Annotated in this window: 53 protein-coding genes (2 of these 53 only partly in view); 18 read left to right on the top strand and 35 right to left on the bottom strand. The window is 57.0% G+C overall.

The genetic code is table 11. The features are described from left to right. The 16 genes from atpA to rpmH form a co-directional block, all read right to left on the bottom strand. Positions 1 to 1,298, bottom strand: partial view of a F0F1 ATP synthase subunit alpha gene (gene atpA, locus GHN92_RS05980; RefSeq protein WP_153379690.1) — the 5' portion only. The gene continues 247 nt to the left of window position 1, outside the view; 1,298 of the gene's 1,545 nt are visible here — the first part of the coding sequence; the start codon lies at positions 1,296 to 1,298; its stop codon lies beyond the left edge, outside the window. Positions 1,299 to 1,319: 21 nt separating this feature from the next. Beyond that, a complete protein-coding gene (locus GHN92_RS05975; protein ID WP_016782875.1) occupies positions 1,320 to 1,856 on the bottom strand; it encodes a F0F1 ATP synthase subunit delta in 537 nt (178 codons plus the stop codon). Positions 1,857 to 1,868: 12 nt separating this feature from the next. Continuing rightward, on the bottom strand, positions 1,869 to 2,339 hold the full coding sequence (locus tag GHN92_RS05970) for a F0F1 ATP synthase subunit B (protein WP_094999573.1): 471 nt from the start codon (positions 2,337 to 2,339) through the stop codon (positions 1,869 to 1,871). 57 nt (positions 2,340 to 2,396) lie between these two features. Then, positions 2,397 to 2,654 (bottom strand): F0F1 ATP synthase subunit C, encoded by a 258-nt coding sequence (gene atpE / locus GHN92_RS05965; protein WP_002555987.1) that lies wholly within the window; start codon positions 2,652 to 2,654, stop codon positions 2,397 to 2,399. A 122-nt stretch (positions 2,655 to 2,776) separates the two neighbouring features. Next, positions 2,777 to 3,646 (bottom strand): F0F1 ATP synthase subunit A, encoded by an 870-nt coding sequence (gene atpB, locus GHN92_RS05960; protein ID WP_086799500.1) that lies wholly within the window; start codon positions 3,644 to 3,646, stop codon positions 2,777 to 2,779. A gap of 16 nt (positions 3,647 to 3,662) precedes the next feature. Next, positions 3,663 to 4,070, bottom strand: coding sequence for a F0F1 ATP synthase subunit I (locus GHN92_RS05955; protein WP_003437994.1), 408 nt, complete (start codon positions 4,068 to 4,070; stop codon positions 3,663 to 3,665). Positions 4,071 to 4,218: 148 nt separating this feature from the next. Further along, positions 4,219 to 5,091, bottom strand: a complete 873-nt coding sequence (locus GHN92_RS05950) for a ParB/RepB/Spo0J family partition protein (RefSeq protein ID WP_094999574.1) — start codon at positions 5,089 to 5,091, stop codon at positions 4,219 to 4,221. Positions 5,092 to 5,100: 9 nt separating this feature from the next. Beyond that, positions 5,101 to 5,892 carry a ParA family protein gene (locus tag GHN92_RS05945; protein WP_094999575.1) on the bottom strand — a complete coding sequence of 264 codons (792 nt, stop codon included), beginning with the start codon at positions 5,890 to 5,892 and terminating at the stop codon, positions 5,101 to 5,103. An 18-nt stretch (positions 5,893 to 5,910) separates the two neighbouring features. After that, positions 5,911 to 6,555 (bottom strand): 16S rRNA (guanine(527)-N(7))-methyltransferase RsmG, encoded by a 645-nt coding sequence (rsmG, locus tag GHN92_RS05940; protein WP_094999576.1) that lies wholly within the window; start codon positions 6,553 to 6,555, stop codon positions 5,911 to 5,913. Further along, the gene (mnmG, locus tag GHN92_RS05935; protein WP_016782869.1) at positions 6,552 to 8,444 is read right to left on the bottom strand and encodes a tRNA uridine-5-carboxymethylaminomethyl(34) synthesis enzyme MnmG; all 1,893 of its coding nucleotides are present in this window, start codon (positions 8,442 to 8,444) and stop codon (positions 6,552 to 6,554) included. Before mnmG ends, rsmG begins: the two co-directional genes overlap by 4 nt. Positions 8,445 to 8,948: 504 nt before the next feature. Further along, positions 8,949 to 10,565, bottom strand: a complete 1,617-nt coding sequence (locus GHN92_RS05930) for an ABC-F family ATP-binding cassette domain-containing protein (RefSeq protein ID WP_153379688.1) — start codon at positions 10,563 to 10,565, stop codon at positions 8,949 to 8,951. Positions 10,566 to 10,834: 269 nt separating this feature from the next. Further along, complete coding sequence (mnmE, locus tag GHN92_RS05925; RefSeq protein ID WP_095026774.1) at positions 10,835 to 12,202, bottom strand: tRNA uridine-5-carboxymethylaminomethyl(34) synthesis GTPase MnmE; 1,368 nt, start codon at positions 12,200 to 12,202, stop codon at positions 10,835 to 10,837. Positions 12,203 to 12,282: 80 nt separating this feature from the next. After that, positions 12,283 to 13,965: a membrane protein insertase YidC gene (gene yidC, locus GHN92_RS05920; RefSeq protein WP_094999579.1), complete on the bottom strand. Its 1,683-nt coding sequence runs from the start codon at positions 13,963 to 13,965 to the stop codon at positions 12,283 to 12,285. A gap of 13 nt (positions 13,966 to 13,978) precedes the next feature. Beyond that, positions 13,979 to 14,212, bottom strand: coding sequence for a membrane protein insertion efficiency factor YidD (gene yidD, locus GHN92_RS05915; RefSeq protein WP_019828647.1), 234 nt, complete (start codon positions 14,210 to 14,212; stop codon positions 13,979 to 13,981). Further along, the gene (rnpA, locus tag GHN92_RS05910) at positions 14,205 to 14,606 is read right to left on the bottom strand and encodes a ribonuclease P protein component (RefSeq protein WP_019828646.1); all 402 of its coding nucleotides are present in this window, start codon (positions 14,604 to 14,606) and stop codon (positions 14,205 to 14,207) included. The genes yidD and rnpA overlap by 8 nt, the downstream gene beginning before the upstream one ends. A 16-nt stretch (positions 14,607 to 14,622) precedes the next feature. Continuing rightward, positions 14,623 to 14,757: a 50S ribosomal protein L34 gene (gene rpmH / locus GHN92_RS05905; protein WP_003213577.1), complete on the bottom strand. Its 135-nt coding sequence runs from the start codon at positions 14,755 to 14,757 to the stop codon at positions 14,623 to 14,625. A 563-nt stretch (positions 14,758 to 15,320) separates the two neighbouring features. Here rpmH and dnaA point away from each other — a divergent pair. From dnaA to gyrB, 4 genes are read left to right on the top strand one after another with little or no spacing between them, the layout of a single operon-like run. Continuing rightward, entirely contained in the window at positions 15,321 to 16,820 is a 1,500-nt protein-coding gene (dnaA, locus tag GHN92_RS05900) for a chromosomal replication initiator protein DnaA (RefSeq protein ID WP_094999580.1), read from the top strand. A gap of 38 nt (positions 16,821 to 16,858) precedes the next feature. Beyond that, positions 16,859 to 17,962 (top strand): DNA polymerase III subunit beta, encoded by a 1,104-nt coding sequence (dnaN, locus tag GHN92_RS05895; protein ID WP_016782864.1) that lies wholly within the window; start codon positions 16,859 to 16,861, stop codon positions 17,960 to 17,962. A gap of 21 nt (positions 17,963 to 17,983) precedes the next feature. Further along, positions 17,984 to 19,087, top strand: a complete 1,104-nt coding sequence (gene recF, locus GHN92_RS05890) for a DNA replication/repair protein RecF (RefSeq protein ID WP_094999581.1) — start codon at positions 17,984 to 17,986, stop codon at positions 19,085 to 19,087. Positions 19,088 to 19,092: 5 nt separating this feature from the next. Then, the gene (gyrB, locus tag GHN92_RS05885; RefSeq protein ID WP_016782862.1) at positions 19,093 to 21,510 is read left to right on the top strand and encodes a DNA topoisomerase (ATP-hydrolyzing) subunit B; all 2,418 of its coding nucleotides are present in this window, start codon (positions 19,093 to 19,095) and stop codon (positions 21,508 to 21,510) included. A 71-nt stretch (positions 21,511 to 21,581) separates the two neighbouring features. Here the strand turns inward: gyrB and GHN92_RS05880 are convergent, their stop codons facing one another. Continuing rightward, positions 21,582 to 22,469 (bottom strand): LysR family transcriptional regulator, encoded by an 888-nt coding sequence (locus tag GHN92_RS05880; protein ID WP_094999582.1) that lies wholly within the window; start codon positions 22,467 to 22,469, stop codon positions 21,582 to 21,584. A gap of 152 nt (positions 22,470 to 22,621) precedes the next feature. Here GHN92_RS05880 and GHN92_RS05875 point away from each other — a divergent pair, with 152 nt between their 5' ends. Beyond that, positions 22,622 to 24,283, top strand: a complete 1,662-nt coding sequence (locus tag GHN92_RS05875; protein WP_095017924.1) for a GMC family oxidoreductase — start codon at positions 22,622 to 22,624, stop codon at positions 24,281 to 24,283. A 90-nt stretch (positions 24,284 to 24,373) separates the two neighbouring features. Beyond that, complete coding sequence (locus GHN92_RS05870) at positions 24,374 to 25,996, top strand: MFS transporter (protein WP_094999584.1); 1,623 nt, start codon at positions 24,374 to 24,376, stop codon at positions 25,994 to 25,996. Positions 25,997 to 26,186: 190 nt separating this feature from the next. Here GHN92_RS05870 and GHN92_RS05865 read toward each other — a convergent pair whose 3' ends face one another. The 4 genes from GHN92_RS05865 to glyQ all read right to left on the bottom strand — a co-directional run bounded on the left by GHN92_RS05865 (position 26,187) and on the right by glyQ (position 30,583). After that, the gene (locus GHN92_RS05865; RefSeq protein WP_094999585.1) at positions 26,187 to 26,957 is read right to left on the bottom strand and encodes a 1-acyl-sn-glycerol-3-phosphate acyltransferase; all 771 of its coding nucleotides are present in this window, start codon (positions 26,955 to 26,957) and stop codon (positions 26,187 to 26,189) included. Positions 26,958 to 27,034: 77 nt separating this feature from the next. Further along, complete coding sequence (gene gmhB / locus GHN92_RS05860; RefSeq protein WP_165446529.1) at positions 27,035 to 27,574, bottom strand: D-glycero-beta-D-manno-heptose 1,7-bisphosphate 7-phosphatase; 540 nt, start codon at positions 27,572 to 27,574, stop codon at positions 27,035 to 27,037. A 4-nt stretch (positions 27,575 to 27,578) separates the two neighbouring features. After that, entirely contained in the window at positions 27,579 to 29,633 is a 2,055-nt protein-coding gene (gene glyS, locus GHN92_RS05855; RefSeq protein WP_094999587.1) for a glycine--tRNA ligase subunit beta, read from the bottom strand. Further along, complete coding sequence (gene glyQ, locus GHN92_RS05850) at positions 29,630 to 30,583, bottom strand: glycine--tRNA ligase subunit alpha (protein WP_003437964.1); 954 nt, start codon at positions 30,581 to 30,583, stop codon at positions 29,630 to 29,632. Before glyQ ends, glyS begins: the two co-directional genes overlap by 4 nt. 81 nt (positions 30,584 to 30,664) lie before the next feature. On the opposite strand from glyQ, the gene GHN92_RS05845 reads away from it, so the two are divergent. Both GHN92_RS05845 and GHN92_RS05840 read left to right on the top strand, forming a co-directional pair. Continuing rightward, entirely contained in the window at positions 30,665 to 31,222 is a 558-nt protein-coding gene (locus GHN92_RS05845) for a DNA-3-methyladenine glycosylase I (RefSeq protein ID WP_094999588.1), read from the top strand. A 183-nt stretch (positions 31,223 to 31,405) separates the two neighbouring features. Then, positions 31,406 to 32,293, top strand: a complete 888-nt coding sequence (locus GHN92_RS05840; protein WP_094999589.1) for a lysophospholipid acyltransferase — start codon at positions 31,406 to 31,408, stop codon at positions 32,291 to 32,293. 122 nt (positions 32,294 to 32,415) lie between these two features. Here GHN92_RS05840 and GHN92_RS05835 read toward each other — a convergent pair whose 3' ends face one another. The 5 genes from GHN92_RS05835 to def form a co-directional block, all read right to left on the bottom strand. Next, positions 32,416 to 32,727: a tetratricopeptide repeat protein gene (locus tag GHN92_RS05835; RefSeq protein ID WP_153379686.1), complete on the bottom strand. Its 312-nt coding sequence runs from the start codon at positions 32,725 to 32,727 to the stop codon at positions 32,416 to 32,418. A 10-nt stretch (positions 32,728 to 32,737) separates the two neighbouring features. Further along, complete coding sequence (gene trkA / locus GHN92_RS05830; protein WP_094999591.1) at positions 32,738 to 34,114, bottom strand: Trk system potassium transporter TrkA; 1,377 nt, start codon at positions 34,112 to 34,114, stop codon at positions 32,738 to 32,740. A 20-nt stretch (positions 34,115 to 34,134) separates the two neighbouring features. Continuing rightward, positions 34,135 to 35,445, bottom strand: a complete 1,311-nt coding sequence (gene rsmB, locus GHN92_RS05825; RefSeq protein ID WP_153379684.1) for a 16S rRNA (cytosine(967)-C(5))-methyltransferase RsmB — start codon at positions 35,443 to 35,445, stop codon at positions 34,135 to 34,137. After that, entirely contained in the window at positions 35,442 to 36,392 is a 951-nt protein-coding gene (gene fmt / locus GHN92_RS05820; protein WP_094999593.1) for a methionyl-tRNA formyltransferase, read from the bottom strand. The genes rsmB and fmt overlap by 4 nt, the downstream gene beginning before the upstream one ends. 207 nt (positions 36,393 to 36,599) lie before the next feature. Further along, positions 36,600 to 37,106 (bottom strand): peptide deformylase, encoded by a 507-nt coding sequence (def, locus tag GHN92_RS05815; RefSeq protein ID WP_016782844.1) that lies wholly within the window; start codon positions 37,104 to 37,106, stop codon positions 36,600 to 36,602. Positions 37,107 to 37,487: 381 nt separating this feature from the next. On the opposite strand from def, the gene dprA reads away from it, so the two are divergent. Together dprA and GHN92_RS05805 are read left to right on the top strand one after the other, a co-directional pair. After that, positions 37,488 to 38,585: a DNA-processing protein DprA gene (dprA, locus tag GHN92_RS05810; protein ID WP_094999594.1), complete on the top strand. Its 1,098-nt coding sequence runs from the start codon at positions 37,488 to 37,490 to the stop codon at positions 38,583 to 38,585. 35 nt (positions 38,586 to 38,620) lie between these two features. Next, positions 38,621 to 39,178 carry an L-threonylcarbamoyladenylate synthase gene (locus tag GHN92_RS05805; RefSeq protein ID WP_094999595.1) on the top strand — a complete coding sequence of 186 codons (558 nt, stop codon included), beginning with the start codon at positions 38,621 to 38,623 and terminating at the stop codon, positions 39,176 to 39,178. A 177-nt stretch (positions 39,179 to 39,355) separates the two neighbouring features. Here GHN92_RS05805 and GHN92_RS05800 read toward each other — a convergent pair whose 3' ends face one another. Then, positions 39,356 to 40,333 carry a quinone oxidoreductase gene (locus GHN92_RS05800; RefSeq protein WP_153379682.1) on the bottom strand — a complete coding sequence of 326 codons (978 nt, stop codon included), beginning with the start codon at positions 40,331 to 40,333 and terminating at the stop codon, positions 39,356 to 39,358. A gap of 152 nt (positions 40,334 to 40,485) precedes the next feature. Here GHN92_RS05800 and hemF point away from each other — a divergent pair, with 152 nt between their 5' ends. The 6 genes from hemF to betT all read left to right on the top strand — a co-directional run bounded on the left by hemF (position 40,486) and on the right by betT (position 47,587). Beyond that, positions 40,486 to 41,400: an oxygen-dependent coproporphyrinogen oxidase gene (hemF, locus tag GHN92_RS05795; RefSeq protein WP_094999596.1), complete on the top strand. Its 915-nt coding sequence runs from the start codon at positions 40,486 to 40,488 to the stop codon at positions 41,398 to 41,400. Between the two features lie 22 nt (positions 41,401 to 41,422). Continuing rightward, on the top strand, positions 41,423 to 42,244 hold the full coding sequence (gene aroE / locus GHN92_RS05790) for a shikimate dehydrogenase (RefSeq protein WP_153379680.1): 822 nt from the start codon (positions 41,423 to 41,425) through the stop codon (positions 42,242 to 42,244). 50 nt (positions 42,245 to 42,294) lie between these two features. Beyond that, on the top strand, positions 42,295 to 42,621 hold the full coding sequence (locus GHN92_RS05785) for a DOPA 4,5-dioxygenase family protein (protein WP_094999598.1): 327 nt from the start codon (positions 42,295 to 42,297) through the stop codon (positions 42,619 to 42,621). A gap of 286 nt (positions 42,622 to 42,907) precedes the next feature. Beyond that, entirely contained in the window at positions 42,908 to 43,444 is a 537-nt protein-coding gene (locus GHN92_RS05780; protein WP_141228134.1) for a hypothetical protein, read from the top strand. Positions 43,445 to 43,456: 12 nt separating this feature from the next. Beyond that, positions 43,457 to 44,953, top strand: a complete 1,497-nt coding sequence (locus GHN92_RS05775) for a hypothetical protein (protein ID WP_153379678.1) — start codon at positions 43,457 to 43,459, stop codon at positions 44,951 to 44,953. Positions 44,954 to 45,589: 636 nt separating this feature from the next. Next, complete coding sequence (gene betT, locus GHN92_RS05770; protein ID WP_094999601.1) at positions 45,590 to 47,587, top strand: choline transporter BetT; 1,998 nt, start codon at positions 45,590 to 45,592, stop codon at positions 47,585 to 47,587. A gap of 723 nt (positions 47,588 to 48,310) precedes the next feature. On the opposite strand, the gene GHN92_RS05765 is transcribed toward betT, so the two are convergent. The 8 genes from GHN92_RS05765 to GHN92_RS05730 form a co-directional block, all read right to left on the bottom strand. Then, complete coding sequence (locus GHN92_RS05765; protein ID WP_003444581.1) at positions 48,311 to 48,526, bottom strand: molybdopterin-binding protein; 216 nt, start codon at positions 48,524 to 48,526, stop codon at positions 48,311 to 48,313. A 34-nt stretch (positions 48,527 to 48,560) separates the two neighbouring features. Continuing rightward, a complete protein-coding gene (gene ssuB / locus GHN92_RS05760; protein WP_095017916.1) occupies positions 48,561 to 49,367 on the bottom strand; it encodes an aliphatic sulfonates ABC transporter ATP-binding protein in 807 nt (268 codons plus the stop codon). Next, on the bottom strand, positions 49,364 to 50,170 hold the full coding sequence (gene ssuC, locus GHN92_RS05755; RefSeq protein WP_016782831.1) for an aliphatic sulfonate ABC transporter permease SsuC: 807 nt from the start codon (positions 50,168 to 50,170) through the stop codon (positions 49,364 to 49,366). Before ssuC ends, ssuB begins: the two co-directional genes overlap by 4 nt. Positions 50,171 to 50,177: 7 nt before the next feature. After that, positions 50,178 to 51,326, bottom strand: coding sequence for an FMNH2-dependent alkanesulfonate monooxygenase (ssuD, locus tag GHN92_RS05750; protein ID WP_153379676.1), 1,149 nt, complete (start codon positions 51,324 to 51,326; stop codon positions 50,178 to 50,180). A gap of 31 nt (positions 51,327 to 51,357) precedes the next feature. Next, positions 51,358 to 52,323, bottom strand: a complete 966-nt coding sequence (locus GHN92_RS05745) for a sulfonate ABC transporter substrate-binding protein (protein WP_153379674.1) — start codon at positions 52,321 to 52,323, stop codon at positions 51,358 to 51,360. 101 nt (positions 52,324 to 52,424) lie between these two features. Then, entirely contained in the window at positions 52,425 to 53,018 is a 594-nt protein-coding gene (gene ssuE / locus GHN92_RS05740; protein WP_094999605.1) for an NADPH-dependent FMN reductase, read from the bottom strand. 310 nt (positions 53,019 to 53,328) lie between these two features. After that, positions 53,329 to 53,967, bottom strand: coding sequence for a peroxiredoxin (locus GHN92_RS05735; RefSeq protein ID WP_153379672.1), 639 nt, complete (start codon positions 53,965 to 53,967; stop codon positions 53,329 to 53,331). A gap of 293 nt (positions 53,968 to 54,260) precedes the next feature. Continuing rightward, positions 54,261 to 55,622: an OprD family porin gene (locus GHN92_RS05730; protein WP_094999606.1), complete on the bottom strand. Its 1,362-nt coding sequence runs from the start codon at positions 55,620 to 55,622 to the stop codon at positions 54,261 to 54,263. A gap of 499 nt (positions 55,623 to 56,121) precedes the next feature. On the opposite strand from GHN92_RS05730, the gene tauA reads away from it, so the two are divergent. Together tauA and tauB are read left to right on the top strand one after the other, a co-directional pair. After that, positions 56,122 to 57,105 (top strand): taurine ABC transporter substrate-binding protein, encoded by a 984-nt coding sequence (gene tauA / locus GHN92_RS05725; RefSeq protein WP_153379670.1) that lies wholly within the window; start codon positions 56,122 to 56,124, stop codon positions 57,103 to 57,105. Between the two features lie 26 nt (positions 57,106 to 57,131). Next, on the top strand, positions 57,132 to 57,518 hold the start of the coding sequence (gene tauB, locus GHN92_RS05720; protein ID WP_094999608.1) for a taurine ABC transporter ATP-binding subunit. It continues 408 nt past the right edge of the window; only the first 387 of its 795 coding nucleotides appear in the window; the start codon lies at positions 57,132 to 57,134; the stop codon falls past the right edge of the window.

Here is a 57,518-nt window from a genome sequence, read left to right as displayed (position 1 = left end):
TTCATCAGCTCGGTAACGCGCTGACCATGCTCAAGTTGCTTACGGGTCGCTTCGTCCAGGTCAGAAGCGAACTGGGCAAATGCTGCCAGTTCACGGTACTGAGCCAGAGCGGTACGGATACCACCGGACAGCTTCTTGATGATCTTGGTCTGAGCGGCACCACCCACACGGGATACCGAAACACCGGCGTTCACTGCAGGACGGATCCCGGAGTTGAACATGGCCGATTCCAGGAAGATCTGACCGTCGGTGATGGAAATCACGTTGGTCGGAACGAACGCGGAAACGTCGCCAGCCTGGGTTTCGATGATCGGCAGTGCGGTCAGGGAACCGGTTTTGCCGGTCACTGCGCCGTTGGTGAACTTCTCTACGTATTCTTCGGATACGCGGGATGCGCGCTCCAGAAGACGGGAGTGGAGATAGAACACGTCGCCTGGGTAAGCTTCACGGCCTGGTGGACGGCGCAGCAGCAGGGAAATCTGGCGGTAAGCCACTGCTTGCTTGGACAGATCGTCATAAACGATCAGCGCGTCTTCACCGCGGTCGCGGAAGTATTCGCCCATGGTGCAACCGGAGTACGGTGCCAGGAACTGCAGCGCTGCGGATTCGGAAGCACTGGCAGCAACGACGATGGTGTTAGCCAGCGCGCCGTTTTCTTCCAGCTTGCGAACCACGTTGGCGATGGTCGATTGCTTCTGACCGATCGCTACGTATACACAGAAAATGCCGCTGTTCTTCTGGTTGATGATCGCGTCGATCGCCAGAGCGGTTTTACCGATCTGACGGTCACCGATGATCAGCTCACGCTGGCCACGGCCGACAGGGATCATGGCATCGACAGCCTTGTAGCCAGTCTGTACAGGCTGGTCTACCGACTTACGCCAGATCACGCCTGGAGCAACTTTCTCGACTGCATCAGTCTCGGTGTTGCCCAGTGGACCTTTGCCATCAACTGGGTTACCCAGTGCGTCGACAACGCGACCCAGCAGTTCCTTACCAACCGGAACTTCCAGGATACGGCCAGTGCACTTGGCGCTCATGCCTTCAGCCAGAGTCGTGTATGCGCCCAGTACTACGGCACCTACAGAGTCTTGCTCGAGGTTGAGAGCCATACCGAAGACGCTGCCCGGAAACTCGATCATCTCGCCGTACATTACGTCGGCCAGACCGTGAATCCGCACAATACCGTCAGATACGCTGACGACAGTGCCTTCGTTACGGGCTTGGGAGGTCACATCGAGTTTTTCGATGCGGCCCTTGATAATTTCACTTATTTCGGAAGGATTGAGTTGCTGCATTGCTCTGCTGCCCCTTCAAACTCAAGATTTCAATGCTTCGGCAAGGCTTGCGAGTTTCCCGCGAACCGAGCCATCGATAACCAGGTCGCCGGCGCGGATGATGACACCACCTATAAGGCTGGCATCCTCCGCAACTTGCAGGCGCACTTCCCGGTCGAGTCGTGCACTGAGAACCTTGGCGAGTTTGTCTTGCTGTTCTTGGTTCAATGCAAAAGCACTGGTGACTTCAACGTCTACCGACTTCTCTTGTTCGGCCTTGTACAGGTCAAACAGAGCGGCGATCTCCGGCAACAGCGGGAGACGGTCGTTTTCGGCAACGACGTTGATGAAGTTCTGTGCTTCTACAGTGAACTTGTCGCCGCACACGTCAATAAACGTGGCGGCCTTTTCTGCGCTCGTCAGTCGCGGGGCCTTGAGCACGCGCTGCATAGTGTCGTCTTGCGACACTGCTGCAGCCAGGCCGAGCATGGCTGACCAAGAGGCCAGTTGCTGGTGGGCCTGGGCGTGCTCGAAGGCTGCCTTAGCGTAAGGTCGGGCCAACGTGGTCAATTCTGCCATGATCGCCCTCGCTTAAATTTCAGCAGCCAGTTTAGTAACCAGCTCCGCGTGCGCGTTTTGATCGATTGTGGCACCCAGGATCTTCTCTGCGCCTTCAACAGCCAGGGTACCCAGTTGGGCACGCAGGGCGTCTTTGACGCTGTTCAGTTCCTGTTCGATCTCGGCCTGAGCCTGAGCCTTCACACGGTCAGCTTCAACGCGAGCCTGTTCACGGGCTTCGTCTACGATCTGAGTACCGCGTTTCTTGGCTTGCTCAATGATTTCAGCTGCTTGAGCCTTAGCTTCGCGCAGTTGTTGACCCGCTTTATCTTGGGCCAACTCCAGGTCGCGAGCTGCTCGGTTAGCAGCGTCCAGTCCAGCCGCAATCTTCTTCTGACGTTCTTGCAATGCCGCGATGACCGGAGGCCACACGAACTTCATGCAAAACAGTACAAAAATGAAGAACGCAACGGACTGGCCAATCAGGGTTGCATTAATGTTCACGCCAACACCTCGCTCGTTCGTTGTCCATCACTCTAATCAACTCGAAAATTCGAGTGATTAGCCAGCGAGTTGACCAACGAAAGGATTAGCGAAGGTGAAGAACAGTGCGATACCAACACCGATCATGGTTACGGCGTCGAGCAGACCGGCAACGATGAACATTTTAACTTGCAGCATTGGAACCATTTCTGGTTGACGCGCTGCGCCTTCCAGGAACTTGCCACCCAACAGGCCGAAACCAATTGCGGTACCCAGTGCGCCCAGGCCGATCAACAGTGCAACAGCGATAGCGGTTAGACCAACTACAGTTTCCATCTTTCCTCCCGACTTTTACGTCGTATGGTTTAGGTTTTTAGATTAAAGCGGTAAAACAAAATCATTTTGCGACGCCCTCTCACCCGAAGGTGAGAGGAGCACCAGATTCGCCGAAGCGGATCTTAGTGATTATCTTCGTGTGCCATCGACAGGTAGACGATGGTCAACATCATGAAGATGAACGCTTGCAAGGTGATGATCAGGATGTGGAATACAGCCCACGCCCATTGCAGCACCACGCCCAGACCGCTAAGCCAAAGCAGGCCGCTGCCGAACATCACGGCGATCAGGATAAACACCAGCTCGCCAGCGTACATGTTGCCGAACAGACGCAGAGCCAACGAAATAGGCTTGGCAATCAACGTCACGAATTCGAGCAGGAAGTTCACCGGAATCAGCAGCGCCTGAACAAAAATGTTCTTGCTGCCGAATGGGTGCAGGGTCAGTTCACCGATAAAGCCACCGATGCCCTTGATCTTGATGCTGTAGAAGATGATCAGTGCAAACACCGACAGGGCCATGCCCATGGTCGCGTTTGGATCAGTCGTCGGTACGGCACGGAACGGGAAGTGTTCATCGCCAGTGATCAAGATGGCCAACTGAGGAATCCAGTCAACCGGGATCAAGTCGATGGCGTTCATCAGGAACACCCACACGAAAATGGTCAGCGCCAGCGGTGCGATTACTGCACTGCGACCGTGGAAACTGTCTTTTACGCTGCCATCAACGAATTCCACCAGTACTTCAACGAAGTTCTGCAGTGCGCCTGGCTGACCGGAAGTTGCCTTCTTGGCCGCCATGCGGAATACGAGGATGAAAATCAGACCAACAAACAGCGACCAGCCGAGGGTATCGACGTGGAACGCCCAAAAGCCCATTGCTTTAGCTTCTGCAACGGTGTGGGCAAAGCCCCAGCCGCCATCAGGTAGCTGCCCAAAGGTCAGGTTCTGTAAGTGGTGCTGGATATAGCCCGAAGCGGTTGTTTCTGCCATGGTTGCCTCAAACGCCCTAAGGTCTCGAAAGTGTTGTTCTCATTAGCAGGGGAGCGAACCAACTGACCAGTTGGGTCAGCACGAAGACACCGAATACTGCTAACGGCGCCAATGGCTTCACACCTGCAAACGTCAGCGCGAACAGCACTGCCGTCAAAATTAACTTGCCTGCCTCACCGGCGTAAAACGACCGGACGATGGCTTGCGCTGCTCGGGCGCCGGAAAACCGAAAAGCCCTGTGAGCAAAATACACATTGGGTAGCAAAGCTATCAGGCCTCCGCAGAGTCCTGAATATCCGGCGACGACTCCATGCCATTGCCAGAGCCCCAGAGCAGCCAGCAATAAAACGACAAATTGAGCCAGCAAAACCGGAAAAACCGCCAAGCGATGGAACGGCAAGCGGTTTGGCGTGCGGGTTTCCATCACAACTGCTCCTCAAAGGTCGGCTACCAAAAACAGAAAACTTGGCATAATTTGTGCCGACAAAATGCGCGCAGAGTATAGGGGCGACGAAGCCCCTATTCAACTGTCAGGTAGTGATTTCCGACTGCGCGCTACATGAGGAATTGTTTCAGCGGATGTGAGCAAGCACTCCTTGCAGCTCATCCAGGGAATTGTAACCAATCACTAACTGGCCTTTTCCCTTCTTTCCGTGGCGGATCTGCACCGCAGAGCCCAGCCGCTCAGCCAGACGCTGTTCGAGTCTGGCAATGTCCGGATCGGTTTTAACCGGTTCCGCGGGTTCCTGTTTGCCACTCAACCACTGGCGAACCAGGGCTTCAGTCTGACGTACCGTCAGGCCTCGTGCGACAACGTGTCGCGCCCCTTCAACCTGCTGAGCATCAGGCAAACCGAGCAATGCCCGCGCATGACCCATTTCCAGGTCACCGTGGGACAGCATGGTCTTGATCACTTCCGGCAACGAAATCAATCGCAACAAGTTAGCCACAGACACCCGGGACTTACCCACAGCGTCGGCGACTTGCTGTTGAGTCAGCTGGAACTCTTGCTGCAAACGCTGCAAGGCGACAGCTTCCTCGATCGGATTGAGGTCTTCACGCTGAATGTTCTCGATCAACGCCATCGCAATGGCGGTTTCGTCCGGCACGTCTTTGACCATCGCCGGGATCGTGTCCTTGCCGGCCTGTTGGCTGGCGCGCCAGCGACGTTCACCGGCGATGATCTCAAAGCGGTTACCTTCGATCGGGCGCACCACGATCGGTTGCATCACGCCCTGGGTGCGGATCGAGCTGGCCAGTTCTTCAAGCGCCTGCGGATCCATGTCTCGACGAGGCTGGTACTTGCCGCGCTGGATCAGGTCCAGGGGCAGGTGCTGCAGTTCGCTTTGATCAACCTTGACCGCTTGCTCTTCCAGCGAGCTGACCGTAGGACCACTCAGGAGTGCATCCAGTCCGCGTCCGAGACCTCGTTTCTTGACGGCCATGGAAATTCCTTAAGTTGGCTGAGGCGTGCGGGTAGAACGACGTTGACGACGAACCAGCTCGCCCGCCAGGGCAAGGTAAGCAATCGCGCCACGGGAATTTTTGTCATACGCCAGCGCTGGCATGCCATAGCTTGGCGCTTCGGCCAGGCGGATGTTGCGCGGAATCACGGTGTCGTAGAGCTGCTCGCCGAAGTGTTCCTTGAGCTGCGCCGAAACATCGTTCATCAGGCTCAGGCGCGGGTCGTACATGGTGCGCAGCAGGCCTTCGATCTTCAGGTTCGGATTGAGCAGCTCGGCGATGCGCTTGATGTTATCCACAAGGTCGCTCAGGCCTTCGAGTGCAAAGTACTCGCACTGCATGGGGATAATCACCCCATCAGCAGCCACCAACGCGTTCAGGGTCAGCATCGACAACGATGGCGGGCAATCGATCAGGATGTAATCGTAGCTTTCGCGAACCGGTGCCAGCGCTGTACGCAGACGGCTTTCCTTCATCTGCATTTCGAGCAGCACGACTTCAGCCGCGGTCAAATCGCGGTTGGCGGGAAGCAACTGGTAACCACCGTGCTCGGAGATGTGCATGGCCTGGGCCAGGTCGCATTCACCGATCAACAGGTCGTAGACCGAATTCTCAAGACCGTGTTTATCCACACCGCTACCCATGGTGGCGTTGCCCTGTGGATCAAGGTCAATGAGCAGCACGCGGCGCTTGGTCGCGACCAGCGATGCTGCGAGGTTGATACAGGTGGTGGTTTTACCCACACCACCTTTTTGGTTCGCTATTGCGAATACCTTAGCCATTCTTGCTTGCGTTCCCAATCATGCCGTGCGGCGCAGTATCAGCAGATGGCGTTGGCCTTGGCAACCCGGAACGGTCAAGGCGTGTTCGCCATCGAGACGAAAATCAGACGGCAATGCTACCAGCTCATCGGCCGGATGAACGCCCTTCATTGCCAACCAGCGGGTTTCGCTGTTGCCAAGGTGGCGCGTCCAGTTGCTGAAGTTCTCCATGCTGCTGAAAGCCCTGGAAACAATTCCGTTGAAAGGCTGCTCAGGCTGGAATTCTTCGACGCGACTGTGGATAACTTGCAGGTTATCCAGCTTCAGCTCGAGTTTTACCTGGGTCAGGAAACGGGTTTTCTTGCCGTTGCTGTCCAGGCAGGTCACTTGCGACTCGGGAAACAGGATCGCCAGGGGAATACCCGGCATGCCGCCGCCACTGCCCACATCCAGCCAACGGCCATTTTCGATGAAGGGCATCACGCTCAGACTGTCGAGCAAATGACGCGACACCATCTCGTCCGGGTTACGCACAGCCGTGAGGTTGTAGGCCTTGTTCCATTTGATCAACAGGGCCAGATAACCCAGCAATTGCTGATGCTGATGCTCGGTCAGTGCGACGCCCAGCTGGCGTGCACCTGTGGATAACTCTTCGGCGTGTTGTGCGGTTACCAGCGAACTCAAGCGTTTTGCTCCAACGTGCGGCCAGCGCCGCGCTTTTTCAGGTGAATCATCAACAGGGAAATTGCCGCAGGGGTCACACCCGGGATACGCGAAGCCTGGCCCAGGGTCTCGGGACGTGTGGCGCCCAACTTGCTCTGAATCTCTTTCGACAGACCGGAGATGGTCGTGTAATCGATATCCACAGGCAGCTTGGTATTTTCACTGGCACGCAGACGGGCAATTTCGTCTTGTTGACGATCGATATAACCGGCGTACTTGGTTTTGATCTCAACCTGCTCGGCAACCAGCGGGTCTTCTGCCCCCTGCCCGGTCACTTCAACCAGGCCGGCGTAATCAATTTCGGGGCGGGTCAGCAGGTTGAGCAAATTGTATTCATGGGTCAGCGGTGTGCCGAACTTGGCAGCAATGGCATCACCCTGCTCGGTACCCGGACGAACCCAGGTACTTTTGAGGCGTTGTTCTTCCTGCGCGATGCTTTCGCGCTTGGTGCAGAAAGCCGCCCAACGAGCGTCGTCGACCAGGCCCAGTTCGCGGCCTTTTTCAGTCAAGCGCATGTCGGCGTTGTCTTCGCGCAGGATCAGGCGGTATTCGGCGCGGGAAGTGAACATCCGGTACGGTTCTTGAGTACCCAGGGTAATCAGGTCGTCGACCAATACGCCGATGTACGCCTCATCCCGGCGCGGGCACCAGCTTTCCTTGCCCTGTGCGAGCAATGCCGCGTTGGCGCCAGCCAGCAAACCCTGTGCGCCGGCTTCTTCGTAACCGGTGGTGCCGTTGATTTGTCCGGCAAAGAACAAGCCGCCAATCACTTTGGTTTCGAGGCTGTACTTCAGGTCGCGTGGATCGAAGTAGTCGTACTCGATGGCATAGCCCGGGCGCACGATATGGGCGTTTTCCATACCGCGAATCGATTGCACGATCTGGATTTGCACGTCGAACGGCAAGGAGGTGGAAATCCCGTTCGGGTACAGCTCGTGCGTGGTCAAACCTTCCGGCTCGATAAAGACCTGATGGCTTTCCTTGTCGGCAAAGCGATGGATCTTGTCTTCAATCGACGGGCAGTAACGCGGGCCAATACCTTCGATCACGCCTGAATACATCGGCGAACGATCGAGGTTGGAGGCAATGATTTCGTGAGTGCGGGCGTTGGTATGGGTAATCCAGCAGCTGACCTGGGCCGGGTGCTGTTCCTTGTTGCCCATGAACGACATGACAGGAATCGGTGTATCACCCGGTTGCTCGGTCATCACCGAGAAATCCACAGAACGGCCATCGATACGCGGTGGCGTCCCGGTTTTCAGGCGACCGACTCGCAGGGGCAGTTCACGCAGACGGTGTGCCAGGGCAATCGAAGGTGGATCACCGGCCCGACCGCCCGAGTAATTCTGCATGCCGATGTGGATAAGTCCACCGAGGAAAGTCCCTGTGGTCAGAACCACGGCATCAGCCATAAAACGCAGGCCCATCTGGGTCACTACGCCACGGACTTGATCCTGTTCAACGATCAGGTCATCAGCGGCCTGTTGAAATATCCACAGGTTGGGCTGGTTTTCCAGGATTTCGCGTACGGCGGCCTTGTACAGGATGCGGTCGGCCTGTGCACGGGTCGCCCGTACTGCCGGGCCTTTGCGTCCGTTGAGTACGCGGAACTGAATACCGCCTTTATCGGTGGCTATCGCCATCGCGCCGCCAAGGGCATCGATTTCTTTAACCAGATGGCTTTTACCAATCCCGCCAATTGCAGGATTGCAGCTCATTTGCCCGAGGGTTTCCACGTTGTGGGTCAACAGCAGGGTTTTCACACCCATACGTGCTGAAGCAAGTGCAGCCTCGGTTCCGGCGTGACCGCCGCCGATGACGATCACTGCAAAACGGGAAGGGAAATTCACCACGCACCTCGTGCCTGTTACTAGGGGTTTTTTGAATAGACCGCGAAGTATAGGGACTTCGCCCTTCTTAAAGAACCCTTTGCACAAAATTTAACCAGCTGTGGATAAGGGCAAGATAGATAAATAAATAGAGAAGAAATTTATAAAGCTTTGTTTTTATGTTTATTTCTACTGAGGCACCTTTCTGTGGATAGATTGCTACAGGCTATATTTTACGTACTGTACAGAGGATCAAAAGTCTGTGGTTATGCACTGATGAGGGGTTGGGATAAGTGCTTTAAGCCTGTGGGTAAAACAGGTGCTTATCCACAGGGGTGGTTATCTTCAGTTTTCAGACCTACTTACCCACTGACCTGAGGGCCAGTTATGCACAGGGCTTATTCCCGTGTTTGGGTGCTTTCGAGCCAATAAACAGGCAGCCGAAAAACGCTTGAAGGTGCAATCCGGCAAGCGGTCGGACGTTCGGTCAATGATTAATGTGATAAACGGTAGCCAACAGCCCCGTTAGACGGGGCAAAGCAGCCAGCCTGTGGGTGAGGCCATGAGCCTGTGGGTAATTCCGATTGCGGCCAGAAACACATCATCGTGTGAGGTAACGATCAGAGTGCCTGGGTAATGCTTGAGCATGCTTTCCAGGGCTTGAACGGAAGGCAGATCCAGGTGATTGGCCGGTTCATCGAGCAGTAACAGCTGTGGTGGGGATTGTGTATAAAACACGCAGGCCATCGCCGCTTTCAAGCGTTCACCGCCACTGAGCCGATGGGATTGCAGGTTAATACGATCGGCATTGAGGCCCAATTGCGCCAGCCGGGTACGTAATTCTCCTTCACTCAGTTGCCGGTTAAGTGACTGCAACTGCTCAAGAACTGACCGAGCCGGTTCCAAAACGCCCAGGTGCTGGTCGAGGTAAGTGCTGGTGACCAGGGTCCTGGCCTGACCGGAAACAACCGTTAGTTGCCCGGCCAATACCTTGAGCAAGGTCGACTTGCCGCAGCCGTTCGGGCCGGTCAAGGCAATGCGCTGGCCTCGCGTAACGGCAAGATTGATCCTGCGCAGTTGTTGCGCCCCATAAGGCAGGCGGGCCTCTATCAACTCGGCAATTTGAGCCGGCGAGCCAGAGCAAGGCTGCGGCGCAGAGATAAAGATGGCCTGCTGCTCTTCTACCTGATTCGCAGCCTGACGGACCTGCACAGATAATTGCTCGCGAGCCGCATCCTGCTGTACCCGCAACTTACCGCTGCTGGCCTGGCTGCGCTCCTTTTGCCGGCCCAGCAAAATCTTCGCCTGATTGGCGTCAGCGACCTGTTTTCGGCCACGGGATTGTTTGCGCTCAAGACTTTCCCTTTGCTCACGCAGGGTCTGTTCCTGACGCTTGCGCTCCAGCCGGTATGCCGCCAGCTGTTGTTGCGCCGCTTGCAGTTGCCCGGCTTTGGCCTGTGCATAAAACGAGTAACCGCCGCCGTAACTGGTGAGGCCCTGTGGTGACAGCTCAACGATGCGCTCCATATTTTCCAGCAAGGCGCGATCATGGCTGATAACAAGTAATCCTTCTGGCCACTGCTGCAACTGTTCATGCAGGGCAAGTCGATGCTGGTGATCCAGATGATTGGTGGGCTCATCCAGGATCAACAGATCGACTTTCGACAAAAAGGCGCCCAGCAGAGCCACGCGCATGGCTTCGCCACCGCTGAGTGCTGATGCAGGAGTCGAAAGGGTCAGGTGTGCAAGCTTGTTGCGGCTTAGCTGATCGAGAAGTTGCTGGCGGATATTCCAGCGTTCGCCCACACAGTCAAAGTCCGCTTGGGCGCTGCTGCCCCGCTCTATTCGCTCAAGGGCGCTAATGACTGGTTGCACGCCAGCAAGCTCGGCAAGGGTGTGATTGGGGTCATGGCTGACTTGCTGCGTCAGGTAATACACCGTGCCATTACGGATGCAGTGGCCGGTTGAGGGCAAGAGATCCCCTGCCATGATGCGCGCCAATATGCTCTTGCCCACACCATTGCGCCCTACCAGGCCGGTGCGGCGCTGGTCGAGATGCAGATCAATATCTGAAAACAGGGAACTGCCATCGGGCAGATGATAAGAAACGCCTTGCAGCGTTACAGAGGTAACGTGAGCCATACGCACTCCAGAGATGCACAGATCTACCCCCTGTTGCAGGGGAATCAAGAACTGGCCGCAAGCATCGCGGCGGCATCAATGGCGCATCGGACTAATACCTCGTGTGAATGTGGATAACTGTAGCAGCTGCCGTAGGAACGAGGCTGCGTTCGGCGACGTAGTCGTCGTAAATCCTGAGCTCCGGTTTTAACTGGCACACCACAGTGTCTGATTTTACGACGGCTGTGCCGCCGAACGCAGCCTCGTTCCTACGGCAGCTGCTACGAGGGTCATTTACCGATACAGAAGCTGGAGAAGATCCGCCCCAGCAGGTCATCCGAACTGAATGCCCCGGTAATTTCGCCAAGGGAATGCTGTGCCTGGCGCAAATCCTCGGCCAATAGCTCTCCTGCACCCGCCAGGGTCAGTTGTGCCCTGCCATGCTCAAGTGCCTTGCTGGCGTGCTGCAATGCCTCCAGATGGCGGCGGCGTGCGCTGAAGCTGCTCTCCGAGGTCTGCTCATAGCCCATGCAGGCCTTGAGGTGTTCCCGCAGCAGGTCCAGGCCTTCTGTAGATCTGGCACTCAGGCTGATGGTGACATGGCCATCTTCACTGACTTCAAGGGCTACATTTTCACCGCTTAGATCCGCCTTGTTGCGGATCAAGGTCACCTTCGCCGGATCCGGGCGTTGTTCAAGAAACTCTGGCCACAGGGCAAACGGGTCATCAGCTTCCGGTGCCGTGGCATCAACCACCAGCAATACCCTATCAGCTTCACCAATGGCCTTGAGTGCGCGCTGCACGCCAATTTTCTCAACCTGGTCATCGGTGTCGCGCAGACCTGCGGTGTCGACAACGTGCAATGGCATGCCATCGATGTGGATATGTTCGCGTAACACATCACGGGTAGTACCCGCGATTTCGGTCACGATCGCCGCTTCACGCCCGGCCAGGGCATTGAGCAGGCTCGATTTTCCAGCATTGGGCCGCCCGGCAATCACCACGGTCATGCCGTCGCGCAGCAAAGCACCCTGGCCGGCTTCGCGCTGTACGGTGGATAACTCTTCACGAACCTTGTCGAGCATACCGAGCACATGGCCATCGGCGAGGAAGTCGATTTCTTCTTCCGGGAAATCAATCGCTGCTTCGACATAGATACGCAAACCGATCAATTGCTCGGTCAAGTTATGCACACGTTGAGAGAAAGCACCCTGCAAGGAACGTAATGCGTTACGCGCAGCCTGTGCAGAACTTGCCTCGATCAGGTCGGCAATCGCCTCGGCCTGGGCCAGGTCGAGCTTGTCATTCAAAAAGGCCCGCTCGCTGAACTCCCCCGGACGGGCCAAACGGCAGCCCAACTGGATGCAGCGCTGCAGCAGCATATCCAGAACAATCGGACCGCCGTGGCCCTGCAGTTCAAGGACGTCTTCGCCGGTAAAGGAGTTGGGCCCGGGGAAGTAGAGTGCTATGCCTTCATCCAGCACTTCGCGGTTTTCGCCGTAAAAAGGGCCGTAATGGGCATAGCGCGGTTTTAGTTCGCGTTCGCTGAACGCTTTGGCCGCAACACGGGCGAGTGGGCCGGAAATACGTACGATCCCCACACCACCTCGGCCTTGGGCGGTCGCTACTGCAGCAATAGTCTCTGCCGGAACACTCATAAAACAGGCCTCAAAACAAAAGTGACGGATAGCAAAACGCCCCACTAGGGGGCGTTTTGAGTGGTGCGTATCAGAGTAAGTTACTCAGCGACTTTTTTGGTAGCCGCTTCGACTTTACGCGTGATGTACCACTGTTGAGCGATGGACAGGCAGTTGTTCACAACCCAGTACAGCACCAGACCAGCCGGGAACCACAGGAAGAAGAAGGTGAAGATGATTGGCATCAGCTTCATCACCTTGGCCTGCATCGGATCCGGCGGAGTCGGGTTCAGACGCTGCTGGATGAACATGGTTGCGCCCATGATGATCGGCAGAATGAAGAACGGGTCTTTGATCGACAGGTCGGTAATCCAGAGCATGAACGGCGCCTGGCGCATTTCAACACTTTCCAGAAGTACCCAGTACAAGGACAGGAAGACCGGCATCTGCACCAGAATCGGCAAGCAGCCGCCCAGTGGATTGATCTTCTCTTTCTTGTACAGCTCCATCATCGCTTGCGACATTTTCTGGCGGTCATCACCGAACTGCTCTTTCAGAGCGGCCAGTTTTGGTGCCACAGCGCGCATGCGGGCCATCGACTTGTAGCTGGCGGCCGACAGAGGGAAGAAGATCCCTTTGATCAGCATGGTCAGGAAGATGATCGACCAGCCCCAGTTACCGACCAGGCTGTGGATATGTTGCAGCAGCCAGAAGATAGGCTGGGCAATGAACCACAGGATGCCGTAGTCAACCGTCAGTTCCAGGCCTGGGGACAACTCTTTGAGTACACCCTGGCTTTTCGGACCGGCGTACAACGTAGCGCTGGTTTCAGCGGTTTTGCCCGGCTCAACAGTCAATGTTGGGCCAGTGAAACCGATGATGTAGTTGCCTTGGTTGTCTTTGCGGGTCTGAACGACGTTGTTATCGCCTTTCTGAGGGATCCACGCGGTCACAAAGTAGTGCTGCAACCAGGCAACCCAGCCGCCTTGTACGGTTTCTTTCAGCTGAGCCTTGTCGATATCTTTCATCGACACTTTTTTGTACGGCTCTGCACTTGTCCACAGGGCAGCGCCCAGGTAAGTCGCAGTACCGGTGGCGGTGCTGGAAGAAGGATCGGAGCTGGCATCACGCTTCAATTGCGCGAACAGGTTGCCGTTCCACGGCTTGCCGCTCTCGTTATCAATCAGATAGCTGACTTGTACATCGTACAAACCACGCTTGAGCGTGAAACGTTTGATGTAGTTGATGCCGTTTTCGCTGAATTTCAGATCAACAACCAGTTGATCCTGACCTGGGGCCAGTTCGTAGGTCTTTTTCTCGGTGCTGAAAACAGGACGACCTGACGGACGGGCGTCCGGGCCATCAACGCCTGTCAGGCCACTTTGGGCCAGATAGGTGCGTTCGTTGCCGTTATCGAACAACTGGAAAGGAACATCCGGGTGATCCTGGCGACGTGGATAAAGCGGCAGACGCAGCTGGGCAATATCACCACCCTGTGGATCAATCGCGATATCCAGAACATCCGTTTTTACGTGGATGAGGTCTTTGCTTGCAGCCACCGGGGTTTCAGTCGGTGTGCTGGTATCGGTATTGGCGCTGGGTACATCGGCACTGTTTGCAACGTTGTTACCTGAAACCGTATCGGGCAAAGCCGGTGCGGTGGTGCTGGCGGCAACATTCTGAGTCGGCAGGGCAGCTTGGCCGTAGTCCTGGTTCCATTTCAGAACCATAACGTAGGACACGACTGCGAGAGCGACGATCAGGATCGTGCGTTTAATATCCATGATTACTCGGCCATCAAGAAGAACGGGAGGTAGGGATAGGTGGAACCGGGTCGTAACCACCGGGATTCCACGGGTGACAGCGACCTAAACGACGAAAGGTCAGCCAGCCGCCGCGCAGAAGGCCATGATTTTCGATGGCTTCCAACGCGTAGCAGGAACAACTGGGGTAGAAACGGCAGTGGCTGGCCATCAAAGGACTAATGGCATAACGATAAAACTGGATCGGAACGAGTGCCAGTTTACGCATCAGGACTGCCTACCCCTACAGTTTCGGTTTTAACCGCTGGAACTGGCGTGTTACGGGCCAGACGCTTCCAGAGTTTGCCGAAATGCTGAATCAATTCGGGGTTCTCTACGTCACCCAAACCTTTGCGCGCGACGATAACGATATCCCAACCAACCAGTAAATCCTGGTGGAGACGAAACGATTCACGCATCAAACGCTTAAGGCGATTGCGCTCAACGGAGAGCTTTACGCTCTTTTTCCCGATCACTAACCCCAGGCGGGGGTGATCAAGATCGTTGCTACGCGCAAGGAGCAGGAGATTTTTCCCCGGAACCTTGCCGGTGGGGGAGTCAAAGACTGCCTTGAAATGTCGGGGAGTGAGTAACCGCTTTTCCCGACTGAAGTCCTGACTCACCACCATTGTCTGATTATCAAACTGCCAGACGTGCACGGCCTTTGGCGCGGCGACGCGACAGGACTGCACGGCCGTTTTTAGTAGCCATGCGAGCACGGAAACCGTGAGTGCGGGCGCGTTTGATAGTGCTTGGTTGGAAAGTACGTTTCATGTCGTGCTACCTGGTTCGTCCACAACGGGCCGGAATGGCCCCCGTTTTAAGAGACCGGCGATTCTAGAGAATGCAAGCCGATAGGTCAATTTCCAACCAACGTTTACTGCTAAATAGATGTTTGCCGTTTTGCACCAGTCTTGTGCCTGCCAACTATAGAAATAAAAAAACGAAGTATTTAAAGCTCTTTTAAAGAACTTACTACTCTTATAGAGCCGTTCTGCTGTGGATAACTCTATGCAGCCCTTGTAGAGCAAGGTTTTCAGAGAGCAGAAAGGTTGTCCACAAGCGGTGCTTTGCCTGTGCTGCACCCTCGGAAAAGCTGTGCATGAAAGGGCTACTTATCCACAGCCGTGTTATGCACAGAGTTTTACCCCCACTTGTGCAACGAGCTCAGGCCCGCTTATCCACAGACCTTATGCACATACCATTTGTCGCTTTGTTCACAGTAAAAAGCCTGTCAACGCCTTATATGCAGGTCAGCTACATGTGGATAAGTGGGGCGGCGGTCGCTACAATGGCGCCTGTTTTTGCCTCACCGGCTTTCAACTTAGGGGATATCCGTGTCAGTGGAACTTTGGCAGCAGTGCGTGGAGCTTTTGCGCGATGAGCTGCCTGCCCAGCAATTCAACACCTGGATCCGTCCACTACAGGTCGAAGCCGAAGGCGACGAGTTGCGTGTGTATGCACCCAACCGATTCGTTCTCGACTGGGTTAACGAAAAATACCTGAGCCGTTTGCTTGAACTGTTGAATGAGCACAGCAATGGCATGGCGCCAGCGTTGTCCTTGTTAATAGGCAGCAAACGCAGCTCGGCGCCTCGTGCTGCCCCCAATGCGCCCTTGGCTGCATCGGCTTCTCAGCAAGCCCCGGCGCCGAGCGCGCCTGCGCCTGCAGTCTCTGCACCCGCGCCCAAGCAGTCCGAGCCCGCCAGCGAAGAGCCTTCGCGTGCCAGCTTCGACCCGATGGCCGGCGCCAGCTCGCAGCAAGCACCCGTGCGCGCCGAACAGCGCACCGTTCAGGTTGAAGGTGCCCTGAAGCACACCAGCTACCTGAACCGCACCTTTACCTTTGAAAACTTCGTCGAGGGCAAGTCCAACCAACTGGCCCGCGCTGCGGCGTGGCAAGTGGCGGATAACCCCAAGCACGGTTACAACCCGCTCTTCCTTTATGGCGGCGTAGGTCTGGGTAAAACTCACTTGATGCACGCGGTGGGTAACCACCTGTTGAAGAAGAACCCGAATGCCAAGGTCGTGTACCTGCATTCCGAGCGTTTTGTAGCTGATATGGTTAAAGCCCTGCAGCTCAATGCCATCAACGAGTTCAAGCGCTTCTACCGTTCGGTCGATGCCTTGCTTATCGATGACATTCAATTCTTTGCGCGCAAGGAACGGTCCCAGGAAGAGTTCTTCCACACCTTCAACGCCCTGCTTGAAGGCGGTCAGCAAGTGATTCTGACCAGTGACCGTTACCCGAAAGAAATCGAAGGCCTCGAAGAGCGTCTGAAGTCGCGCTTTGGCTGGGGACTGACGGTTGCCGTCGAGCCGCCGGAGCTAGAGACCCGCGTAGCGATCCTGATGAAGAAGGCCGATCAGGCCAAGGTTGATCTGCCCCATGATGCAGCCTTCTTTATTGCCCAGCGTATTCGCTCCAACGTGCGTGAGCTCGAAGGCGCGCTCAAGCGCGTTATCGCTCACTCGCACTTTATGGGCCGCGACATCACCATCGAGCTGATTCGCGAGTCCCTAAAAGACTTGCTGGCGCTGCAAGACAAACTCGTCTCTGTGGATAACATCCAGCGCACCGTGGCCGAGTACTACAAGATCAAGATCTCGGACTTGTTGTCCAAGCGCCGTTCGCGCTCGGTAGCGCGACCACGCCAGGTCGCCATGGCACTGTCCAAGGAACTGACCAACCACAGCCTGCCGGAAATCGGCGATGTGTTTGGCGGTCGCGATCACACCACGGTTTTGCACGCATGCCGCAAGATCAACGAACTCAAGGAATCCGACGCGGACATCCGCGAGGACTACAAGAACCTGCTGCGAACTCTGACAACCTGATGACACCAGCGCAGCTTATTAAGGCAAGGGACTAGACCATGCATTTCACCATTCAACGCGAAGCCCTGTTGAAACCCCTGCAACTGGTCGCCGGCGTAGTAGAACGCCGCCAGACCTTGCCGGTATTGTCCAACGTGCTGTTGGTTGTCGAAGGCCAGCAACTGTCGCTGACCGGTACTGACCTTGAAGTCGAGCTGGTCGGTCGGGTGCAACTTGAAGAGCCGGCCGAGCCAGGCGAAATCACCGTGCCTGCGCGCAAGCTGATGGATATCTGCAAAAGCCTGCCCAACGATGCACTGATCGACATCAAACTTGATGACAACAAACTGGTGGTCAAGGCAGGCCGTAGCCGCTTTACCCTGTCGACGTTGCCGGCCAACGATTTCCCGACGGTTGAAGAAGGTCCGGGTTCGCTGACCTGCAGCCTGCAGCAGAGCAAGTTGCGTCGTCTGATCGAGCGCACCAGCTTTGCCATGGCCCAGCAGGACGTTCGTTACTACCTCAACGGTATGCTGTTGGAAGTGTCGGCCGGGATCATCCGTGCCGTAGCTACCGACGGTCACCGTTTGGCCATGTGCTCGATGAAAGCCGATATCGGCCAACCAGACCGTCACCAGGTGATCGTACCGCGCAAGGGTATCCTCGAGCTGGCGCGCCTGCTGACCGAGCCAGACGGCGAAGTGAGCATCGTTCTGGGTGCACACCACATCCGTGCGACCACCGGCGAATTCACCTTTACCTCCAAGCTGGTAGACGGAAAGTTCCCGGACTACGAGCGCGTTCTGCCTAAAGGCGGTGACAAGGTGGTGATCGGTGACCGTCAGGCACTGCGTGAAGCGTTCAGTCGTACCGCGATCCTGTCCAACGAAAAGTACCGCGGTATTCGCCTTCAACTGGCCAATGGCCAGCTGAAGATCCAGGCCAATAACCCGGAGCAGGAAGAAGCGGAAGAAGAAGTTGGCGTTGATTACAACGGCGGCTCCCTGGAGATCGGCTTCAACGTGAGCTACCTGCTGGACGTACTGGGCGTCATGACCACTGAACAAGTGCGTCTGATCCTGTCGGACTCCAACAGCAGCGCCCTGGTCCAGGAGTCGGACAACGACGACTCGGCCTACGTTGTCATGCCGATGCGCCTGTAACTTATGCACAGCCCACGCTAGATGTCCCTCAGTCGTGTCACAGTCACCGCGGTGCGTAACCTGCACCCGGTGACCTTCTCCCCCTCCCCCCGCATCAATATTCTGTACGGCGCCAACGGCAGCGGCAAAACCAGCGTGCTGGAAGCTATCCACCTGCTAGGGTTGGCGCGGTCGTTTCGCAGTGTGCGGCTGAACCCCGTTATCCAGCATGAGCAGCAGAGCTGTACAGTTTTTGGTCAGGTAGAACTGGCAGAAGGCGGACACAGTGCACTGGGTGTCTCGCGGGATCGTCAGGGGGAGTTCCAGATTCGTATCGACGGCCAGAATGCGCGCAGTGCTGCGCAATTGGCCGAGATACTTCCGCTGCAATTGATCAACCCGGACAGCTTCCGACTTCTTGAAGGGGCCCCAAAGATCCGCAGGCAATTTCTCGACTGGGGCGTGTTCCATGTTGAACCGCGGTTCATGTCGACCTGGCAGCGGCTACAGAAGGCCCTGCGGCAGCGGAACTCATGGCTGCGGCATGGTACACTCGACGCCGTTTCACAAGCGGCCTGGGACCGGGAACTGTGCCTGGCCAGTGCTGAAATTGATGAATACCGCCGCGCCTACATCAAAGCCTTGAAACCAGTCTTTGAGCAGACCCTGAGCGAGCTGCTGGATCTCCAGGGGTTAACGCTGAGCTATTACCGTGGTTGGGATAAAGACCGTGAGCTGAGTGCTGTACTCGCCGCGTCTGTCCACCGGGACCAGCAAATGGGGCATACCCAGGCGGGGCCACAACGTGCTGATTTGCGCCTCAAGCTGGGTGCAAATAACGCCGCAGATATTTTGTCGCGGGGGCAGCAGAAGTTGGTGGTCTGCGCGCTGCGCATCGCTCAGGGGCACTTGGTCAGCCAGGCCCGGCGAGGCCAATGTATTTATCTGGTGGATGACTTGCCGTCCGAACTGGACGAGCAGCATCGCAACGCACTGTGTCGCTTGTTGGAAGACTTACGCTGCCAGGTATTCATTACCTGTGTAGACCACGAATTATTGAGGGAAGGCTGGCAGACGGAAACGCCAGTTGCCCTGTTCCACGTGGAACAGGGCTGTATCACCCAGACCCACGACCATCGGGAGTGAAGGCATTGAGCGAAGAAAACACGTACGACTCAACGAGCATTAAAGTGCTGAAAGGCCTTGATGCCGTACGCAAACGTCCCGGTATGTACATTGGTGATACTGACGATGGCAGCGGTCTGCACCACATGGTGTTCGAAGTAGTCGACAACTCCATCGACGAAGCGCTGGCTGGCCATTGCGACGACATCACCATCACGATCCACCCGGACGAGTCCATCACCGTGCGCGATAACGGCCGCGGTATTCCGGTTGACGTGCATAAAGAAGAAGGCGTATCTGCAGCCGAGGTCATCATGACCGTGCTGCACGCCGGCGGTAAGTTCGATGACAACTCCTACAAAGTATCCGGCGGCTTGCACGGTGTAGGTGTTTCGGTGGTAAACGCCCTGTCCGAACTGCTGGTCCTGACTGTACGCCGCAGCGGCAAGATCTGGGAACAGACCTACGTCCACGGTGTTCCTCAGGCGCCTATGGCTATTGTGGGTGAAAGCGAAACCACGGGTACGCAGATCCACTTCAAGCCTTCGGCTGAAACCTTCAAGAATATCCACTTTAGCTGGGACATCCTCGCCAAGCGGATTCGTGAACTGTCCTTCCTGAACTCCGGTGTGGGTATCGTCCTCAAGGACGAGCGCAGCGGCAAGGAGGAGCTGTTCAAGTACGAAGGTGGCCTGCGTGCATTCGTTGATTACCTGAACACCAACAAGAACCCTGTGAACCAGGTGTTCCACTTCAATGTTCAGCGTGAAGACGGCATCGGCGTAGAAATCGCCCTGCAGTGGAACGACAGCTTCAACGAGAACCTGTTGTGCTTCACCAACAACATTCCACAGCGTGATGGTGGCACGCACTTGGTGGGCTTCCGCTCTGCCCTGACGCGTAACCTCAACACGTACATCGAAGCTGAAGGCCTGGCCAAGAAGCACAAGGTCGCCACCACCGGTGATGACGCCCGTGAAGGCTTGACCGCGATCATCTCGGTGAAAGTGCCGGATCCAAAGTTCAGCTCGCAGACTAAAGACAAGCTGGTGTCTTCCGAAGTGAAGACCGCTGTTGAACAGGAAATGGGCAAGTTCTTCTCCGACTTCCTGCTGGAACACCCGAACGAAGCCAAGTTGATTGTCGGCAAGATGATCGACGCAGCCCGTGCTCGTGAAGCTGCACGTAAAGCCCGTGAGATGACCCGTCGTAAAGGCGCGTTGGACATCGCGGGCTTGCCGGGCAAGCTGGCTGACTGCCAGGAAAAAGACCCTGCTCTGTCCGAACTGTACCTGGTGGAAGGTGACTCTGCTGGCGGCTCCGCCAAGCAGGGTCGCAACCGTCGTACCCAAGCCATCCTGCCGTTGAAAGGTAAAATCCTCAACGTCGAGAAAGCCCGTTTTGACAAGATGATCTCTTCGCAAGAAGTCGGCACCTTGATCACTGCGCTGGGCTGTGGCATCGGCCGCGAAGAGTACAACATCGACAAACTGCGCTATCACAACATCATCATCATGACCGATGCTGACGTTGACGGTTCGCACATCCGTACCCTGCTGCTGACCTTCTTCTTCCGTCAGTTGCCGGAGCTGATCGAGCGTGGCTACATCTACATCGCCCAGCCACCGTTGTACAAAGTGAAAAAGGGCAAGCAAGAGCAGTACATCAAAGACGACGAGGCCATGGAAGAGTACATGACCCAGTCGGCTCTTGAAGATGCCAGCCTGCACCTGAACGAAGATGCTCCTGGCATCTCCGGTGAGGCACTGGAGCGTCTGGTGTACGACTTCCGCATGGTGATGAAGACCCTCAAGCGTTTGTCGCGCCTGTACCCTCAGGAGCTGACCGAGCACTTCATCTACCTGCCGGCTGTAAGCCTTGAGCAGTTGGGTGACCACGCTGCCATGCAGGACTGGATGGCCAAGTTTGAAGAGCGTCTGCGTCTGGTTGAGAAATCGGGCCTGGTCTACAAAGCCAGCCTGCGTGAAGACCGTGAGCGTAATGTCTGGTTGCCAGAGGTCGAACTGATCTCCCACGGCCACTCGACGTTCATCACCTTCAACCGCGACTTCTTCGGCAGCAACGATTACAAAACCGTTGTGACCCTGGGCGCTCAACTGAGCACCCTGCTGGATGAAGGCGCCTATATCCAGCGTGGCGAACGTCGCAAGCAAGTGACCGAGTTCAAGGAAGCACTGGACTGGTTGATGGCTGAAAGCACCAAGCGTCACACCATCCAGCGCTACAAAGGACTGGGTGAAATGAACCCGGATCAGCTCTGGGAAACCACGATGGACCCAAGCGTGCGTCGCATGCTGAAAGTCACCATCGAAGACGCGATCGGCGCCGATCAGATCTTCAACACCTTGATGGGCGATGCTGTAGAACCACGTCGTGAATTCATCGAGAGCAACGCACTGGCAGTGTCCAACCTGGATTTCTGATCCTGTTTTGACCCGCAGTACCCAAAAAGGCCAACGCTCAGCGTTGGCCTTTTTTAATGGCTAAAAAATGACTATGGCGCCAGCAGCACCGCCCTCTCCTCGCGGCACAACTCCAGTAAAAAATCCCACACCACCCTCAACCTTACGGATTTGTGCAGTTCACGGCGGGTGCTGATCCAGTAACTGCGTTGCACAGACTCGCCCGGCAATACACGCACCAGGTCGGGGTCGTCAGCGGCCATGTAGTTGGGCAATACGGCGATACCCAGCCCGGCACGAGCGGCTTGTTGCTGGGCAATGACGCTGGTGCTGCGAAAGGTCACGGTCGGGGTGCGGCAGAAGGTATTGAGGAACAGCAGTTCCTGACTGAACAACAGGTCGTCGACGTAGCCGATCCAGTAGTGGTTGGCCAGATCGTCGCGGCTGTTCAGAGGCGGCGCCTTGTCCAGATAAAGGCGGCTGGCATAGAGCGCGAGCCGGTAGTCAGTGAGTTTGCGAGTTATCAACAGGTCGGCGTTGGGACGGTCCAGATGAATACTGATTTCTGCTTCGCGGTTGAGGATGCTGACGAAGCGCGGTACTGCGACCAGTTCCACTTCCAGACCTGGATAACGCTCAAATAAACCCCGTAGTCGCGAGGTGATAAACATGATGCCAATGCCCTCGGTGACACCCAGACGGATTTTGCCTAAGGGGGTGAGGGACTGATTGATTTCTTCCTGGGCCAGCAGTGCGACGTTTTCCATCGCTTCGGCATGTTTGAGCAAGGCTTGCCCGGCCGGGGTCAGTTCGTACCCCTGGGCATATTGCACAAATAAAGCCGCGCCCAAGTGTTGCTCGATGCTCTCAATATGCCGGGCAACGGTGCTATGGGTGGTGTTCAGGCGCTTGGCGGCGGTGAGTAAACGTCCGCTGCGCTGCAACTCCAGGAAGTACCGCATGTCATTCCAGTCGAACATGATCAACCCCCCAGAGCGCTACATCAGATGTGGCTTACGGATGACTGTGCAAAAACGCACAAGCCATGGGTGAAATCTCGCGTTTGCAACACGAAAATAATCAATAGGATGGTGTAGGACAAGAACAATAAATAAAAGGCGCGAGGTGATACATGCCATCAGCCAACAAGGTGTACGACTACATCATCGTGGGTGCCGGGCCTGCAGGTTCAGTGCTGGCCAATCGGCTGTCTGCCGATCCTCGCCACAACGTGTTGCTGCTCGAAGCGGGCGGGCAAGATAACTACCCGTGGATCCATATTCCTGTGGGTTACCTGTATTGCATCGGTAACCCGCGCACCGACTGGTGTTTCAAGACCGAAACCCAGGCCGGTTTGCAAGGTCGCAGCCTGAGCTACCCACGGGGTAAGGTCTTGGGCGGCAGCTCGTCCATCAACGGCATGATTTATATGCGCGGCCAGGCGGGTGATTACAACCGCTGGGCCGAGTTGGGCAATTCGGGCTGGGGCTGGGATGACGTATTGCCATTGTTCAAACGCAGCGAAAAGCACTTTGCCGGCAATTCTGAGCTGCATGGCAGTGAAGGTGAGTGGCGGGTTGAGCAGCAGCGCTATTCATGGCCGATTCTCGACGCGTTTCGTGACGCCGCCGCGCAAAGCGGAATTGCCAGCGTCAGCGATTTCAACGGTGGCGATAACCAGGGCTGTGGATACTTTCAAGTCAACCAGCGCTCCGGTGTGCGCTGGAATGCCTCAAAGGCTTTTCTGCGGCCAATACTCAAGCGCCCCAACCTGACGGTTTTGACCGACGTGCAAGTCGACAAAGTGCTGCTTGAAAACGGCCGGGCCACCCAGGTCAGTGCGCGCTGGCAAGGCGCACAGCATACCTTCACGGCCGGTTGCGAGATTATCCTTTGCGCCGGTTCGATTGGCTCTCCTGGCATTTTGCAGCGCTCGGGTATTGGCCCGCGGCCTTTGCTCGAAAGCCTGGGGATAACTGTGCTGCATGAGCTGCCCGGGGTGGGGGGGAATTTGCAGGACCACTTGCAGTTACGCTTGATCTTCAAACTGACCAAGGCCCGAACCCTCAACCAGGTCGCCAATAGCGTGTGGGGTAAAGTCGGCATGGGCCTGCGATATGCCTACGACCGCAGTGGTCCTTTGGCGATGGCCCCCAGTCAGCTGGGGGCGTTCGTCAAATCCGACCCTGATCAGTTATCTGCCAACTTGCAATACCACGTCCAGCCGCTGTCCCTTGAGCGTTTTGGCGAGCCGCTGCACACCTTCCCGGCCTTTACCGCCTCGGTGTGCAACTTGCGACCAAAAAGCCGGGGGCGCGTGGATATCCGTTCGGCAAACCCGGATGACGCACCGCTGATCGACCCCAATTACCTGAGCCACCCTGATGATCTCAAGGTAGCAGCCGATGCCATACGCCTGACTCGGCGTATCGTGGCCAGCGCAGCTCTGCAGGCCTTTACCCCTGAGGAATATCTGCCAGGCAAGGACTTGCAGACCGAACAAGAGCTGTACGACGCAGCTGCCCGTATTGGTACGACGATTTTTCACCCCGTGGGCACTTGCCGCATGGGCCAGGACGCCGAGGCAGTGGTCGATGCCCAATTGCGCGTTCATGGGGTACCGGGTTTGAGGGTGGCAGACGCTTCGATCATGCCCAGCATCGTGTCGGGTAATACCTGTTCTCCGACCCTGATGATTGGCGAAAAAGCCGCGCAGCTGATTTTGCAGGCTTCGCTTGAAACACCGCAGTACACAGCAGGCGTTAACCGCACGGCAGCTATACCGGTCGCCTGAAGGCGATCGTGGTTTCGGGCGCAGTCATCCGGAACCGGCAGTGGACAACAACAATAATCACTGTGGCCCATAGGGCCGAGGACTTTGCACATGTCAGACGCACTTGCACAACAGGCGGCTACCGTCAAAGGAACGACCGGGCGCGAAGAGCGCAAGATCATTTTTGCGTCATCCCTCGGGACCGTTTTCGAGTGGTATGACTTTTTCTTGTATGGCGCTTTGGCCACCGTGCTCAGCAAGCAGTTCTTTGCTGGGGTCAACGACACCACGGCGTTTATTTTTGCCTTGATGGCCTTCGCCGCAGGCTTTTTGGTGAGACCCTTCGGGGCACTGGTGTTCGGTCGATTGGGTGACATGATCGGGCGTAAATACACCTTCCTCATGACCATCATCTTGATGGGTTTATCGACCTTCGCTGTCGGCCTGTTGCCGACCTACGCCAGCATCGGTATCGCTGCCCCGATCATGCTCGTGGTATTGCGCATGCTCCAGGGGCTGGCGCTGGGCGGTGAATACGGCGGTGCAGCCACTTACGTGGCTGAACACGCCGCACCGGGCAAGCGTGGCTTCAACACCAGCTGGATTCAATCGACTGCCACCTTGGGTTTGTTGTTGTCGCTGCTGGTGGTGCTGAGTTGCCGGTACCTGACCGGTGACCAGTTTGAAGTCTGGGGCTGGCGCCTGCCGTTTCTGCTGTCCATCGTGCTGCTGGGCATCTCGACCTGGATTCGCATGAGCATGCACGAGTCGCCAGCGTTCGTGAAAATGAAAGCCGAAGGTAAAACCAGCAAGTCGCCGATCCGCGAATCGTTCGGTAAATGGGAAAACCTCAAGATCGTGCTGATTGCCCTGTTCGGTATCAACGCTGGCCAGGCGGTAACCTTCTATACCGCGCAGTTCTATGTGCTGTTTTTCCTGACACAGATGCTCAAGATGGACCCGGCCCAGGCCAATCTCTTACTGATTATCAGCGTAGTAATCGGGGCACCGTTCTTTATATTCTTCGGCTGGCTGTCTGACCGTGTGGGGCGCAAGCCGATCCTGATGCTTGGCCTGTTATTGGCCACAGTCCTGTACTTTCCGCTGTTCAAAGCATTGAGCCATTACGCCAACCCGCAGATTGATACCGCCAGCCGTCAATCACCGATTGTGGTCATGGCCGACCCGGGCACCTGCACCTTCCAGTTTGACCCGGTAGGCAAGGCACGTTTTGACAGCCCGTGCGACAAGGTTAAAACCTTCCTGGTGAAGCAGGGCTTGCCGTATACCTCACAGTCGGCTGCACCGGGCGCTGAAGTTCAAGTGTCGGTAGGTGAACAGAAAATCAGCGGTTTTGACGAAGCGGCCATGCGCGCAGCGATAACCGAAGCGGGTTACCCGGCCAAGGCTGATCCAGGCGCGGTCAACCAGCCAATGGTTGTACTGGTGATGGTACTACTGACACTCATTGCCACCATGACCTACGGCCCACTGGCAGCCGTGATGGTAGAGCTGTTCCCGACTCGCATCCGCTACACCTCAATGTCCCTGCCCTACCATATCGGCAACGGCTGGTTCGGTGGTTTTCTGCCCACCGTGTCGTTTGCACTGGTGGTCTACACCGGGGATATCTTCTATGGCCTGTGGTACCCGGTGGTGATCACCGGGGTCAGCCTGGTGGTGGGCATGCTGTGCCTCAAGGAAACGAGGAATGTGAATATCGACAAGGTCTAATGTCAGCCCCTGAGCGGGCTGCCAGACACAAAAAAACCGGCTGATATAAGCCGGTTTTTTTTGCGCTTAGAAAAACTTATGCACGTATTTAGGTGAAAACTTACAGTCTGAAATAAGCATCAAAATCATAGGCTTACGTCTGCTTTTTCACAAAAAAAGAAAACTTGTGCACAAGTTATCCACAATTTGCTTAGTTCACAATCGTTTCAGAAGGTTTAGCTATAGGAGGCAACGAACCCATGTCGCGCTGAGCCTGCTCGTTCCAGGCCTGTACCCGGTCGTTCAGCTCGGCAATGGCCCGTGGACCGCTGCCGTTGGCGTACATCGGTTCACCGATGACCAGTTCGATGGTGCCAGCCTTTTTCGCCCAGCCCGTCTTGGGCCAGAACTTGCCCGCGTTGTGGGCAATCGGCAGTACCGGTAGTTCGGCGTTGACCGCCAGAGCCGTGCCTCCCCGGGAAAATTTTCCCACCTGGCCAAACGGCACGCGGGTGCCTTCCGGGAAGATCAGCACCCAAATGTTGTCCTTGAGCAGCTCATCACCCTTTTTTGCAATGTGCTTGAGCGCAGCCTTGGGGTTGTCACGGTCGATGGCAATCGGGCGCAGCATCGCCATCGCCCAGCCAAAAAACGGCACATACAGCAATTCGCGTTTGAGTACCTGGCTCAACGGCTGAAAGTAGGCCGAGAGAAAAAACGTCTCCCAGGTACTTTGGTGGTTGGCCAGAATCACGCACGGTCGTTGCGGGATGTTTTCTGCGCCCGTAACCCGAACGTCAATTTTCAAGAACACCCGTGTCAGCCACAGCGCGCAGCGGCACCAGTAAACATTGATAAACCGATAGCGCGCACGGAACGGCAAAAACGGAGCGACAAAAAAGCTCAGCGAGCACCACAGCAGAGAGCTGGTGCCCAGCAGCAGGTAAAAGAAGAAGGTTCTGATGGCCTGCAGTATCGACATAGCGGCTTTTACCGTTGCGGATAAAGCATAAGGGAACAGGCCAGCGCATAACGTGCAGGCCAGTGTTCGAACATGCTTTATTTGTGGATAAGTTCTGCGGCGACTGCCGCCAGATCGTCAAATACTAGAGTATTAACCGGTAACTCTTTGGCCAATGTCTGTAGGCCCTTTCCGGTTTTTACCAAAACTGGCTGAGAATCGACGGCTTGCGCAGCCTGCAAGTCACCCAAACTGTCACCGACGAACCAACATTGGGCCAAATCAACGCCGTAATGGTTGGCAATCGTTTGCAACATGCCAGGTTTGGGCTTACGGCAAGCGCAGCCCGCGTCAGGTCCGTGTGGGCAATAGACAATCAATCCGACCTCGCCACCCTGCTCTGCCACCAGCGCCCGCAAGCGGGCGTGCATGGCGTCCAGCGTGGCAACATCATAGTAGCCGCGGGCAATGCCGGACTGGTTGGTCGCGATGGCGACTGTCCAGCCGGCCTTGCTCAACTGCGCAATGGCCTCGATCGCGCCGGGCAGTGGTTGCCACTCCTCGACTGACTTGATGTAAGCGTCGGAGTCGTAATTGATTACTCCGTCCCGATCGAGAATCAGCAGTTTCAACGGCAACCCCTCAGCCCAGCAGTGAAATATCGGCAACACCCAGGAACAGGCCACGCAGACGGGCCAGCAAGGCGTAGCGGTTAGCCCGCACGCTCGGGTCTTCTGCGTTGATCATCACCGCTTCGAAGAACGCATCCACCGGCTCGCGCAACGAGGCCAGACGGGTCAGGGCTTCGTTGTACTGACGGGCAGCAGCCATTGGTTGTACGGCCTCGTCGGCCTTCTGGATGGCCGAGAACAGCGAGAACTCACAAGCATTGTCGAAATAGCGGGCTTCAACGTGGGTCGAAACCGTGCCTTCAACCTTGCTCAGCAGGTTCGAAACGCGTTTGTTCACGGCGGCCAGTGCAGCGGCTTCCGGCAACTGGCGGAACGCTTGTACGGCTTGCACGCGCTGATCGAAGTCCAGCGCCGACGTTGGGTTGAGGGCACGTACCGACAGGTAAGTGGCCACGTCCACGCCTTCGTCTTCGTAACGCGCACGCAGGCGGTCGAAGATGAATTCCAGAACCTGATCTGCCAGACCGGCCGACTTGATCTTGGCCCCGAAAGCGCTGACAGCGAATTTCACTGCTTCAGTCAGGTCGAGGTCGAGTTTCTTGTCGATCAGGATGCGCAGGATACCCAGCGCTGCACGACGCAGTGCGTACGGGTCTTTGCTGCCTGTAGGCAACATGCCAATGCCGAAAATACCCACCAGGGTGTCGAGCTTGTCGGCGATGGCCACTGCAGCACCGGTCAGGGTGCTCGGCAACTCGGCGCCAGCACCACGCGGCATGTACTGCTCGTTCAACGCCAGGGCGACGTCTTCAGGCTCGCCGTCATTCAGCGCGTAGTAGTAACCGGCAATGCCTTGCATCTCCGGGAACTCGCCGACCATTTCGGTGGCCAGGTCGCACTTGGACAGCAAACCGGCACGGGCGGCACGCGGTGCGTCACCCCCAATGCGCGGGGCAATGAATGCCGCCAGTTTCGAAACACGCTCAGCCTTGTCGTAAACACTGCCCAGTTGGGCCTGGAATACCACGTTTTGCAGGCGCAGGTTGAAGCTCTCGAGTTTTTGCTTCTTGTCTTGCTTGAAGAAGAACTCGGCATCGGTCAGGCGCGGGCGAACCACTTTCTCGTTACCCGAGATGATCTGCTGCGGGTCTTTGCTCTCGATGTTGGCCACGGTAATAAAGCGCGGGAGCAATTTGCCATCGACGTCCAGCAGGCAGAAGTACTTCTGGTTGTCCTGCATGGTGGTGATCAGGGCTTCTTGCGGGACGTCCAGGAAGCGCTCTTCAAACGAGCACACCAGCGGCACCGGCCATTCAACCAGCGCGGTCACTTCGTCGAGCAGGGCAGGCGGCACGATAGCGCTGCCTTCCTGCATCGTCGCCAGCTCGGCCACACGCTTGGAAATCAGCTCGCGACGCTCAAAGAAATCGGCCAGCACGTAGGCTTTGCGCAGGTCTTCGGCGTAGTTGGCCGGGGCGCTGATGCGCACGTTTTCCGGGTGATGGAAGCGGTGGCCACGGGACTCACGACCGGCTTTTTGCGCAAGGATCGTGCAATCGATGACCTCGTCGCCCAGCAGCATGACCAGCCACTGGGTTGGACGTACGAACTCGACCTTGCGCGCGCCCCAGCGCATACGCTTGGGGATCGGCAAGTCATTGAGCGAGTCTTCAACGATGGTCGGCAGCAGGCTGGCGGTCGGCTTGCCGACGATCACCTGGCTGAAACGCAGTTTTGGGCCGCTCTGGTCGATTTCGCTCAGCTCAACACCGCATTTTTTGGCAAAGCCAAGGGCTGCCTGGGTCGGGTTGCCTTCGGCATCGAAAGCAGCTTGACGTGGCGGGCCGTCGATATTGATGCTGCGGTCAGGCTGCTGGGTTTCCAGCTGGGTCAGCAGAACGGCCAGGCGGCGCGGTGCGGCGTAGACTTTTTTCGCGCTGAATTTCAGACCGGCTGTTTGCAGGCCTTTTTCAATCCCGGCGAGAAATGCATCAGCCAGGGTATTGAGGGCTTTCGGTGGCAGTTCTTCAGTGCCCAGTTCAACCAGAAAATCTTGAGCACTCATTGTGCTGCCTCCAACTTAGCCAACACTTCATCACGTAAATCCGGCGGAGCCATCGGGAAGCCCAGCTTGGCGCGAGCTTCAAGGTAGGCCTGAGCCACCGAACGCGCCAGGGTACGCACACGCAGGATGTATTGCTGACGCGCGGTCACGGAAATGGCGCGGCGGGCATCCAGCAGGTTGAACGTGTGGGATGCCTTGAGCACCATTTCGTAGCTTGGCAACGGCAAAGGCTGGTCGAGTTCGATCAGGCGCTTGGCTTCGCTTTCATAGAAATCGAACAGTTCGAACAGTTTGTCGACGTTGGCGTGTTCGAAGTTGTAAGTCGACTGCTCGACTTCGTTCTGATGGAACACGTCGCCGTAGGTCACTTTGCCGAAGGGGCCGTCAGTCCATACCAGGTCGTAGACAGAATCCACGCCCTGCAGGTACATAGCCAAACGCTCAAGGCCGTAGGTGATTTCGCCGGTAACCGGGTAGCACTCAATGCCGCCTACTTGCTGGAAGTAGGTGAACTGGGTGACTTCCATACCGTTGAGCCAGATTTCCCAGCCCAGACCCCAGGCGCCCAGTGTTGGCGATTCCCAGTTGTCTTCTACGAAACGGATATCGTGAACCAGTGGGTCCAGGCCGATATGTTTCAGCGAACCCAGGTACAGCTCCTGGAAGTTTGGCGGGTTTGGCTTCAAAACCACCTGGAACTGGTAGTAGTGCTGCAAACGGTTCGGGTTTTCGCCGTAGCGGCCGTCAGTCGGACGACGACTGGGCTGCACATAAGCGGCGTTCCAGGTTTCCGGGCCCAGAGAGCGCAAAAACGTGGCGGTATGGAATGTGCCGGCGCCCACTTCCATATCGTAGGGCTGAAGCACCACACAACCTTGCTCGGCCCAGTATTGCTGGAGGGCGAGGATCAAGTCTTGGAAGGTACGCACTGCTGGCGTAGGCTGGCTCACAAATTCACCTGTTTCTTGGGCTGCGATTTAAAGAGCGGGAGTATACCCGATTCGGTCGCCCCTCCACCCCCTGGAGCCTATATGCCACGTTGCTTCTGGTGTTCAGAAGATCCGCTGTATGCCGCTTATCACGATCAAGAGTGGGGCGTGCCGTTGCGCGATGCGCATGGGCTGTTCGAGTTGTTATTGCTCGAAGGGTTCCAGGCAGGTTTGTCATGGATCACGGTTTTGAAGAAGCGCGAGCACTATCGCAAGGTCATGTTTGGCTTTGATGTGCAGCGTCTGGCAGTTATGACGGACGCTGAAATCGAGGTTTTGTTGCAGGATCCGGGGATTATCCGCAACCGTCTCAAGGTGGCCGGAGCACGACGCAATGCCCGGGCCTGGCTGGCTCTGGACAACCCGGTGGAGTTTTTATGGTCGTTTGTGGGTGGTAAACCGAAGATCAACCACTTTACTGAACGCCATGAATTCCCTGCGGTGACGCCAGAGGCCGAAGCCATGAGCAAAGGCCTGAAAAAAGCCGGTTTTACGTTCGTCGGCCCGACCATTTGCTACGCCTTTATGCAGGCCAGCGGCATGGTTATGGACCATGCCACGTATTGCGACCGTTACGCGGAACTGGCCAACGGCGGTTAGAATGTCTTTTTTCGCCACACGCATAACCCGTAGCAGCTGCCGAAGGCTGCGTCCGGCGGCGCAGCCGTCGTGAAGTCAGGACCTGCGATGTGTCAGTAAAATCAAGCACTCAGCATTTACGATTGCTTCGCAATCGGACGCAGCCTTCGGCAGCTGCTACGAGTGCTTTCGAGAGATTATTCTGTGGAAAAGTTTAAAGGCGCCTTGCTGGTCGGGGCTTTGCGATTGTTTGCCATGCTCCCGTGGAGCGCGGTGCAACGCGTGGGCTCGGCCATTGGCTGGTTGATGTGGAAACTGCCTAATCGTTCGCGCGATGTGGTGCGGATCAACCTGGCCAAATGCTTCCCCGAAATGGACCCGGTCGCCCGTGAGCAACTCGTGGGCCAGAGCCTCAAGGACATCGGTAAAAGCCTGACCGAGAGCGCGTGCGCCTGGATCTGGCCGGCCCAGCGTTCGATTGACCTGGTGCGTGAAGTCGAAGGTCTGGACGTGCTCAAGGACGCCCTGGCCTCAGGCAAGGGCGTGGTAGGCATCACCAGCCATCTGGGCAACTGGGAAGTGCTCAACCACTTCTATTGCAGCCAGTGCAAGCCGATCATTTTTTACCGCCCGCCCAAGCTCAAGGCTGTGGATGAATTGCTGCAAAAGCAACGCGTTCAACTGGGCAACCGCGTGGCGGCATCGACCAAAGAAGGCATCCTGAGCGTGATCAAGGAGGTGCGCAAAGGTGGTCAGGTGGGCATTCCGGCAGATCCGGAGCCCGCTGAGTCAGCCGGTATTTTTGTGCCGTTCCTCGGCACGATGGCCCTGACCAGCAAGTTTGTGCCCAATATGCTGGCGGGCGGCAAAGCGGTGGGCGTGTTCCTCCACGCATTGCGCCTGCCCGACGGTTCGGGTTTCAAAGTGATTCTGGAAGCGGCGCCCGAAGAGATGTACAGCACCGATACGGCGACCTCGTGCGCGGCCATGAGCAAGGTGGTCGAGAAGTATGTGCGGGCGTACCCGAGCCAGTACATGTGGAGCATGAAGCGCTTCAAGAAGCGTCCGCCGGGTGAGGCGCGCTGGTACTGACCAAACATGCATCCCGTGGGAGCGAGCCTGCTCGCGAAGGTTTCACAAGCGCCGCGATTATCTAACGATCTTCGCGAGCAGGCTCGCTCCCACATCAAGTTCCCAATATGAAGCTGGATGAATTACTGCGACTTATCCAGCTTCTTCAAAAACACCGTCATTTCTTTCTCGGCCTGCTTGTCGCCATGGGCCTGAGCCGCTGCAATCCCCTGCTCCCATGCCGCCCGCGCTGCCGCACGATCCCCCGCCGCCAGCTGCGCCTTGCCCAGCAGCTTCCAGGCCGCCGAATACTTGGGGTCAACGCCGACGCAACGCTGCAGATGCTCCGCCGCTTTCAAGTTATCCCCAAGGTCCAGATAGCCCTTGCCCAGGCCAAAGCGCAGCAATGAGTTATCCACACGCTTGGCGAGCATCTTTTCCAGTGATTCCAGCATCCCTGACTCCTTAGAAAAAACTCAAGCCCACATGAAACAGCTTCTCTACGTCGCGAATATGCTTTTTATCCACAAGGAACAGGATCACATGGTCGCCGGCATTGATGACGGTAGAGTCGTGGGCGATCAGCACTTCTTCGTCGCGAATGATCGCGCCAATCGTGGTCCCCGGTGGCAAGTTGATTTCACCGATGCTGCGGCCAATCACCTTGCTCGACTTGGAGTCACCGTGGGCGATGGCTTCGATGGCCTCCGCCGCACCGCGGCGCAGTGAGTGCACACTGACGATATCGCCACGGCGTACGTGGGCCAGCAAGGTGCCGATGGTGGCCAGCTGCGGACTGATGGCGATATCGATTTCGCCACCCTGGATCAGGTCCACATAGGCCGGGTTGTTGATGATGGTCATCACCTTCTTCGCGCCCAGGCGCTTGGCCAGCAGCGAGGACATGATATTGGCCTCGTCATCGTTGGTCAGGGCCAGGAACACGTCGGCATCGGCGATGTTCTCTTCGAGCATCAAGTCGCGGTCCGAGGCGCTACCTTGCAGCACAACTGTACTGTCGAGCGTGTCGGACAAATAGCGGCAACGTGCAGGATTCATCTCTATGATTTTGACCTGGTAACGGCTTTCAATGGCCTCGGCCAGGCGCTCGCCGATCTGTCCGCCGCCAGCAATGACAATACGCTTGTAGCTCTCGTCAAGGCGGCGCATTTCGCTCATTACTGCGCGAATATTGGCTCTGGCGGCGATGAAAAATACTTCGTCGTCAGCCTCGATGATGGTATCGCCACGGGGGGTAATGGGTCGATCGCGTCGGAAAATCGCCGCGACTCGTGTATCCACATTCGGCATGTGCTCGCGTAGCTGGCGCAATTGCTGGCCAATCAGCGGGCCACCGTAATACGCCTTGACCGCGACCAACTGCGCCTTGCCCTCGGCAAAGTCGATCACCTGCAAAGCACCGGGGTGTTCGATCAGGCGCTTGATGTAGTTGGTGACCACCTGCTCGGGGCTGATCAGCACGTCGACCGGGATGGCGTCGTTATCAAACAACTCCTCGCCGCGTGTCAGATAAGCCGCTTCTCGTACACGGGCGATTTTGGTCGGGGTGTGAAACAGCGTGTAGGCCACCTGGCACGCGACCATATTGGTCTCGTCGCTGTTGGTCACGGCCACCAGCATGTCGGCGTCATCTGCTCCCGCCTGGCGCAGCACATTGGGCAGCGAGGCGCGGCCCTGCACGGTGCGGATGTCGAGGCGGTCACCCAGGTCGCGCAGGCGTTCGCCATCGGTGTCGACCACGGTGATGTCGTTGGCTTCGCTGGCCAGATGTTCTGCCAGCGTACCGCCGACCTGGCCTGCGCCGAGGATGATGATTTTCATGCCGTCATTTCCTGGAACCGTTAGCTGCGTGCGGCAGCGATCTTGATCAGTTTGGCGTAATAGAAACCGTCATGCCCACCTTCTTGCGCCAGCAACTGGCGGCCGTGGGGTTGTTTGATACCGAACTGACCGGCGATATCCAGCTCGCGGGCACCCGGTGTCCGGGCCAGAAACGCTTCGATCACCTCGGTGTTTTCGGTCGGCAGCGTCGAACAGGTGGCGTAAAGCAAGATGCCACCGACTTCCAGGGTTGGCCACATCGCGTCCAGCAGTTCGCCTTGCAGGGTGGCGAGTGCGGCGATGTCGTCCGGTTGGCGTGTCAGCTTGATGTCTGGATGACGGCGGATTACACCCGTTGCTGAGCAAGGCGCATCCAGCAAAATGCGCTGGAATGGTTTGCCGTCCCACCAGGTTGCGGTATCGCGGCCGTCAGCCGCAATCAACTCGGCACTCAGGCCCAGACGTTCAAGGTTCTCGCGAACGCGCACCAGGCGCTTGGCTTCCAGGTCCACGGCTACCACGCCGGCGAGCTTGGGCTCGACTTCCAGGATGTGGCAGGTCTTGCCGCCGGGGGCGCAGCAGGCGTCGAGTACACGCTGGCCCGGGGCCAGATCGAGCAAATCGGCAGCCAGCTGGGCGGCTTCGTCCTGGACACTGATCCAGCCTTCGGCAAAGCCTGGCAGATTGCGTACATCGCAGGCCGCAGCCAGCACGATGCCGTCCTGGCTAAAGGTGCAAGGTTGAGCTTCGATCCCTGCCTCAACCAGCAACTGCAGATACGCATCACGACTGTGATAGCGACGGTTGACCCGCAAGATCATCGGCGGGTGCGCATTGTTGGCTGCACAGATGGCTTCCCATTGCTCAGGCCAAAAAGCCTTCAGGGATTTTTGCAGCCAGCGTGGGTGCGCAGTACGCACCACCGGGTCACGTTCCAGCTCAGCCAGTAAGGCGTCGCTTTCTCGCTGTGCGTTGCGCAGTACGGCGTTAAGCAGGGCTTTGGCCCACGGCTTTTTCAGTTTGTCGGCGCAACCTACGGTTTCGCCGATGGCGGCGTGGGCCGGAATGCGGGTGTAGAGCAGTTGATACAAACCGACCAGCAGCAATGCCTCGACGTCAGCGTCGGCGGCCTTGAACGGTTTTTGCAGCAGCTTGTTGGCCAGCGCCGACAGACGTGGCTGCCAGCGCGCGGTGCCGAAGGCCAGATCCTGGGTCAGACCGCGGTCACGTACCTCAACCTTGTCCAGTTGCAGCGGCAACGAACTGTTGAGCGATGCCTTGCCGTTGAGCACGGCAGTCAGGGCTTTGGCGGCGGCCAGACGAGGATTCATTGTGCGGCACCCAAAACTGTACCGACGGCGAATTTCTCACGGCGGCTGTTGAAAAAATCACTGAAGTTCAGCGCTTTGCCACCAGGCAATTGCAGGCGTGTGAGGCACAAGGCGCCTTCACCGCAACCCACGATCAGGCCGTCCTTGCTGGCGGCGAGAATCTGTCCCGGTGCACCTTGAGCGTCAGCCAGGTTTGCGGCCAGTACTTTGAGGGCTTCGCCATTGAGCGTGCTGTGGCAGATCGGCCACGGGTTGAAGGCGCGGATCAGGCGCTCCAGCTCAACGGCCGGGCGGCTCCAGTCGATGCGCGCTTCGTCCTTGTTCAACTTGTGGGCGTAGGTCGCCAGGCTGTCATCCTGGACTTCACCTTGCAGCGTCCCCGCCGCCAGACCGGCAATGGCCTGGATCACGGCCGGTGGGCCCAGTTCGGCCAGGCGGTCGTGCAGGCTGCCGCCGGTGTCATCGGCGGTGATTGCGGTCACGGACTTGAGCAGCATGGGGCCGGTGTCCAGACCCGCCTCCATACGCATTACGGTCACTCCGCTTTCACTGTCGCCGGCTTCGATGGCGCGCTGGATCGGCGCTGCTCCGCGCCAGCGTGGCAGCAAGGAGGCGTGGCTGTTGATGCAGCCCAGGCGCGGAATATCCAGCACCACTTGCGGAAGGATCAGGCCGTAGGCCACCACCACCAGCAGGTCCGGCTTGAGTGCAGCCAGTTCGGCCTGGGCCTCAGGGGCACGCAGGGTGGGTGGCTGCATCACTGTGATGTTGTGCTCCAGCGCCAGCTGTTTGACCGGGCTTGGCATCAGCTTTTGCCCGCGCCCTGCCGGACGGTCCGGCTGGGTGTAGACCGCGACGATCTCGTAAGGCGTGTCTAGCAGTGCCTTGAGGTGTTCGGCGGCGAATTCTGGGGTGCCGGCAAAGACGATGCGCAGTGGCTCAGTCATGGAATACTCACTTGGAATAGGGGGGCGCGGGAACTGACGGCAATGAGCCAGCGAACGGACCGGCTGGCTCATTTTCATGTGGGAGCGGGCTTGCTCGCGATGAGGGCTACCCGGTGTATCAGCAGAACCGTGTTGGCCCGATCGCGAGCAAGCCCGCTCCCACATCGGGTCCCTGCCAGTTCGGGAGTGTTGTGCGTTTTATGCCGATCAAGCGTTCTGGCGGTGCAGTTTTTCCAGTTTCTTCTTGATCCGGTCACGCTTGAGCGTAGACAGGTAATCGACGAAGAGCTTGCCGTTGAGGTGGTCGCACTCATGCTGAATGCACACCGCCAACAGGCCTTCGGCGATCATTTCGAAAGGTTTGCCGTCACGGTCCAGCGCCTTGATCTTGACGCGCTGCGGGCGATCAACGTTCTCGTAGTAACCCGGTACCGACAGGCAGCCTTCCTGGTATTGGCCCATCTCGTCGGACAGGATCTCGAACTCGGGGTTGATAAACACCATCGGTTCGCTGCGGTCTTCGCTCAGATCCATGACCACGATGCGTTTGTGCACGTTGACCTGGGTCGCGGCCAGGCCGATACCTGGCGCCTCGTACATGGTTTCAAACATGTCATCGATCAACTGACGGACTTCGTCGTCCACAACCGCCACGGGTTTGGCGATGGTACGCAGACGCGAGTCTGGGAATTCGAGGATGTTCAAAATAGCCATAAGTTTGATTGGTGCACTGTGTGAAAGATTCAAAAACGGTTGTCAGGTGGGTCCTGGGGACTCGAGCAACCTGTGCAAAACGTCTCCTTCAGAGAGAGCCCGCTCGGGCTCAGGCGTTTCACGCGAGAGCACATAATAAAGGGATTCACCCACGGATGAAACGACTAGCTGCCGGGCTGCACCTGTGCATGTCTCAATTTGAAACCAACCTGCCCGGCCTCCAGGCGACGTTCAACTAATGTTGGGTTTCCCATTGGCGTTTCAAGTTCTGCCAAGGGGCTCAACCCGGTACTTTTCATCGTTAGCCAAACAACTTGTCAACAGAGTTATCCACAGCTTGTTCCTTACAGCCAGATGGAATAACCGATCAAGGATGATCCTATGCCACCCTCAGAAATATCCCCAGCAGAGTTGGAGGCCCGCTTGCGTTTGCACCGTTTGCCCGACGTTGGGCCACGGCGTTATTACAGCCTGTTCAGAGCCTTTGGTTCGGCCAGTTCGGCGCTCAGCGCACCTGCCAGCGCCTGGCGTGCCCTGGGGCTGCCCGAGGGGTGTGCCCAGGCGCGGCGCAGCCCTGAAGTCCGTGAGGGTGCCAGCGCTGCATTGCGCTGGCTTGAGCGCTCCAGACACCATGTGCTGCTGCATGATCAGGCCGATTACCCGGCGCTGTTAAGCGAATTGAGCGATGCCCCGCCGCTGTTATTCGTGGCGGGAGAGCCGTCAACTCTGGAAAAACCGCAGTTGGCGATGGTCGGTAGCCGACGCGCTTCGCGGCCTGGGCTGGACACCGCGACCGCCTTTTCCCGCAGCCTGGCTGGCGCCGGTTTTGTGATTACCAGCGGGCTGGCGCTGGGGATTGATGGCGCAGCGCATCAGGCTGCTCTGGACGTTGGCGGGCAGACAGTGGGGGTTTTGGGGACGGGCCTGGAAAAACTTTATCCACAGCGCCATCGGGCATTGGCAGACGCAATGATTTGCAACGGTAGCGCCGTGGTATCGGAGTTTCCTCTGGACGCCGGGCCCCAAGCCGCCAACTTCCCGCGGCGTAACCGCATTATCAGCGGTTTGTCCCTTGGCGTGCTGGTGGTCGAGGCCAGCGTGTCCAGCGGCTCGCTGATTACTGCCCGTCTCGCCGCAGAGCAGGGGCGCGAGGTGTACGCCATGCCCGGTTCCATCCACCACCCTGGGGCGCGTGGCTGCCATCAGTTGATCCGTGATGGCGCTACGCTTGTCGAGACCGTTGAGCACATTCTCGAAGGCCTGCGTGGCTGGCGCTCGATGCCGTTGCCCACAACAGAAATGTTTACTCCAAGCTGTCATCCATTAGTGCAATTGTTGCAGGCAGCGCCCTATACCAGCGAAGCATTGGCCAATATCAGCGGTTGGGATTTGCCCCGATTGCTGGCTACTCTGACCGAGCTTGAACTGGCGGGGCATGTTGTACTCGAGGGTGGGCGTTGGTTTGCTCGCGCCAGCTAAGTACACTGCGCGCAGCACATATCTGGAGACATTCAATGATCAGCACCTGGCGCGTCCAACAAGCTGCAAGAGCCATTCGCGCAGGCGCGGTGATTGCCTATCCGACCGAGGCGGTCTGGGGCCTGGGCTGCGACCCATGGGATGAAGACGCGGTCGAGCGGCTGCTGGCGATCAAATCGCGGCCTGTGGATAAAGGTCTGATTGTGGTGGCAGACAACATTCACCAGTTCGACTTCCTGTTTGAAGACTTCCCCCAGGAGTGGATCGACCGCATGGCCAGTACCTGGCCAGGGCCGAACACCTGGCTGGTGCCGCATCAGGGCTTGCTGCCCGAGTGGATCACCGGGGTACACGATACGGTGGCGCTGCGCGTGAGCGATCACCCGCTGGTGCGCGAACTGTGCGCGCTGGTGGGGCCGATTGTCTCGACCTCAGCCAACCCGGCAGGTTTGCCGGCAGCGCGTACTCGCTTGAAAGTGGAGCAGTATTTCCGTGGGCAAATCGACCATGTGTTGGGTGGCAACTTGGGTGGACGTAAAAACCCGAGCCTGATCCGCGACCTGGCTAGCGGCAAGATCGTACGCCCGGCGTAATGAGTTGCAGCCCAACCGATCTTGTAGCAGCTGCCGAAGGAACGAGGCTGCGTCCGGTTGCGAAGCAATCGTAAAACCTGAGTCCGAGATTTTTCTGAACGACCACAGTGTCTGGTTTTACGACGGCTGCGCCGCCGAACGCAGCCTCGTTCCTACGGCAGCTGCTACGAATTTGTTTTAAGGCAACAAAATCGTCGATCCCGTGGTTCGGCGCGCCGACAGTTCCGTCTGCGCCTTGGCCGCATCAGCCAACGCAAAACGCTGGCTGATATCAATCTTGATTGCACCGCTGCGGATCATCGCAAACAGCTCATCGGCCATCGCTTGCAGGTTTTCGGCGCTATTGGCGTAGGACGCCAACGTCGGTCGAGTGACATACAGCGAGCCCTTCTGCGACAAGATCCCCAGGTTGACTCCCCTTACCGCGCCTGAAGCATTACCAAAGCTGACCATCAGCCCACGTGGTGCTACGCAGTCCAGTGACGTTAGCCAGGTGTCCTTGCCTACACCGTCGTAAACCACCGGGCACTTCTTGCCGTCGGTTAATTCCAGTACACGCTTGGCAACATCCTCGTGGCTGTAGTCGATGGTTTCCCACGCGCCCAGAGCTTTGGCGTGCGCGGCTTTTTCGGCTGAGCTGACCGTGCCGATCAATTTCACGCCCAAGGCTTTCGCCCATTGGCAGGCAATCGAACCTACCCCGCCTGCAGCAGCGTGGAACAGGATGGTTTCACCCCCTTTGAGTTCGTAGGTCTGACGCAGCAGGTACTGGGTTGTCAGGCCCTTGAGCATCACTGCGGCGGCTTGCTCAAAGGAAATATCCTCGGGCAGTTTCACCACATTGGCTGCAGGCAAAACGTGCAGTTCACTGTATGCCCCCAGCGGCCCGGTGCCGTAAGCGACGCGATCGCCGACGTTCACGTTGCGCACGTCACTGCCCACCGCATCAACGATCCCCGCACCTTCATTGCCCAGCCCGGACGGCAGTTCAGCCAGCGGGTACAAGCCACCTCGGTAATAGGTATCGATGAAATTCAGACCGATGGCCTGATTGCGCACCCGAACTTGCTGTGGGCCCGGCTCGGCGGGTTGGTAATCGACATACTCAAGCACTTCAGGGCCGCCGTGGGCCCGAAACTGGATACGCTTTGCCATCTGCACTGTCCTCGCTCATTTCACGAAGCCACCATCCAACGCTGAAGCGTGATCTTCGTCAACTGCGGTGAGCCGGAGTGCGGTGTTATGCTAGCCCCCCTTTGCCGCCGGCCCCGCACGCCGCGTCGCTTTGCCCGATTTAAGGTGATGTCATGACTACTCGCACCGAGGCTGTAAAAGCCTACCTGCTCGACCTTCAAGACCGCATTTGCAACGCATTGCAAACGGAAGACGGCGGCACCCAGTTCGTTGAAGACGCCTGGGAGCGCCCGGCGGGTGGTGGCGGTCGTACCCGTGTAATCGAAAACGGCCACGTCATCGAGAAAGGCGGCGTCAACTTTTCCCATGTGTTCGGCAGCGGCCTGCCACCGTCGGCCAGTGCTCATCGCCCTGAACTTGCGGGCCGTGGCTTTGAAGCCCTCGGTGTGTCGCTGGTGATCCACCCGCACAACCCGCATGTACCAACGTCCCACGCCAACGTGCGTTTTTTTATCGCTGAGAAAGAAGGCGAAGAACCGGTCTGGTGGTTCGGTGGCGGCTTTGACCTCACCCCTTACTATGGCGTTGAAGAAGACTGCGTGCACTGGCACCGCGTGGCCGAGCAGGCCTGTGCGCCATTTGGTGCCGATGTGTACCCGCGCTACAAGGCGTGGTGCGACACCTACTTCCATATCAAGCATCGCAATGAGCCCCGTGGTATTGGCGGCCTGTTTTTTGATGACCTGAACGAGTGGGATTTCGACACCTGTTTCGCTTTTATTCGCGCCATTGGTGATGCCTATATCGACGCCTACCTGCCGATCGTTCAGCGCCGCAAGAACGACGAATACACTGCCCAGCAGCGTGAGTTCCAGGAATTCCGCCGTGGACGCTATGTGGAATTCAACCTGGTCTATGACCGTGGCACCCTGTTTGGCCTGCAATCGGGCGGTCGCACCGAGTCGATCCTGATGTCCCTGCCACCGCAAGTGCGCTGGGCTTATGACTGGAAAGCGGAACCGGAAAGCCCGGAAGCGCGCCTGACGGATTACTTCCTGCAAGACCGCGACTGGTTGGCCAACGCCTGACACTGCCCGAGGAGCTTGCCTGATGGACCGTTACGTTGTTTTTGGTAACCCGATTGCCCATAGCAAATCCCCGGTGCTGCATCGCCTGTTTGCCGAGCAAACTGGCCAGGCCATGCAGTACGACACCTTGCTGGCACCACTGGATGATTTTGCTGGCTGCGCAACGGAGTTTTTCCTGCAGGGGCGTGGCGCCAATGTGACAGTGCCCTTCAAAGAAGACGCCTACCGCCTGGCGGATCAACTGACAGCTCGGGCCCAGCGAGCAGGAGCGGTCAACACCCTGAGCAAATTGGCCGATGGCGTTTTGCTGGGGGACAACACCGATGGTGCAGGGCTGGTGCGCGACCTGACGGTCAATGCCGGTTTCAGCCTCAAGGGTAAGCGCGTCCTGATCCTGGGCGCGGGCGGTGCGGTGCGGGGTGCGCTGGAGCCGCTGCTGGCTGAAGGGCCGGCCTCGGTCACCATCGCTAACCGCACCGTTGAAAAAGCCGAGTTGCTGGCCGAGTTGTTCAGCGACCTGGGCCCGGTGGCTGCAAGCGGTTTTGACTGGCTGCACGAGCCGGTCGACCTGATCATCAATGCCACCTCGGCCAGCCTGAGCGGCGAACTGCCCCCCATTGCCAGCAGCCTGATCGAGCCGGGTAAAACCCTGTGCTACGACATGATGTATGGCAAGGAGCCGACGCCGTTTTGCGTGTGGACCAGCGGGCATGGCGCGGGTCAGGTGATGGATGGTTTGGGCATGCTGGCCGAACAGGCCGCCGAGGCGTTTTATCTGTGGCGCGGGGTGCGTCCGGATACTGCACCGGCGCTGGCTGAATTGCGCCGGTTGCTGGCGCTTTAAAGCAGCCCCTCTCCCTCCGGGAGAGGGCGGGGTGAGGGCAAGAGGTACTTATGCAGCGAATCAAGGGCTACCACGCCCATGTCTACTTCGACGCTTCGACCATCGATCAGGCGCGCGCCTTGTGCGAAGAGGCCAGGCGACTGTTTGGCGTAACCATGGGCCGCGTCCACGAGCGCCCGGTGGGCCCGCACCCGGACTGGAGCTGCCAACTGGCTTTCGGCCCTGAACTGATCGGAGTCGTCCTGCCGTGGCTGGCGCTCTACCGGCACGGTTTGGTGGTGTTTATGCATCCCGATACCGGCAATGACCTGCTGGACCACACCGACCATGCAATCTGGATGGGCGCGATTCGGCCGCTGGATTTGTCTGTTTTTTAAACGGGGGCGCGCAGTTCAGCGCCCGGTTTAACCCTCTCCTACATAAAATTATTAGTTACGGAAATATCCGACATTAAGAACGGCGGCTTCGCTGTGGTCATATTTTGGTACCAGGCCTAAAGTTTTCAGGGCGTTAAGGTTTTTAATCTCGCTCTTGGATGGGGTATGGAAATGACACGTCCAAAAACCATGTTCCGCGCTGAGCTATGAAGATTGAATTTTGTTGGTCGCTATATTTATTACTCCTGTGGAAATGGCGATACATCAGTAATATTGGAGGCTGGTAGTGCGTAGATATCTTCAAGGTGGGCTTATATCACTGGTGTTTGCTTGGGGCTCAATGCCCGCCCATGCAGCTTGCACGTTTGTTAATGAAAAAACGAATATCAGTGTTTTTTCCTTTGATGTTTCGGATAAGGATTGCGAGCTTATTGATTTTAACGGTGAAAGCGTGGTCACTCTTCGTGTTGAGTATCCATCCATGAAGTTGGTTGATTATAAAAATAAATCTAACAATGTAATGGTGTTAGTTTTATTTCCAATATCCGTTCCTCCGTTTGATATAAATCGAGCCACCCGAACATTAAAAACCATTGCGTCTTTTGATGGGGTTGAACTGTTAGAGGATAGTGAAAAGACTTATAGAGTTGCGGGCCGTGATGGAAGCAATGCATATATATATGAGTGGGACCTGATTTATATGGGAAAAAGAGCGTACAAAAGTACTTTTGGGATTGACTATTTGTTTAGCCGTGAGATTTCCAACCTTAAAGAAGCCGATGTTTTTGTGTTGAATTTTCTGGATCGTTTTTTAATTAATTAAGGAGGCGCCAATATGGTGCAAATACCTCTGGCACCCGCGGATATCAAATACCTGGAACATAGACTCGCCGTGAAAGACTACGCGGGAGGATACCATTACTTATATAATGTTGCTCAAAAAGCTATTGCCAACCAGGCCGATGGCGAAGTGAGAGACCAGATGTTGATGACGGCTAACTGGCTTATGGCTGCAAAATCTATCAATAATATTGACGGAAGCTTTGCAAGCGAACTGGTTTCCAATTCCATGCGATATGCAGTTGAGCGCTCCGGAAGGAAATTCACTTCGCGTATGTATAAAAATGCTTCTGACAGATTAGCCCACCAAGTTATTGCGGATTTTATTCACGCTAAAGGCATTTTGCCAATTAAAGATGTGATCAAAAGAGACGTGCAAGCCGCAGTAAAATACTTAGGTTTGGAACCATGGCAATGGGCCGGGACGCTCGGTGATGAGTTTCCTGTGTGGGGGGGTGGACTAGGGCATAATTACGTTGAGATTCCGGGCCGTAACTTTTTAGAGCAAATGGAAAATTATGCCACGGTATTTATACAAAATGCCGCTGCTATTGGGATGATTTTCGAAAAGTATTTTGGCAATGCCTCAATGATTATACCTATTGTCATAAAGATAGTATTTGAAGATTTATTAGTAAAAGGTGTAGAAGTTGATATTTCACTGCCTGTGATTCCAGGTGGCGGTATAAGTAACGGTACGGCTGGTAGTCTTGACAGTGGCGGAAGTGGGGGGGCAGGTGGCGCTACTTCTGCATCGAACGGCTACAGCACAGGCGGAGGGGTACCTGTGACAAATATCGAAAGGCCAGCTGCTAATGTTGATATTTCTTTGGAAAGTGTTGGAGGTCTCAACTATATAACGCCAGAACAAATTGCAAGAATGAAATGCGCCTTAGAAAACAAAGTAGACCCTTTGATTTTGGATCTGGGTGGGGCCGGAGCAAAACTCACCAACCCTCATGTCTCTCCTGTTCATTTCGACATGAACAACGACGGCGAGAAGGTGCAAACGGGGTGGAGCAGCCCTGACGAGGGTATGGTTGTTTTGGACCTTGATGGAAACGGAAAAATTGATAATGTCTCGGAGTTGATGTCTGAGTATTTTGGCGCCGAACAAGGAAGCCGTGATTCGCCGAGTAAAAAAACCTTTGATAATGCATTTGATGCACTGAGTAGCCTGGATAGCAACAAAGACCTTAAGTTTGATAACCAGGATGAACGCTGGGGCGATGTGAGAGTTTGGGTTGATGCCAATCATGATGGCCAAAGCAGGATTGAGTCGACTGGTACAAGCGAGTTACATTCGCTGGACGAGTTAAGTATTTCACAGATTGATCTGAACTATACAAGGCCATTAGCAGATGCTCGAAATGGCAATGATATTGTAGGTGTCAGTAGTTTTACTCAGCAGGGTGAAATTAAAGAAGCAGTGGCCGTTAATTTTTCGACGATAACTCCTGATGAGCCATCGGCAGAGACATTGAAAAGTTAAATTGATATAAATATCCGTTGAAAGAAAGCATGCTTGATCTGTCGATGGATTTCTATCTGTGGGCTATTGTTAACTTCGATGTATGAAATAGAGTGTTTGTAGTCTTAAATCTTTGATGACTGTCATCGGGTAACAATATCAGGTGTTCATTGTGTATCACTGTTTGTTCGTCTTGGTGCTTGTATAGTGCGGGCGCCAATGCGAAATAAGTCTCTGGGACCACTTCAATCAATAGGGTCCCCCTTTCTTCTGTAAATTCTTCGATGCTTTCCACCTGAGGCACTACTGATCGGCGTCTAAATCAGTCTATTTTTTGATCACTGCGCTTCTGCGAATATTTTTTTTGGATTTTTTTCAGCGCCCGAAAATGCCGTTTTCTTTTGCCGTCGCCCTCCCCTGATAGCCCCACGCTATAACGGCTGAACGATGATCATGGCCATGTGTCATACCTTGCCATGAGCTAACGTATCAGGCGTGCAGCTGCGGGCAGCGATTAGTGCTGAAAGGCCATCCATGTTTAACTTGAATGCTTGTTCAAGTTAAACCGGTGGTCCGCTGCCCGCTCACAACAGGAGGCTAACCCTTGCCGAATCCGCTCTTTTTGATCCCGTTTTACCTCTATAAGGTGCACATCCAATGAGTGTACCGATCACGTCCGAGACGTCCTCGATCCGCATGAACCCGCCGGTGTTCTACTTTGCCGCCGCGTTTATCCTGATCTTCGGTGTGGTGGTCATCGCCATGCCTGCCGCTGCCGGCGAATGGCTGCTGGCCGCACAAAACTGGGCGGCCAACACGGTCGGCTGGTACTACATGTTAGCGATGACCCTGTATCTGATCTTCGTGGTCGTCACCGCCTTGTCCGGCTACGGCAAGATCAAGCTCGGTGCCGACCACGACGAACCCGAGTTCAGTTACCTGTCCTGGGCGGGCATGTTGTTCGCCGCCGGGATCAGCATCACGCTATTTTTCTTCTGTGTGTCCGAACCCCTCACCCATATGCTCAACCCGCCGCAGGGCCCGGCCGGCAATGCCGAGGCTGCGCGCCAGGGCATGCAGCTGCTGTTCCTGCACTGGGGCCTGCACGGCTGGGGTGTGTTCGCGTTCGTCGGCATGGCGCTGGCCTACTTCGCCTACCGGCATAACCTGCCGCTGGCGCTGCGCTCGGCGCTCTACCCGCTGATCGGCAAGCGCATCAACGGCCCCATCGGTTATGCGGTGGATGGTTTCGGCATTATCGCTACGGTATTCGGCCTGGGTGCCGACATGGGCTTTGGGGTGCTGCACCTCAACTCCGGCCTCGACTACCTGTTCGGCATGCCCCATACCCAATGGGTGCAAGTGGGCCTGATCACGTTGATGATGGGCGCCGCGATTCTGGTGGCGATTGCCGGTGTCGACAAGGGCGTGCGGGTGATGTCCGACATCAACATGCTGCTGGCCTGTGCCCTGCTGCTGTTTGTGTTGTTCGCCGGCCCCACCCAGCACTTGCTCAACACTCTGGTGCAGAACATCGGTGACTACCTGGGTGCACTGCCCACCAAGAGTTTCGATGTGTATGCCTACGACAAGCCAAGTGACTGGCTGGGCGGCTGGACCGTGTTCTATTGGGCCTGGTGGATCGCATGGTCGCCCTTTGTAGGCCTGTTTATTGCGCGTATTTCCCGTGGCCGGACCATCCGCGAGTTCGTGTTCGGCGTGCTGCTGATTCCGCTGGGCTTTACCCTGGCGTGGATGTCTATTTTCGGCAACAGCGCCATCGACCAGGTGCTCAACCACGGCATGGTAGCCCTTGGCCAGTCGGCTATCGATGACCCGTCGCGTACGCTGTACCTGCTGCTTGAGACCTACCCGTGGAGCAAGACCGTTATCGCGGTGACGGTGTTTATCAGCTTCGTGTTCTTCGTGACCTCGGCTGACTCCGGTACTGTGGTGCTGTCCACCCTCTCGGCCCGTGGCAATAACGCGGACGAAGACGGCCCGAAATGGCTGCGGGTGTTCTGGGGCGCGATGACTGCGCTGGTCACCAGTGCGCTGCTGTTCTCGGGCAGTATCGATGCGCTCAAGTCAGCGGTAGTGCTGACCTCGTTACCGTTCTCGCTGATTTTGCTGCTGATGATGTGGGGCCTGCACAAGGCGTTCTACCTTGAGTCGCAGAAGAAGATTGCGCAGACCCATTCCCTGGCGCCGGTTTCTCACTCGCGTCGTGGTGGCTGGCGCCAGCGTTTGAGCCAGGCCGTGCACTTCCCGTCGCGGGACGAGGTGTACCGCTTTATGGACACCACCGTGCGCCCGGCGATTGAAGAAGTGAGTGCGGTGTTCCGGGAGAAAGGCCTTAACGTTGTCACCCAGCCAGACCCGGCCAACGACAACGTGAGCCTGGAAATCGGTCATGGGGATGAACATCCGTTTATCTATCAGGTGCAGATGCGTGGCTACTTCACGCCGTCCTTCGCCCGGGGTGGCTTTGGCAAAAAGGAGCAACTGCGTAATCGCCGTTACTACCGTGCTGAAGTGCATCTGGCCGAAGGCAGCCAGGACTACGACCTGACGGGCTACACCAAAGAGCAGATCATCAACGACATCCTCGACCAGTACGAACGCCATCTGCAGTTCTTGCATTTGGTGCGCTGATTGGTTTGGTGGTGATTCAGGCTGCTGTGATGGCCTGAGTCACCGGGCTGATGCCATCGCGAGCAAGCCCGCTCCCACAGGTTTTGGGTGTTCTCACCATGTGTGGATGCTCGTCAAACCTGTGGGAGCGGGCTTGCTCGCGATGCAGGCGCTGCGATTTCTACAGACCTTTCGCGCACTTATGTGGGATCGGGCTTTCACCCGCGTTACCCCATTGTGATGCCCCAAGCGGGCTGCCTATAGTCCGCTCCATCGCTGAACATCAGCGATCAGGCGTGCAAGCCTGACTCTCAGATTTCCAACTTTTCATTTCGCTTGGTAGGCTCTGCGCCTGCAATCGGCGTTATGGCGGTTGTGCGCGGGAGATCTTCGGGTCTGCCGGGTTATCTGGGACCGGTCTTGCACACCCGAGCACAATTGCTAGCCTCTTTCTGCGTGCAAGCTGATTGAGGTGGCTCCTTTTCTTAGGAGTTAAAGCATGTCCCAGTACGTTCCCCAAACCGACAATCCCGTCGGTTCCCACGTTTTATTGATCGATCCCCGCGCCTCTGTATCTGCCCTGCTGGCCTGTGCCGAGCAGCGCACTCAGGCGGCCAAGAATTTGTTGCGCTGTTTATCGCTGATGAGCGGCCACAGCCATGACCCCCAGGATTTGAGGGCGATTTTCAGGCACAAAAAACCCCGAAGGGCTTACGCCGTTCGGGGCTGTGAATCACCCATGATTTACAACTTGGCGATGGACACTTCAGTGGACTTTACGAACGCGATCACTTCGCTACCGACCACCAGCTCCAGCTCCTTGACCGAGCGGGTGGTGATCACCGAAGTCACGATGCCCGACGCCGTTTGTACGTCGATTTCCGACAGCACGTCGCCCAGTACGATTTCCTTGATGTGGCCTTTGAACTGGTTGCGAACGTTGATGGCTTTAATGGTCATGGTGTCGATTCCTGTCTTGGGATAGAAAGTGGGTTTATTGCGCCCAGCGCAGTTGCGTAGGCAGCGGTGCAACGGGTTCCGGCTCAGGTGGCGAGCCAGGCAGTGCAAGAACACGGTTCAGTACTTCGGTTTCCAGTGCCGCCAGGCGATGCGAGCCGCGTAGCCGTGGGCGTTGCAGGTCGACCGTGAGGTCCAGCCCTACCTGGCCTTCTTCAATCAAAATGACACGGTCGGCAATCGCAACGGCTTCGCTCACGTCATGGGTCACCAGCAATACGGTAAAACCATGCTGGCGCCACAGGCGTTCAATCAGTTGCTGCATTTCGATGCGGGTCAGGGCATCCAGCGCGCCCAGCGGCTCGTCAAGCAGCAGCAGGCGCGGTTGGTGGATCAGGGCGCGGGCCAGGGCCACGCGCTGCTTCTGACCGCCCGAGAGTGCTGCCGGCCATTCATTGGCGCGCTCGGCCAGGCCAACTTCTTCCAGTGCCTTGAGCGCCTTTGGCCGCCAGTCGCCTTTAAGGCCCAGGCCCACGTTGTCGATGACTTTTTTCCAGGGCAGTAAACGCGCTTCCTGAAACATCAGGCGCGTGTCTTCACGGGCCTCTTGCAGGGGCGCACTACCGGCCAGCAACTGGCCTGCAGTGGGCTGATCCAGGCCGGCCAGCAAACGCATCAGGGTGCTTTTGCCGCACCCGCTGCGGCCTACGATGGCGACAAACTGCCCTGCCGGGATATGCAGGTTGATATCACGTAGCACCAGGCGCTCACCGAAGGCCTTCTGCAAGCCGTTGATGGCCAGCGGTATGCCCTGGCGCAAACGTGGAGGTTGTTGAGCTGTCATGCTGCACCGCCTTTAACCACTTGATACGCCGGGTGCCAGCGCAACCAGATGCGCTCCAGCCCCCGGGCTGCGGTGTCGGCCAGTTTGCCGAGCACTGCGTACAAAACAATCGCCAGCACCACCACGTCGGTTTGCAGGAACTCCCGGGCGTTCATCGCCAGGTAGCCAATACCGGAGCTGGCGGAGATGGTTTCGGCCACGATCAACGTCAGCCACATAAAGCCCAGGGCAAAGCGCACACCCACCAGGATCGACGGCAGCGCGCCCGGCAATATCACCTGCCAGAACAGGCTGAAACCGGACAGGCCATAGTTGCGCGCCATTTCCACCAGCGCCGGGTCAACGTTGCGGATGCCGTGGTAAGTGTTGAGGTAGATCGGGAATAAAGTCCCCAGCGCCACCAGAAAAATCTTCGCTGACTCGTCGATGCCGAACCACAGGATGACCAGCGGAATCAGCGCCAGATGCGGCACGTTGCGGATCATTTGCACCGAGCTGTCGAGCAGGCGTTCACCCCATTTCGACAGGCCGGTGATAAAGCCCAGCGCCAGACCGATGCTGCCACCGATCACAAAGCCGAGCCCGGCGCGCCAGCCGCTGATGGCCAGGTGTTTCCAGATTTCGCCACTGCGCACCAGCTCGACGCCGGCCGTGATCACGGCACTGGGGGCGGGCAGGATGCGTGTCGACAGCCAGCCCGCTGACACGGACAGCTGCCACACTGCCAGCAGCAAGACCGGCAAGGCCCAGGGCGCCAGGGTGTGACCGATATTTTTGAGGCCCGAGGCCTTGCCTGAACTCATGGCGACCTCAGCTCTGCGACGCGGCTTTAGGGAGGATGTCATTGGCGACCATTTCGCCAAACGGGCTCACGTAGCCTGCACTTTTTGGCAGTTCCGGGCGTTCGATATCCAGGTGCGGGAACAACAACTCGGCCACACGGTAGGACTCTTCCAGGTGCGGGTAACCGGAGAAAATAAAGGTGTCGATGCCCAGGTCGGCGTATTCCTGAACCCGTGCGGCCACGGTCGGACCATCCCCGACCAGCGCCGTACCAGCGCCGCCCCGTACCAGGCCCACGCCTGCCCACAGGTTAGGGCTGACTTCGAGGTTGTCGCGGCTGCCGCCGTGCAGGGCGGCCATACGCTGCTGGCCCACCGAGTCAAAGCGCGACAGCGAGGCCTGGGCACGGGCGATGGTGTCGTCGTCCAGATGCGAGATCAGTTTGTCGGCGGCCTTCCAAGCCTCCTCGTTGGTTTCACGCACAATTACGTGCAAACGAATGCCGAAACGTACGGTGCGGCCCAATTTGGCGGCCTTGGCGCGCACCTGTTCGATTTTTTCTGCAACGGCAGCCGGTGGCTCGCCCCAGGTCAGAACCATTTCCACTTGTTCGGCGGCCAGATCCTGTGCGGCTTCCGAAGACCCGCCGAAATACAGCGGTGGACGCGGTTGCTGAATCGGCGGGTAAAGCAGCTTGGCGCCTTTGACGGTGATGTGTTCACCATCGTAGTCCACGGTTTCGCCTTCAAGCACACGGCGCCAGATGCGGGTGAACTCTACCGAGACCTGATAACGCTCTTCGTGGCTGAGGAACAAACCATCACCGGCCAGCTCTTCCGGGTCGCCGCCGGTGACCAGGTTGAACAGGGCGCGGCCACCGGACAAACGGTCCAGGGTCGCGGCCTGACGCGCTGCAACGGTGGGCGACACAATGCCCGGGCGCAGGGCTACGAGAAATTTCAGGCGCTGGGTTACCGGAATCAGCGATGCCGCCACCAGCCATGAGTCTTCGCACGAACGACCTGTAGGAATCAGTACCCCGCCAAAGCCCAGGCGGTCAGCAGCCTGCGCGACTTGTTGCAGGTAACCGTAGTCAACGGCGCGGGCGCCTTCGGAGGTGCCAAGGTAATGGCCATCACCGTGGGTAGGCAGGAACCAGAAAATATTGAGGCTCATGGAGTGGTCTCCTAATTAGGGGCAGCAAGCGTTAGTTGGCTTTGGCCAGATTGGCCGGGGGCGTCCAGATCACGTCTTTCACAACCAGCGGCTTGGGGATCAGCTTGAGCTGGTAAAAACTGTCGGCGATTTTTTGCTGCGCGTTGACCACTTCCGGGGTCAGAAACTGTGCGCCGTAGCCTTGGCGCTTGACCGCCGTGAGGGTGATCTCAGGAGACAGGCCCAGCAGTGGTGCGACTTGTTTTGTCACGTCCTCGGGGTGGGCCTTGGCCCATTCGCCAATAGTGCGTACTTCATCGACCAGGGTTTCGATCACCTTGGGGTGCTGTTCGGCATAAGGCTTGGTAGCCAGATAGAACTGATGGTTGTCAGCGATGCCACTGGCGTCACGCAGGGTGCGCGCATGCAGCTGTTGTTCGGCGGCTGCCTGGTACGGGTCCCAGATTACCCAGGCATCGACACTGCCGCGTTCAAAGGCAGCACGGGCATCGGCGGGGGGCAGGAACACAGTCTGGATATCGGTGTATTTAAGGCCGGCGTCTTCAAGGGCGCGCACCAGCAGGTAGTGCACGTTGGAGCCTTTGTTGAGGACGACTTTTTTGCCTTTGAGGTCTTTGACCGAGGTGATGGTCGAATCCTTGGGCACCAGAATCGCTTCGCTGGTGGGGGCTGGTGGCTCGTAGGCGACGTAGAGCAAGTCGGCGCCGGCGGCCTGGGCGAACACGGGCGGGGTTTCGCCGGTCACGCCGAAGTCGATGGAGCCCACGTTCAGGCCTTCAAGCAATTGCGGGCCACCGGGGAATTCGGTCCATTGCACGTCAACGCCCTGCTCGGCCAGGCGCTTGTCCAGCGTGCCTTTGGCCTTGAGCAGCATCAGCGTGCCGTATTTCTGATAACCGATGCGCAGGGTATCGGCTTGGGCCTGGGTAACAGCACCGAAGGACACAGCCGCAGCTAAGAGTGCGACCAGACCACGACGCAAAATGACAGGGCGCATGGCGCTCTCCTTTTTTGTTGTTCGGGATTCGGGTAGCACCTGCTGGGCCGTTAGCGGATCAGTAAGGTGGTGGAGCTTTTATCGGTGGGAAAAATGCTGTTTCAGATACTCCAGCGAGCCGTCACCAGGCGCTCGTTGAGGATGCTCGGGTCCAGTGGCTTGGGGCGTCGCGCCAGGGCGCTGTAGAACTGTTCGAGTGACTCTTGCAGGCGCTGTTCCAGAATCGGCACCAGTTGCGCTTGTGCGCCGCCTTCGCCGTAAGCAATCTGGCTGTCTTCGGCAAAAATGCCCTGCAGCATTTCCTGGGCCTTGAGTGCCGACAGTACTGGCTTGAGGGCGTAGTCCACGGCCAGCATGTGGGCGATGCTGCCACCGGTGGCGATAGGCAGTACCACTTTGTGGCTCAGGGCGCGTTCTGGCAGCAGGTCGAGCACGGTTTTCAGCGCGCCGCTGAACGAGGCTTTGTACACCGGGGTGGCAATCACCAGGCCATCGGCGTTTTCGATCTGTTGCAGCAGGTCGATGATTTTCGGGCTGTCGAAGCGTGCGTGCAGCAAGTCCTCGGCCGGAAAGTCGCGTACCTGATAGCTCACCACTTCAACGCCTTGCTGGTTGAGCCAGCGTTTGGCGTGGTCCAGCAACACTCCTGAGCGGGAACGTTGGCTTGGGCTTCCTCCGAGTGTCACGACCAGCATCTAGACGTTTCCTTGAATGAATATGTGCAATTCGCTGTCAGCGTTTTCGCTTGAGTGAACAGACCATAACAGGTGATTTATATATCTATAAATCATATTTATTCATTTGTTTATTCTTAAAATGCATATGCCTTTTTGTTAAATCGAAAGCAAAAAAAAGGCCGTCGAAACGGCCAAAAACCCTGTTGAAGACACGGTTGCATGTTTGTGGGAGCGGGCTTGCTCGCGATGGGATCGGCGCGGTGTATCAGAAAAAACCGCGGCGCCATCATCGCGAGCAAGCCCGCTCCCACAGGGTATGAGGTTGGTTTTACTTGTTCGGCTGCGGCGTCAGGCGCAGGTAGGGCTTCACGGCGCGGTAGCCCTTGGGGAAGCGACGCTTGATTTCGTCTTCGTCCTTGAGCGACGGCACGATCACGACCTCGTCACCGTCCTGCCAGTTGGCCGGGGTGGCCACTTTGTGGCTGTCGGTCAGTTGCAACGAGTCGATCACCCGCAAAATTTCGTTGAAGTTGCGACCGGTGCTGGCCGGGTAGGTAATGGTCAGGCGGATTTTTTTGTTCGGATCAATCACGAACAACGAGCGCACGGTCAGGGTGTCGCTGGCATTGGGGTGAATCAGGTCGTAGAGGTCAGACACCTTGCGATCGGCATCGGCCAGGATCGGGAAGTTGACCACGGTATTCTGGGTTTCGTTGATGTCCTCGATCCACTTGTGGTGTGAGTCCACCGGGTCTACCGACAGTGCGATGGCTTTGACGCCGCGCTTGGCAAACTCGTCCTTGAGCTTGGCGGTGAAGCCCAGTTCGGTGGTGCACACCGGGGTGAAGTCCGCCGGGTGCGAAAACAACACGCCCCAGCTGTCGCTCAGCCATTCATGGAAACGGATCTTGCCGGCGCTGGAATCCTGTTCGAAATCGGGGGCGATGTCGCCGAGTCTGAGGCTCATGGTGCAGCTCCTTTTTATTGGCAATGGCGGGGCGTGTTGGAGCCACTCTGCATGCATCAGGAGATAATTAAAAAGAATAAATATCGATTTGATTAGATCAAAAAGAGATATTAAAAACTGTTTCATTGGACGCGGCCCAGGCGTGGGGCCACTGTGGGTTCTGGTTTAGGCAAGGGGAGCGGCAGGGAGCTGCGACTATTAATGTGTTGCGAATTGACCGTTGAGGTCTTCGGTAAACACCCTGCCCGGCATTGCGCCGGGCAGGATTTTTCTTACTTTGTACTAAATCACGCTTACAGCAACGGGATCGAGTAGCTCACGATCAGACGGTTTTCGTCCTGGTCGCGCTGGCCAGCAATATCGTTGCGCCACATGGCGTTTTTCCACATGAAGCCCAGATTTTTCAGCGTGCCTTCCTGGATCACGTAAGCCACGGTGATATCGCGTTCCCACTCGGAAGAGCCATTGCTGGTTTGCACATTTTTGCTGTTGTAGGTGTCGATATTGTCGCCACGCAGGTAAACCGCGCCCGCCGTCAGGCCAGGTACGCCGACTTTGGCGAAGTCATACGAGTAACGCGCCTGCCAGGTACGCTCGCCAGCACGGGCGAACTTCGAGATCTGCATATCGGTAGGGATGTACGCCGATGCACCGTCGCCCTGGTTCAGGAACGGGAAGTCGCTGCTGCCGTTACTCACCTGATAACCGCCACCAAAGGTGTGACCTTCAACGGTGTACAGGAACAGGCCGCTGATCAGGTTGTTGTCGACCTTGCCCTTGCCGCTACCTGCAGAGCTGTTGGCGTAATCACCGGTGGTGTAATACGCAGAGTCGTGGCCGTTCTTGCCGTCGTCGGTGCTGTTGAAGTAGCGCAGGTCAGATTTCAACACGCCCGGACCGATGGACCAGTTGTGAACCAGGCCCAGGAAGTTTTGTTTGTAGAAATCTTCCAGGTTGCCGTAGTAGTACTGCAGCAACAGGTCTTTGTTGACCTTGTAGTCCACACCGCCGTAGTAGAACTTGTTAACGAACTTGCCCGTAATGGAATTGTTCGCGCCGGCAATCGACAGGCCTTCGTTGTTGCTCGAGTTACGGCCCTTGGCGTGCTCGATCTGGCCGCCGGTGAAGGTGAGGTCCTTGAACTCGCTGGAAGTGATCTGGCCACCCTGGAAGGTTTGCGGCAGCATGCGACCGTCGTTGCTAACGATAACCGGCAGTTTAGGCTGCAGGGTACCGATGCGCAGTTCGGTCTGGGACACCTTGGCTTTTGCGGTCAGGCCCAGGCTGGAGAAATCGTCTACAGCGTGGTTGCCATCGCTTGGGAACACCGAACCGCCATAGTTTGCGCCGGTAGGGTTGCCGTGTTTGCCAGCGCTGGAGTCGAGCTTGACGCCCAACAGGCCAATGGCATCAATACCGAAACCGACTGTGCCCTGGGTGAAGCCCGAAGTGAAGTCCAGCTGGAAGCCCTGGCCCCATTCTTCAGTCTTGCTTTGCGCACCGGCAGCTTTGGTGCCCGAGTCACGGTTATCGTTATTGATATAGAAGTTACGCAGCTTCAGCGTGGCCTTGCTGTCTTCGATAAAGCCGGCAGCGCTGGCTTGTTGTGCCAACAATCCTACGGCCACAGCGATGGCCAAGGTGGACTTGTGCATTGTGTTGCTCCTTTGCGTTTCTAATTTTTGTAGTTCCTCAGCCCCGGATCTGATGCCTGGGTGCTGCAGATGCGCGATTAGCGCCAGACGGTGACCGGCAAGTCAATCGCAACCCATCATGGCTACGACCTTTGTCTAATCATTCGTCGTTTGTGCGCAGGTTAATGACTATTTAATAAACCTAAAAAGAATTGTTTCTGATCTTTTCAGATCAAATAGGCATATAGCAGGGTTTCTCCTACACGCGCGCGTGGGAATGCTATCGGTCTTTTGTCTAATTTCTAAACATAATTTCATGAATCTTTTAATAGCCTTTGGTTATTAAACACTCGACCTAATCACCCGCTGGCTAAAACGCCCTGGCAGTTAGGGCGCGGGTGCGCGCCTGTATGTTGCGTAACTACATAAGCTAATGCTTAAAAGTTATTTATTTACTGATTCTTAGATCATTTAACCTCGCATCCAGCCGATATCCGGCCACCTGCCGAGGAGCTACCTGATGAAACTGCACTCTCCCCTACGCCTTTTGGCTGCTTTGTCTCTGGCGGGTGCCAGCTTCTTCGCGCAGGCTGCCAGCTCGGATGTCACCGTGGCTTACCAAACCACCGTTGACCCGGCCAAAGTCGCCCAGGCCGACGGTGCTTACGAAAAAGCCACTGACGCCAAGATCAACTGGCGCAAATTCGATAACGGCGCAGACATCATTGCGGCCATTGCCTCGGGTGATGTGCAGATTGCCTACCTGGGTTCGAGCCCGCTCACCGCCGCCGTGACCCGTAACGTACCGGTCGAAACCTTTTTGATCGCCACTCAGTTGGGCGGTTCTGAAGCCCTGGTCGCCCGCAACGGCTCCGGTATCAACGGCCCGCAGGACCTGGTCGGCAAAAAAGTAGCCGTGCCGTTTGTGTCCACCGGTCACTACAGCCTGCTGGCTGCATTGAAGCACTGGAACATCGACCCTTCGAAAGTACAGATTCTGAATCTCGCACCGCCTGCCATTGTCGCGGCCTGGAAGCGTGGCGATATTGACGCCACCTACGTATGGGACCCGGCTTTGGGCACTGCCAAAGAGAACGGCAAAGTGCTGATCACTTCCGGTGAGCTGGGCAAGCTCGGTGCGCCGACTTTTGATACCTGGATCGTGCGCAAGGACTACGCCGCCAAGCACCCGGAAGTCGTTAAGCAGTTCGCCAAAGTGACTCTGGATGCCTACGCCGACTACCACAAGGACCCAAAAGCCTGGCTGGCCAATCAGGGCAATATCGACAAAGTTGTGAAGCTCTCGGGCGCCAAGGCGGCCGATATCCCGCTGCTGCTGCAAGGCAACGTCTACCCGTTGGCGGCTGATCAGGTGGTATTGCTGGGCGCACCGACTACCAAAGCCCTGGCCGACACTGCTGCCTTCCTGAAAGAGCAGAAAAAAGTCGACGCTGTACTGCCGGACTACGCGCCGTCGGTCAACGCCACTTTTGTTACTCAATAATCAACGCCGCTGAGGAGTCGACCGTCATGGCCTTGTTAACACTGGAGCGCATCAGCGCACAGTACCCGGGCGCCGCTGAGCCGGTGCTGTCGGATATTTCCGTCAGCCTCGGGCCACAGCAACTGCTGGTCGCACTTGGCCCGTCGGGCAGCGGCAAGACCTCCTTGTTGAACCTGATCGCTGGCTTCGTCGAGCCCAGCGCTGGTCGAATTACCCTCGACAACGTACCCGTCCACGGCCCGAGTGCCGAGCGCGGTGTGGTGTTTCAGGACGATGTGTTGCTGCCCTGGCAAGACGTACTGGCCAACGTGGCTTTCGGCCTTGAACTGGCCGGTGTGCCACGGGACAAGCGCGAAGCCCGTGCCCGTGAAATGCTTTCGCTGGTGGATTTGTCCGGCTTTGAAAAGCGCCGC

It is taken from the genome of Pseudomonas sp. FSL R10-2964, assembly GCF_009600035.1.
GTDB lineage: Bacteria > Pseudomonadota > Gammaproteobacteria > Pseudomonadales > Pseudomonadaceae > Aquipseudomonas > Aquipseudomonas bubulae.
Note: the sequence above shows the minus strand (reverse complement) of the source record. Positions and strands in the feature narration are given on the sequence as shown.

What these genes read in the sequence shown, in the direction of transcription:
- GHN92_RS05800 (WP_153379682.1), bottom strand. Translation starts at nt 40,333, where the DNA reads ATGGCAAAGCGTATCCAGTTTCGGGCCCACGGCGGCCCTGAAGTGCTT.
- GHN92_RS05930 (WP_153379688.1), bottom strand. Translation starts at nt 10,565, where the DNA reads ATGGCTCACGTTACCTCTGTAACGCTGCAAGGCGTTTCTTATCATCTG.
- hemF (WP_094999596.1), top strand. Translation starts at nt 40,486, where the DNA reads ATGACTACTCGCACCGAGGCTGTAAAAGCCTACCTGCTCGACCTTCAA.
- yidC (WP_094999579.1), bottom strand. Translation starts at nt 13,965, where the DNA reads ATGGATATTAAACGCACGATCCTGATCGTCGCTCTCGCAGTCGTGTCC.
- GHN92_RS05805 (WP_094999595.1), top strand. Translation starts at nt 38,621, where the DNA reads ATGATCAGCACCTGGCGCGTCCAACAAGCTGCAAGAGCCATTCGCGCA.
- ssuD (WP_153379676.1), bottom strand. Translation starts at nt 51,326, where the DNA reads ATGAGCCTCAATATTTTCTGGTTCCTGCCTACCCACGGTGATGGCCAT.
- ssuB (WP_095017916.1), bottom strand. Translation starts at nt 49,367, where the DNA reads ATGACAGCTCAACAACCTCCACGTTTGCGCCAGGGCATACCGCTGGCC.
- def (WP_016782844.1), bottom strand. Translation starts at nt 37,106, where the DNA reads ATGGCTATTTTGAACATCCTCGAATTCCCAGACTCGCGTCTGCGTACC.
- GHN92_RS05735 (WP_153379672.1), bottom strand. Translation starts at nt 53,967, where the DNA reads ATGAGCCTCAGACTCGGCGACATCGCCCCCGATTTCGAACAGGATTCC.
- trkA (WP_094999591.1), bottom strand. Translation starts at nt 34,114, where the DNA reads ATGAAAATCATCATCCTCGGCGCAGGCCAGGTCGGCGGTACGCTGGCA.
- atpE (WP_002555987.1), bottom strand. Translation starts at nt 2,654, where the DNA reads ATGGAAACTGTAGTTGGTCTAACCGCTATCGCTGTTGCACTGTTGATC.
- GHN92_RS05955 (WP_003437994.1), bottom strand. Translation starts at nt 4,070, where the DNA reads ATGGAAACCCGCACGCCAAACCGCTTGCCGTTCCATCGCTTGGCGGTT.
- GHN92_RS05950 (WP_094999574.1), bottom strand. Translation starts at nt 5,091, where the DNA reads ATGGCCGTCAAGAAACGAGGTCTCGGACGCGGACTGGATGCACTCCTG.
- ssuE (WP_094999605.1), bottom strand. Translation starts at nt 53,018, where the DNA reads ATGCTGGTCGTGACACTCGGAGGAAGCCCAAGCCAACGTTCCCGCTCA.
- GHN92_RS05785 (WP_094999598.1), top strand. Translation starts at nt 42,295, where the DNA reads ATGCAGCGAATCAAGGGCTACCACGCCCATGTCTACTTCGACGCTTCG.
- ssuC (WP_016782831.1), bottom strand. Translation starts at nt 50,170, where the DNA reads ATGAGTTCAGGCAAGGCCTCGGGCCTCAAAAATATCGGTCACACCCTG.
- GHN92_RS05870 (WP_094999584.1), top strand. Translation starts at nt 24,374, where the DNA reads ATGTCAGACGCACTTGCACAACAGGCGGCTACCGTCAAAGGAACGACC.
- rpmH (WP_003213577.1), bottom strand. Translation starts at nt 14,757, where the DNA reads ATGAAACGTACTTTCCAACCAAGCACTATCAAACGCGCCCGCACTCAC.
- GHN92_RS05880 (WP_094999582.1), bottom strand. Translation starts at nt 22,469, where the DNA reads ATGTTCGACTGGAATGACATGCGGTACTTCCTGGAGTTGCAGCGCAGC.
- GHN92_RS05730 (WP_094999606.1), bottom strand. Translation starts at nt 55,622, where the DNA reads ATGCACAAGTCCACCTTGGCCATCGCTGTGGCCGTAGGATTGTTGGCA.
- GHN92_RS05875 (WP_095017924.1), top strand. Translation starts at nt 22,622, where the DNA reads ATGCCATCAGCCAACAAGGTGTACGACTACATCATCGTGGGTGCCGGG.
- rsmB (WP_153379684.1), bottom strand. Translation starts at nt 35,445, where the DNA reads ATGAATCCTCGTCTGGCCGCCGCCAAAGCCCTGACTGCCGTGCTCAAC.
- GHN92_RS05865 (WP_094999585.1), bottom strand. Translation starts at nt 26,957, where the DNA reads ATGTCGATACTGCAGGCCATCAGAACCTTCTTCTTTTACCTGCTGCTG.
- betT (WP_094999601.1), top strand. Translation starts at nt 45,590, where the DNA reads ATGAGTGTACCGATCACGTCCGAGACGTCCTCGATCCGCATGAACCCG.
- GHN92_RS05845 (WP_094999588.1), top strand. Translation starts at nt 30,665, where the DNA reads ATGCCACGTTGCTTCTGGTGTTCAGAAGATCCGCTGTATGCCGCTTAT.
- GHN92_RS05765 (WP_003444581.1), bottom strand. Translation starts at nt 48,526, where the DNA reads ATGACCATTAAAGCCATCAACGTTCGCAACCAGTTCAAAGGCCACATC.
- yidD (WP_019828647.1), bottom strand. Translation starts at nt 14,212, where the DNA reads ATGCGTAAACTGGCACTCGTTCCGATCCAGTTTTATCGTTATGCCATT.
- GHN92_RS05745 (WP_153379674.1), bottom strand. Translation starts at nt 52,323, where the DNA reads ATGCGCCCTGTCATTTTGCGTCGTGGTCTGGTCGCACTCTTAGCTGCG.
- GHN92_RS05975 (WP_016782875.1), bottom strand. Translation starts at nt 1,856, where the DNA reads ATGGCAGAATTGACCACGTTGGCCCGACCTTACGCTAAGGCAGCCTTC.
- fmt (WP_094999593.1), bottom strand. Translation starts at nt 36,392, where the DNA reads ATGACTGAGCCACTGCGCATCGTCTTTGCCGGCACCCCAGAATTCGCC.
- recF (WP_094999581.1), top strand. Translation starts at nt 17,984, where the DNA reads ATGTCCCTCAGTCGTGTCACAGTCACCGCGGTGCGTAACCTGCACCCG.
- GHN92_RS05775 (WP_153379678.1), top strand. Translation starts at nt 43,457, where the DNA reads ATGGTGCAAATACCTCTGGCACCCGCGGATATCAAATACCTGGAACAT.
- tauA (WP_153379670.1), top strand. Translation starts at nt 56,122, where the DNA reads ATGAAACTGCACTCTCCCCTACGCCTTTTGGCTGCTTTGTCTCTGGCG.
- GHN92_RS05835 (WP_153379686.1), bottom strand. Translation starts at nt 32,727, where the DNA reads ATGCTGGAATCACTGGAAAAGATGCTCGCCAAGCGTGTGGATAACTCA.
- dprA (WP_094999594.1), top strand. Translation starts at nt 37,488, where the DNA reads ATGCCACCCTCAGAAATATCCCCAGCAGAGTTGGAGGCCCGCTTGCGT.
- atpB (WP_086799500.1), bottom strand. Translation starts at nt 3,646, where the DNA reads ATGGCAGAAACAACCGCTTCGGGCTATATCCAGCACCACTTACAGAAC.
- glyS (WP_094999587.1), bottom strand. Translation starts at nt 29,633, where the DNA reads ATGAGTGCTCAAGATTTTCTGGTTGAACTGGGCACTGAAGAACTGCCA.
- dnaN (WP_016782864.1), top strand. Translation starts at nt 16,859, where the DNA reads ATGCATTTCACCATTCAACGCGAAGCCCTGTTGAAACCCCTGCAACTG.
- GHN92_RS05945 (WP_094999575.1), bottom strand. Translation starts at nt 5,892, where the DNA reads ATGGCTAAGGTATTCGCAATAGCGAACCAAAAAGGTGGTGTGGGTAAA.
- mnmE (WP_095026774.1), bottom strand. Translation starts at nt 12,202, where the DNA reads ATGAGTGTTCCGGCAGAGACTATTGCTGCAGTAGCGACCGCCCAAGGC.
- aroE (WP_153379680.1), top strand. Translation starts at nt 41,423, where the DNA reads ATGGACCGTTACGTTGTTTTTGGTAACCCGATTGCCCATAGCAAATCC.